This is a genomic window from Treponema bryantii, assembly GCF_900111035.1.
Classification (GTDB): Bacteria; Spirochaetota; Spirochaetia; order Treponematales; family Treponemataceae; genus Treponema_D; species Treponema_D bryantii_C.
The window spans coordinates 173015-230685 of record NZ_FOFU01000002.1; the positions used below are offsets into that span (position 1 = coordinate 173015).

Sequence of the window (57671 nt, forward strand, 5' to 3'; positions counted from 1 at the left end):
GAACTTTTAAAAGAGAATTTTATTGAAGTGTATCAGGCTGCAGAAGCTGGACGCGATACTAATGGAGAAATCCGTATGTTCGCTTCTCCTGCCCGCATCAATATAATCGGTGAACACATTGATTACAACGGAGGCTTTGTATTCCCTGCCGCCATCGACCGTTATCTTTACTGTGCTATCCGCAAACGTACAGACACAAAAATCATCTATAATGATTTGTTTTTCCCTGGAACTTATACTTTTGATGTTAATGATGATTTTAAATTTGATAAGGCGAATGACTACGCAAACTTTTTGAACGGAATCTTAAGCTGTATGAAAAAACGCGGACTTACATTCCCTTGCGGTTTCGAAGTTCTTGTTGCAAGTAATGTTCCTAGTGCAGGTGGAATTTCATCTTCATCTGCTCTTGAATGCGGATTTGCCTGGGCTGTAAGTGAAACATTCGGATTCAATATCAGCCGTAAAGACATTGCACTCATGGGTCAGCAGAGTGAACATGAATTTATGAATGTAAACTGCGGAATTATGGATCAGTACATCATCGCAACAGGAAAAAAAGATACAGCAGAACTTCTTGATTGTGCAAAAATTGAACATGAATATGTACCTCTTAATCTTGGAGACTATCGCTTTGTTGTCATGAACACAAAGAAGCAGCGTAAACTTGCTGATTCAAAATACAACGAAAGACGCTCTCAGTGCGAAGAAGGTCTTGCCGCATTACAGGCCGCAGGTCTTAATGTACCAGACCTCTGCAGTATTACACCAGACGTTTTTGCAACTGCAGGCTCAGCTATTAAAGATGAAGTAATTTACCGCCGCGTACGCCACTGCGTTACAGAAAACGACAGAGTACTCCGCGCCGTTGCAGCGCTCCGCGCCGACAAGCTGGAAGAACTCGGTCAATTGCTCTATGAATCACACAACTCGCTTCGCGATGACTACGAGGTTACAGGTATTGAGCTGGACACTCTCGTTGAAGTAGCCAGCAAACAACCTGGTTGTATCGGAGCCCGTATGACAGGAGCCGGTTTTGGTGGGTGTGCAATAGCACTCGTTCATAAAGACTGTACAGAAGATTTTATAAAAAATGTACAGGCAGGCTACAGTAAAGTGGTAGGCTACGAAGGAGGATTCTTTGCCTGTTCAAGCGGAGATGGGGTCCGCGAGATATAAATACTATTAACAGACTATGAGAGATTCAACTTTTTCCAAGCAACTCGCATTAATTTTGGGATATTTTGGAATATCTGCAAATTTTGGAGGTTCTGTAGTTTCTTTAATTACAGGACTTACTAAAGTATCAAAAGCAGAAAATTTCATTATTTCAGCAGGAGTTTGTTTCTTTTGTACGTTTATTCTTATTGGAATCTTTTACTATTTATGCTTCAAAAAGAAACGATATGCGAAATTTAATGCAGTTGCCATCACCTTTTCGGGTTTTGTTTCTTTCACCGCGATGTACATTGCAACCGGAAATTTTATATGTGGCTTTCCATATTACATGATGATTATTCCTATCTATTATGGATTTTCGGTTCCTATCAATAAATTAAGCCACGCACTGCCTGTTTCTAATCTTATATATTACAACCTGCTTTTTGTTCTAACCTTTAAAGCTCCTTATTTCCCCGGCAGAGCAATCATGCCAAATCTTAGCCTGCTTCAAACCAGTGCCGCATTTACTGCAACTTATATCTTCCTTTTCTATGTTTGTTACCTTGTTTCTAAACAGTTTATACAGCAGAATGAAAAACTTGAAGAATCTGAAAAACGTTACAAAGAGCTTTCCTCAAGAGATGATTTAACAGGGCTTTATAACCGCCGTTCACTCGACAATCGTGCTGAGCAGGGTTTTAGCTGTGCCATTATTTATGACATTGATTTTTTTAAGAATATAAACGATACCTATGGCCATCAGATTGGCGATGAAGCTTTAATAATGCTTTCTAATATCGTATTAAAATACTGTTCGAATGAATTTGAACTTTACCGTTATGGCGGAGAAGAATTCGTAATTCTTTCCAGACTTCCAGATAACGTAACACTGGAATTATTCAAACATGTTATGAATGATGTAAGGATGCATTTTATTGTAAAAGGAAATCCTGTTACAATCTCAGCTGGAATTGCTTCCTTCTGCAAAGATTACAACAGGACTCTTAAAATCGCCGATGAAAATCTATACCTCGCCAAAACTGATGGTAGAAATAAGATTTATATGAACGGCGAGGAAGTTTATTAAAGTGTCGGATACTTTTCGAAGTATGCCTTTGTCTCTTTAGCAACTACTCCGCTAAGAACGATAAGTGCAATACAGTTAGGAATTGCCATCAATCCGTTGAAGATATCAGCAATTGTAAATACTGCATTAACAGTGAAGTATGGTCCGATAGCAACTGCAAGAATGTAGAGCCAGCGGTAAGCCTTTACAGGTCCCATCTTTCCCTTTGTAAGATATTCAAGACATTTTTCTGAGTAGTAGTCCCATCCAAGAATTGTTGTGAAAGCAAAGAATGCAAGACAGAGCATAAGAAGGAACTGAACAGAATGTCCGTCACCACCAAGTACCTTTGAGAAAGCAGCAGCAGTAAGAACAGCACCCTGAGCACCAGCATTCCATTCTGCAACACCACCAATGATATCACCATAGAAAGCAATTACAATTGCCAGACCAGTCATTGTACAGATGATGAGTGTATCAATGATTGTACCTGTCATGTTTACAAGTCCCTGCTCTACAGGCTCGTTTGTCTGAACAGCAGAAGCTGCGATTGGTGCAGAACCAAGACCAGCCTCGTTAGAGAAGATACCGCGTGCAATACCCTTCTGCATAGAATCTGTAATCTGCTTGAATACAAATCCCATAGCTCCGGCACCTACAGCCTTCCATCCGAATGCACTCTTGAAAATCAAAGCAAAAGCTCCAGGAATCTTCATTGCGTTCATAATGAGGATTGAGAGTCCGAGGAATACATAAATAACAGCCATTGCAGGAACAACTTTTTCTGCAACTTTTGAAATACGCTTAATACCACCAATTACAACGAGTGCTGTACAGATTGTTACAACTGCACCGGCAATTACAGTTGCCCATGTGTAACTGTGCTCACCAATTGAGAAAGCGATATTTGTGCTGTTAGGGTCAAATGCGTTGTTAACTGCAGAAGTGATACCGTTAATCTGAGTCATTGTACCAATACCCATGATACCGGCAAGTGCTCCGAATACTGCAAAGAGAACTGCAAGCCACTTCCACTTAGGGCCCATACCTTTTTCGATTGTATAGAAAGGTCCACCAAGAACGTGTCCGTCTGGGCTTACTTCACGATATTTAATAGCAAGCATACATTCTGCATATTTTGTAGCAGTACCGAGAATAGCGGCAATCCACATCCAGAAGAGAGCACCTGGACCACCAGCTACAAGCGCTGTTGCTACACCGACAATATTACCGGTACCGATTGTTGCTGAAAGTGCTGTACAGAGGGCTGCAAAGCCTGAAAGCTCACCTTTACCTTCATTTTCCTTAAAGATTGATCTGAAGGCACGACCAAACTTTGTGAACTGAATGCCACGTGCACGGATTGTCAGGATAAGACCTGTGGCAAGAATAAGGACGATTGTAGGGATTCCCCACACGATTCCATCAATGGAATCAAGAACTGAACTGAAAGTCATTTTTCCACCTTTTAGAAAATAATGTTATACCTTTGAAAACATCCGGGTGCACTGGCTGAATGACATAACAGACTTTGCAGCCACCGAAAGTTTCCTACTATATTATATCGGATTTTTTGTTTCTATTCATCAATACAAAGGGCGAAATCATACTAATTTTTTATAGAATTTGACAATTTACGAATTTTTCAACAATATACAATGCAATTATGGCACAGAATAAGAATCGCGGCGCTTTGCCGATGCTCAAACTCACACTGCCTATCGCAATGGAGCAGTTTTTCAGAATTTTAGTTTCTTCTGTTGATACAATGATGCTCAGTTCTTACAGCAATGAAGCAGTTGCTGCTGTAGGTCTTGTTTCTCAGTATGTATTCTTCCTTACAATTATTTTTTCAGTAATTGGAACAGGTTGTTCAATTGTTCTTGCACAGTACCTTGGTGCAGAAAAATCAAATGATGAATTAAATCACATTGCCCAGGCCGGTGCAATCATGGTTTTCTTTATCTCACTCCTGCTTACAGCCCTTGTTATTTTTGGGACAGGATGGCTCCTTGGACGCTATCAGCTTGAAGAATCAGTACGCCATTATGCATGGCAGTACTTTGTAATTTATGGCGGCTGCTGCTGTTTCTTTAATGCATTCAGTCTTCTTCAGGGAGCAATTCTCCGCAGCTACGGCTACACAACAGAAGCAATGATTGTTTCTATCGCTGCAAACCTTACAAATGTCCTTGGTAATGCACTTTCACTTTACGGCTGGTTCGGACTTCCTGTTCTCGGTGTTCCTGGTGTTGCAGGTGCATCTGGTCTTGCAATGGTTGTTTCCTGCATCCTTTTCTTCTTCTTTATCCGCCGTCGCCGCGATGTAATTTTCCACATACACGGAATTACAAAAGTTCCACGCGAAGCCTTTAAGCTTGTTTTGAAAGTAGGTGTTCCAACTGCAGGAGAAAGCCTTTCTTACAACGTAAGCCAGATTACAGTTATGGCAATGATTTCTACCCTTGGAACCTATGCCATGTCTGCCCAGGTTTACACAATGACAATTCTGCGATTTGTATTCGTTGCAGCAATTGCTATTGGACAGGCAACCCAGATTAAGTCCGGATACTTTGTTGGTGCTCATCAGAATGATGTTGTATACAAAAAAGTTTTCCGTTATCAGCTCGTAGCAACAGCCTGTTCAATGATAATGATTGTAATAGTCAATCTGATAAAGAATCCTGTAATCGGTATTTTTACCAAAATTCCGGAAGTTCACGCACTTGTAAGCACACTTCTTCTTTACTCAGCTTATATTGAATTTGGCCGCTCGCTGAATCTGATTTATATCGGCGGACTCAAAGGTTCTGGAGACGTACGATTCCCGGTATTATACGGAATCTTCTCTAACTGGACAGTTCAGGTTCTCTTAAGCTATATTCTTGGAATTAAATGTGGCCTTGGACTCGTAGGCTTCTGGCTTGGAATCGGTACAGATGAAACAACCCGCGGTCTCGTAATGCTCTGGAGATGGAAGAGCCGCCGCTGGGAAAAACACCGTCTTGTAGAATAATGTAAAACGTTTTATGATGAAGCCTCTATGAAACTCTTCCAGAACGAACCAAAATTCTACAAAAGTGTTTTTGCACTCGCTTTACCTATTGCACTACAGAGTCTTATCAGTATCGGCGTAAACATGCTCGATACAATCATGGTCGGAAGCCTTGGAGAAAATGCACTTTCGGCCACCTCTTTAGCAAACTCATTTATCAGTATCTATCATATCTTCTGTATGGGACTTGGAATGGGAGCTTCGGTTCTCGTTTCCCGCTACTGGGGAATGAAAAAAGCAGCCGATGGGCACGAAGAAGCAGCAGGCCGAGCACTAAAACAGACAGTCTGCCTTATGCTCCGTATTACCGTTGGTCTCGCAGCCCTTTTTGCAATTGCAACCTTAGCAATGCCAAGCCTTCTTATGAAGATGTACACCAGCGACGAAGAGATTATCCGCCTTGGAGATATCTATTTCCGCTGGTCTGTAATCACCTATTTCTTCCTTGGAACTTCCCTGGTTTCTACGATCGTACTTCGAAGCGTAGGACAAGTACGCCTGCCACTATACGTTTCCATAGGTGCGTTTTTTGTAAACCTTGGCGCCAATTATGCATTTATTTTCGGAAAGTTCGGCGCACCCCGTATGGAAGTAGCCGGTGCTGCACTTGGAACACTGATAGCCCGCCTTTTTGAAGCCGCAATGATCCTGGGCTATCTTTTCTTTAAAGATAAAAACATCCAGTTCCGCCTGCGCGATCTCTTTATGAAAACAGGCTCTCTTCTCGGTGAATATATCAGAATCAGTATTCCGGTTCTTGTAAGCGACGCAATTCTTGCAATTGGAAATAACTCCGTTGCAATGGTTATCGGTCACCTTGGAGCCGCCTTTGTAGCAGCCAACGCAATAACAAGCGTTACCCAGCAGCTCAGCACAGTTGTAATTCAGGGAGTATCTCAGGCCGGTGCCATCGTTACAGGCCAGACACTCGGTCTCGGCGACAAAAAGAAAACAATGCAGCAGGGCTGGATGTTCCTCGGCCTCGGTTTTGCACTCGGAGCCCTTTCAGCAATCTTTATCATGGCAGTAAGCAAGCCGATAATTTCCACCTACAATGTCAGTGAAGAAACAGTAAACATTGCAGGCCAGCTCATGGCAGCAATCAGCTTAATCATAATCTTCCGCGCCACAAACAGCATCATGACAAAAGGAGTTCTGCGCGGTGGTGGCGACACAAAAATGCTCATGCTCGCCGACAACGTCTTTTTGTGGGTCCTTTCAATTCCTCTTGGCTGCCTCGCCGGCTTTGTCTTCCACTGGCCAGCCTTCTGGATTTACGTCGCCCTCAAAGCCGATGATATCGTAAAAACCTTCTGGTGCGTCATCCGCCTTCGCAGCGAAAAATGGATTAAGAAAATAAGCACAGGAAATAATTCTGTAAAATAAATATGAAGGGGGAAGCCTCCCCCTCGGCCGCACTTCGTTGCGGCCTACCCTCTCTCCTAAGGGGGACACCCCCTTAAAATCCCCCGCTTATTCCTCCTCATATTTTTCAATTAAAATAGAGTAATGTTATATTATTTTCCGTTAAACGTTTTACTATTAAATCAGGAGATTATAAAATGTCAAAAAAAGCTAGAATCACAATTCATCCAAAATTCACTATAGGTGAGATTTCTCCTCGCCTTTTTTCTGCATTTCTGGAACCAATCGGAACCATGGTAAATGGAACAATGTATAATCCAAAACATCCAACAGCAGACTCTCAGGGCTTCCGTACAGACTTTATAAATGCCCTTAAGGAAACAGGACTTCCTGCTGTACGTATGCCGGGCGGTAACTTTGTTTCTGCATGGCAGTGGAAAGACTCAATTGGTCCAATGGAAGGCCGCAAGGCGCATCTTGACCCGGCATGGCATCAGTATATTCCAAATGATGTCGGTCATGACGAATATCTTCAGTGGGCAGAAAAAGTTGGAACAGCTCCAATTTACACCGTAAACCTTGGAACCGGGACATTGCAGGATGCAATGGACTGCATTGAATATACAAATCACGAAGGCGGAACTTACTGGTCAGACCTCCGCCGTAAATACGGACACGAAAAACCTTACGGTGTCAAAACCTGGTGTCTTGGAAACGAAATGGACGGACACTGGCAGCTCGGCTCATGGGAAAAGAATCCTACCGGTTACGGAACTCTCTGCCACGAAACCTCAAAGGCTATGAAGTGGATTGATGAAACCATCGAAACCGTAGTATGCGGCTCTTCTGCTTCATTTATGGACCACTATCCTGAATGGGAAGCAAAGGTTATGGACCAGTGCTACGACACAGTAGACTATCTTGCCCTTCATCACTATCACATTGCAAAGCCGGGCGACATACTTTCACTGCTTGGAGGCTCTCTCTATTACGAAGACTTTATCAATACAGAAGCTGCAATGCTCGACTACATTCAGGCAAAGCACCGTTCACCACGCAAAGTAAATATTTCTTTTGATGAATACGGTGCATTCCCTCGTCCTTTCAGCGAACTGAATCCGGGTTATGGCCCATACAACATGGCACGCGTTCATTACAAGTTTGATCCGGAACGAAAATATATTCGTCACGACCCGGACAATATGCCGGAACGCGAATTCCCTGGCGGAGATATGATGAAACTCCTCAGCATGACTTCAATTCAGCTTGCACTCCTTCGCCACGCAGACCGTGTAAAAATCGGCTGTATGACAGGAGGGCTTAATGCTCTTGCAACAGCTAATCATGATCATGTTTGGAAAGCCGCAACACACCATGCTTTCCGCCAGTTGATTGATTACGCACGAGGAACTTCACTTCAGACTATAGTTTATTCAGAAACCTTTGATATGCGGGGATACGCAATTGATGACACATCTCAGTACACAGGTAAGAACAATGTAAACTATATAGACAGCGCATGTGCATGGGATGAAAAACAGGGCCGCCTCGCAGTCTTTGTTATCAACCGCAACGAAACCGAAGAATATCCGCTTGACCTTGATGTACGTGGATTCGAAGGCTTTAAGAGCTGTACAAATTACGAAATGTTCAGCAAAGACTTTGAAGCCAAGAGCAGCTTTGGTAACGACTGGCAGGCTCCTGAAGCTTCCTGCGTTAAAAATGAAGGCGGAATTGCATCCATAAATGTAAAACCACTTTCGTGGAACGTAATTATTTTTGAAAAATAAAAAATAAAACTTTCGCGACAGCATTTTATGCCTTATAATTTTTTATATATCAAAAATCGTGAGGCATAAAATGTATCTTACTTACACTGTTTACGCGCTGATGTTAGCGCTGTTCATCTGGGGCGGAAAATTCGCCGGATTCAAAAATGACCAGTTCCATGAAGATTCCTCTTCTCTGGATTCAATGAAATCTTTACGTGGCTTTGCTGCAATCGGCGTAATCTTACACCACATTTCGCAGGAGCAGGCCTTTCAGCAGGCAGGAGGCTATCAAAAGCCTGGAGAAATGAGCATTTTTGTAAATGCGGGCTTTCTCTTTGTAGCAATCTTCTTTTTCTGCTCTGGCTATGGCCTCATCAAAAGTCTTGAAACAAAACCTGATTATCTGAACGGCTTTATGAAAAAACGTGTTCTTAAAGCCCTTGTAATTCCTTATTATGTCAGCATTCTGATTTACGGAATTCTTCGATTTGTAAGTGGTGAACGCTTTGCTCCCGTACAGTGGGTTACAAACCTTCTGGGCGTTTCAATGATGAATCCTTATGCCTGGTATCCGATTATTGCAGGCATTCTTTATACTGCTTTCTATCTGATTTTCAAGAATATCAAAAACCGTAAAGTATGCTATCTGCTTATGGCAGTTGTGATATTGCTTTTAGGAATGATTTTCTGTGTAAACGGACATTTCCCTTGGTTTGCAGGTCCTAAAAACTGGTGGCTTTCACCATCAAGTCCATTGTATAAAAAATGGTGGGCACAGCAGCAGGTATGGTGGCTTTCTGGTGAATGGTGGATTAATTCCTGCCCTGCACTTTTCATTGGTATGCTTTTCGCACACTATGAAGCAAACATCAGAGAATGGTTCAAAAAGTTCTACTGGGGAAAACTCGTGCTTGTACTGGTAATCACCTTTGGAACCTTTGCGCTTGCAGGCTATGGTCAGATGCGTTTTGGCTGGTGGTCAGAATGGAGTGGCCGCGGTCCAGATATCGACAGAAAAATCGCAACTTATTTCTGCGTAATTCCTTACAGCATGATGTTTGCAATCTTCCTTTACACAATTATGCTTAAATACAAGGTATCAAATCCTGTAAGCCGATTCTTTGGAAAATATTCTCTGGAAACTTATATGATGAATCTGATTGCAATTACAGCATTCCGCTTCCTGCTTTATCGGACTGGAGGAGCTCCTGTTTATAAAGCAGGACACTATAATCTTGCAATCTATTTTGCAGCAGTATTTGCAGTTACTATTTTGCTGGGATTGTTGTACAAATTCTTATGCGGATTACTTCAAAAGAAATTATAGATATTTAAACAAAAGATATCCAATAGCGAAACCGGCAGGAATAGCGAGAAGAAGCAAGAAGCCTTTTAGAACTGGATTCATTTTTTTGTTTTCAGTTGAGGCATCAAGTTTTACCTCATAAAGAGTCTTGTCGGTTTCGTCTTTAATTTTGATTTTTCTGTTCTCTGGCATATTATCCCCGCAGTCACCCTGAACCTTCGCAGCACAGCTGCTCGGAGACTCGCTAAAAATAGTCCACTGGACTATTTTTGCCCTGCAACGCAGTGCCGCTCCCTATGTTTCAGGGGCATAATAAATAATATAAATCAGAAACGAGGATATTTCAACGGTTCTTTTACGTATTTTCAATTACATTTCGTGAACGAATTCATACAATTCAAGAACGTCTTTATAGAAAACACCATAAACATACTGTACAATTACAACATTCTTTTTGGGAGAAAACTATGAAAGAAAAAAAGTCTAAATCAAGAATCAACGCAGTGCGGAATAATTTCTATGCACTGCGCCTCGTCTGGCAAATGTGTCCCGGGCCTGTAATTCACATGGCGATTGCAAGACTTCTGTCTTATTTCGGCTGGCTGTTTTACAGTGCATTCTTTATGAGATACGTTATCAATGCACTCCAGTCTGGTGAGACCTTTAAATCAATTATGATTTTCATTGGAATCACAGTTGCTGTTTTTGCAACGATGGCTCTCTACAACAGTTTTATCCAGGGATATGTTGCACCATTAGCAAACACTTCATTGAATAAGCAGCTTTATCAGAAACTGTTTAAGAAATCACGTAATGTTGAACTTGAATGTTTTGAGAACTCAGAGTTCTATGACAAATATACGCTTGCAATGAAAAACGCAGACACCCGGCTTTACGACACTGTAGATCAGCTGTTCGGAGTTCTGTTCGGTTTCTTTGCCAGTATTTTTGCCTTTATTTTTATGTTCCAGGTAGATAAGCTTTCAGTTGCTTTTATCCTCTTTCCAATAATCGGTAACTTCTACTTCCGCCGCCTGATAAACCACCTTGAATATAAGAGACAGACAGACATGGCTCCTCATAACCGCCGCATAGATTACATCAACCGTGTTATGTATCTGAAAGATTATGCAAAAGAAATCCGCCTTACAAAAATCTTCAATCTTCTTAAGCGTCAGTATACAGAAGCCATTACAGGAGTTGCAGATGTTTGTAAAAAATACATCAACAAATCTGTATGCTTCCACTGGTTCTGGGTTATGTTTACCTTCTCTTTTATTTTTGAAGGTCTTTTGATTTATGGAGCCTACAAAACTCTGGTAAAGGAAACAATGTCTCTTGCACAGCTCGCCGTAATTACAAGCATGATGGTTTCAACAACCTGGATTCTGATTGGCTTTACAGATTCAGTAACAGCCAGTCTTAAAAACGGACTTTTTGTTGATTACCTCAAATCATTTTTGGAATATGAAGAAAAGATCCCGGAAGATTATGATGGAGCAGATCCTGGAACTAAAATAGAATCAATTGAGTTCCGAAATGTTGTTTTTGGATATAAGGATATTCCTGTTCTTAAAAATCTTAACATGAAGTTTGAAGGAACAAAAACCTATGCACTGGTAGGCCATAATGGAGCCGGTAAATCTACAATCATAAAATTACTTCTCCGTTTTTATGATCCGACAGAAGGCGAAATCCTTTTGAACGGCCGTAACATAAAGGAATTCAATCTTCAAAAATACCGCGCTCTTTTTGCGACAGCCTTCCAGGACAACAGAATGTTCTCTATGAGTGTTGCAGACAATGTAACTCTCGGTGAAGACATTGCCGCAGAAGAACGTGAAAAAATCGTAAACGAGTCACTTCAGCTTTCAGGTGTTTATGAAAAAGTTATGAGTCTTCCTAAGGGAATCAATACTACCCTCACCCGTGAGTTTGATGATGAAGGTGCAGTTCTTTCTGGTGGTGAATTCCAGAAAATCGTTGTTTCACGTGCCTTTGCAAGACGCTGTCCTATTAAGGTTTTTGATGAACCTTCAAGCGCACTTGACCCGATTGCAGAATATAAGCTTTTTGACAATATCTTAAAAGCCTGCAAGGAAAACATGCTTCTGTTTATTTCTCACCGGCTTTCTTCGGTTCAGAATGCAGACCATGTATTCCTTCTGGAAAACGGTCAGGTTCTTGAAGAAGGAACTCACCGCGAACTTATGGACAAGCAGGGCCTTTATGCAGATATGTATCAGAAACAGGCCGAAAACTATCTTGCCGACAAAACTAAACAAACGGAGGGTATCTGGGCATGAGTAAGAAATTAAGACCACATATATACGGACCAGAGTTTAAGGAATCAGAAAACGTTCAAAAAAATAAGTCCCGAAGTTCTGTCTGGAAAAACCAGGTTTTCCTATGGAAGCTCTGTTTTAAGACCTGTCCAGGCTTTATGATTTATCACCTTTACGACGCTTTCCGCTATCAGGGAATGATCTTCCTTGAGCATGTGCTTGGAATCCGTTACGTTCTACGCTGTGCAGAATTTCATGAACCGTTTACAAAGGCACTTTTATACATTGGAATTATCCTTCTCATCAATATGATTCAGATTATTCCGGACGGCTTTTACTGCTACAGCTGGAAGTTTAAGTGCAGGCCGCGCCTCTACCGCGCCCTTAAAGAGCAGATGTTCAAAAAGGCCTCTGAGATTGACCTCTACTGTTACGATGATCCGGCCTACTACAACGACTTTGTTCTCAGTGTTTCGGAATCAGAAAATGCAATAGACCGCTTCCTTGATCTTTTGAATATGACAGTTCAGGCACTTACAACACTGTTTACAACAGGAATCTTCTTCCTTGTACTCGATCCTATTGGTGTAGTTTTTGTTTTTGCATCATTTATCCTGCGCTTCTTTGTTTCAAAGAGTTTGAATAAGGTAAACTACGAAAACCGTGTTGCCGTAAATCCTCATATTCGTAAACGCGATTATGTAAGCCGTGTTTTCTATCTTAAGGATTTTGCAAAAGAACTCCGCCTTCATCCGAATGCAGGAAAACAGCTCGAACAGGAATTTGCCGAAGCCAATGATGAAATTATCAAAGAGCACAAAAAGGTTGCCGGCAAACGAATCTGGTTCCAGTTCTTAAAGGATTATGGAGTTGGAGACTTTTTGATTGATGGTCTCTACATTACCTACCTTGTTTATAAGGCAGCTGTTCTTCATACTGTAAATTACAGTGATGCAGTAATCCTTTTCAACCGCACCGGAAGTTTGCGTGGTAGTATGGGAAAATTTGCGGATCTCGGTCCTAAAGCACACGAAAACAGTATGTTCATAGATAAAATCCGTTCATTCCTGGCTTACGAACCGCGCCTTAAGGATGATGTTGGTGACAATGTTCCAGAAGGAGCCGGAGAACTTTCTTTGAGCCATGTTACCTTCAAGTATTCTGAAACAGGCCGTACTGTTCTTGATGATATTTCTCTCACCGTAAAACCTGGCGAGCATATTGCCATCGTAGGTTATAACGGAGCTGGAAAAACAACACTCATCAAACTGCTGATGCGTCTTTATGATCCGACAAGCGGTACAATCACTTATCACGACAAAAATGTCGCAACACTTTGTCCGCGCGAATATCACAAACGAATTGGTGTTGTTTTCCAGGATTATCAGATGTTCGGTGCAAACCTTGCAGAAAACGTTGTTATGGATAATATGACAAAAGAAGAGATTGAAGAAAAATCTCCTGTTATTACTCAAGCCTTAACATCTGCAGGTTTTGAACACAAACTCAATCATCTGCCAGACCGTCTCTTTACTCAGGTAACAACAGAATTTGATAAAAAGGGTGTTGATTTTTCTGGTGGTGAAAGTCAGAAGGTGGCTATTTCCCGCGCCTTCTACAAGAACGCCGACATCTTAATTATGGATGAGCCATCCAGTGCCCTCGACCCTATCGCCGAGTACGAACTGAATAAGGCAATGGAAACCGCGGCAAAAGGAAAAACCGTGTTCTATATTTCACACCGTCTTTCTACAACCCGCGACGCAGACCGCATCATCATGCTCGAACGCGGCCGCATTATAGAAGAGGGCACACACACAGAGCTCCTTTCTAAAAACGGCAAATACGCCGAAATGTGGAATGCACAGGCAGGAAAGTATAATTAATCACTATCACCCTGAACCTGTTTCAGGGTCAATGTGAAAAGCGCTCCATGAGGCTCTGCGGTTCCAGCCGAAATACCGGCCCCCAGAGCTTCTGCGAGCGTTTTCGCAATTGCAAGCCCTAAACCAGAACCACCGGCACTTCTTGTATGAGCCTCATCGGCACGATAAAAGCGCTCAAAAACATGAGGAAGTGCTTCTTCTGAAATTCCAGGACCATCATCACTTTCCGTGATGATAATCTGTCCGTCTGCGGTCCTTTCAAAGCTGAGGCGGACATTACATTTATCCCCCGCAAATTTCATACTGTTCGAAACAAATACAGTAAGAATCTGATGCAGCATTTCCGGATCTGTTTCCAGAAGCACATCCCCTTCTGAATCAGAGAATATCTCAAAACTTGCCTCAGGATATACAGAAGCAAATTCTTCTTTTACACGCTGGAACAATTCACAAATATCAACTTCACAAAGCTGCGGCTTAATCCGTCTGCTTTCAATCCGCGAAATCTGCAGCAGATTTTCAATAATTACATGCATTGATTTTGCTTCATCTTTGATTGCATTCAAAGATTTTTCCAGCTGTTCAGGATTTTCTTTTCCCCAGCGAAGCAGAAGATTTGCCTGCCCGGAAATAACAGTAAGCGGAGTATTAAGTTCGTGGGAAACATCACTTGAAAACTGACGCTCTCTGTCAAAATCAGCTTTAATCCTCAAGAATAAATCATTAAAGGCAACAGAAAGCTCATCTATTTCATCCCCCTGCCCGGTAAGAGGAAGCTGCCCGTCAAGATTATCAATCGTCATTGAACGAGCAGTACGGGTAATTTTTACAACAGGTTTTATAGTATGCTTAGTCAGAAAAAGGGAAAAAAGAAACGAAAGCAATAAAACAGGCAGCGACATCAGCAGAAGAGAAGACGGAAGCTGCGGAAAAATCTTTGAAAACGAATCATTTTCAATATTTTCAGAAACCGCAATTACAATATCTCTTCCTGCAAGTCTGTATGTTTCTCCATAATAAAGAACATCAAGGTCTCCATCATAAAAAAAATCTTTTTCAAAATGATGTACAGCTTTTCCTTCAGTATCTTTAAGCAAAGGTAAAAAAGGATCATTAGTTGCTATAATTTCTTGTGATTCAATGTCATATGCAATAAATGAAAGATAATACGGAAAAGCGTCCATATTGAATTCATTTTCATACAAGTCCAGGCAGGCTTTTTTCATTTCTGCAGTCTGTGATGCCTGAACAAACGAACGGAGAATATACAAAAAAGAAAGTGAAAGCAGAATAACAGCAAAGGTAAGAATAAACATAAAGCGGAGAGAAAGCTGTACTGCAAAAGATTTCTTCATTTTTCTTAACCCATCATATAACCGGCACCGCGCACAGTTCTTATATATTCATCCTTTGTATATTGAGAAATCTTCGAACGCAGATATCCAACATAAACATCAACCGTGTTCTCATCAATAAAGTGTCCTACACCCCAGATTTCATCAATAATCTGCTGTCGTGAAAACACCTTACCCTGATTTTCAATAAGAAGTTTAAGAAATAAAAATTCAGTTTTAGAAAGCTGAACTTCATTTGAATCAATTGAAAAACTCATTCGGTCAACATTCAAAGTAAGATTTCTGATTGATGACAGTACTTCCTGTGGCTTTGAATAATTTACACGACGGAACAACGCATTTATACGGGCAAGAAGTTCTTCAATCTCAAAAGGCTTTGGAATATAATCATCAGCTCCAAGATTCAAACCGTTAATTTTATCAATAGTTTCTCCGCGGGCAGTTTCAAGAATTACAGGTACAGTAGAAACCGCACGAATCCGTCGCAGCACTTCAAGTCCATTTAATTCAGGAAGCATAATATCCAGCAGAATTAAATCCGGTTTTTCTTCTTCAAATTTAGACAAAGCTTCACGGCCAGTAACTGCAAGACAGGTTGTATACCCCTCATGTTCAAGTTCTGGAATTATGAAATCCGAAATACCAGCATCATCTTCTACAATAAGTATTTTCATCTTTACCTCTCTACTTCAATTAAAAGTTCTACCGGCTCAATAAATGTATTATTGAAAGAACGTATATTGCAAATTCGCATTTTGAATGAATTGATAGTTAAAGGAACCAGCATTTTTACTGAAGTTCCCTTTTTATTAAATAAAAATCGGACAAAAGGTGGAAGCGGTGTATTATTGATAAGAATTGAATCAGGTTTTATAGACCGTGGATTTATACTCTGATTAAAAATAATCTCAATAAAAATCAGATTCCCTTCCTTTTTCGTACACTTAGTCTGAATTATCTTCAAAGGAAGATTTTCTGAATACGTTCTGTTTCCTCTATATTTGATTATATTGTCCGGATCTTTTGGAAACTGTGGAGGAGGAGGAAATCTGCCAGAATCACCAGAGGGAATCCCCTGTGCATTTAAAAGAGAAAATCCAAAAATCAGAAAATAAAAGAAAATGTTTTTCTTTAAGAAAAACTTCATACACTAATTATAATCCAAAACAAATAAAAATAAATGAAAACAATCCTTATATTTCCTAAGAGTTTTCTTAAACTTATCTAATAAAAAAACGCCTGCAGTCATTAAAAACCACAGGCGTTTTTTATAGATGCTGAAACAAGTTCAGCATTACGTTATTTCTTAAGCAACTTAGCAAGATTCTTAGCTGTGAATGTCGCACGCTTACGCGTGCTTACCGAGTTTGCTGCGCAAACTCGCCATTACTTTTTCAGAAGCTTTGCTAAATTTTTTGCGGTAAATCCTAAATATTCGGCAACTTTGTTAGCTGGACCTGATGTACCGAAGGTGTCGATACAGAAGCAGTTCTCTTTTGAAGTGAACTGGAGCCATTCCATAGAAATGCCGGCTTCTGTACATACAACACGCTTTGTTTCACCAATGATTGCATCCTGTTTTGCCTTAGGAAGGTTTTCGAACTTCTTAAGATCTGGAACAGAAACAACACGAATCTTCTTTTCTGGAACTTCTGCTGCAGCCTGAAGAGCCATATTAACCTCAGAACCACTTGCAAGAATTGTGATATCAGGCTTGTCTGCACCGTTCTTTACGATGTAAGCACCGTTTGCAGCCATGTTCTTCTTCCAAGACTTGTCATCCTTTTCATAAACAGCGAGTGCCTGGCGTGTAAATGCCATACAAACTGGATGATCCTTAGAAGCATAAGCAATCTTCCAAGCTTCCATAGATTCTTCAGGGTCACCTGGACGGATAGCCTGAACACCAGGAATAGCACGGAGAGAAGTCATAGTTTCAATTGGCTGGTGAGTTGGACCATCTTCACCTACGTAGATAGAATCGTGTGTGAATACGTAGATAACTGGCTGCTTCATCAAAGAAACAACGCGGAGAGATGGACGGAGGTAATCTGCGAATACAAGGAATGTAGCACAGAATGGGCGGAGGCCACCGTGGAGAGAAATACCTGCACAAACAGCAGACATTGCAAACTCACGGATACCGTACTCAATTGTACGTCCGGCGCGGTTTTCTGGGCTGAATGTTCCGTTATCAGTTGCCTTGAATGCAGTCTTGTTTGGTCCCATAAGGTCAGCAGAACCACCAACAAGGTTAGCATAACGTGCAGCAATTACGTTCAAAGCCTTTCCAGAAGCATCACGTGTAGCACAAGCATCGCCTACTTTGTAAACAACATCTTTTACAGTGTCATCAGTTACAGCATCTGAATGGTAAGCATCCCAGAGCTTCTTGAGTTCAGGATTTTCTTTTGCCCATGCAGCAAAATCAGCATTCCAGTCTGCTTCAGCCTTAGCAAATGCAGCCTTCTTGCTTTCGAAATATTTGTAAGCTTCAGGAACTACATAGAAGTCCTGATCAACTGGAAGTCCAAGCTTCTTCTTTGCAGCAACAATGCCTTCTGCACCAAGTGGAGCACCGTGTACATCAGCAGTTCCCTGCTTTGGAGCACCTTTACCGATTACAGACTTGAGCATAATCAAAGTTGGCTGATCCTTGCATTTCTTAGCTTCTTTTACGAGCTCTACGATGCCTTCAACATCATACATGCTTCCCTTAAGAACCTGCCAGCCATAAGCCTTGTAGCGAGCTGCAATATTATCTGTGAAAGTAATATCTGTATTACCATCAATAGAAATCTTATTCTGATCGTAGAATACGATAAGTTTACCAAGTTTTAGATTACCAGCGAGAGAACAAGCTTCAGAAGCAACACCTTCCTGAAGACATCCTTCTCCTACGAGAGAGTATGTGTAGTGGTCAACAATCTTGTGACCCTTTGTGTTGAATTTTGCAGCGAGCATCTGTTCTGCAATAGCCATACCAACAGCCATTGAAACGCCCTGTCCGAGAGGACCACCAGTACATTCAACACCATCTGTATCACCATATTCCGGGTGACCAGGACACTTAGAACCAACCTGGCGGAAGTTCTTAATATCGTCCAGGCTTACTTTGTATCCGGCAAGATGAAGGATACTGTAAAGAAGCATAGAACCGTGACCTGCAGAAAGTACAAAACGGTCTCTGTCTGCCCATTTTGAGTTTGCAGGATTGTGCTTCATTACTTCACCATACAATACTGCTGCAGCTTCTGCTGCTCCAAGTGGAAGTCCTGGGTGACCAGAATTTGCCTTCTGAATTGCGTCCATTGACAAGCTGCGGATTGAAAGTGCAACTGCCTCAACACCTTTTTTGTTCATAATTTGATACTCCTAATATATTTTTTCAAAATATTAAACGTTTTACTTAACGATATAAAAATCAGCCTTTAATTAAATAAAGGCTATTTTTATTGATCCAATTCTTTGATTATAGAAGAAAGCACAGCTTCATCTGAACGAAGTTCAAGAGCCTTCTTAAATTTAGAATCTCTGAAAAGAGCAGCCAGAGATGAAAGAACCTTAAGATGAATCTGCGAATTGTGAGCAAGCAGGATGAACATTACAAATACTTCACGCTCATCAGGTGCTTTCATATCAATAGGATTTTTAAGGTAAACAACACAAATACGCTGTTCTGCCTCATTTCGCATAATTGGTGAACGAGCATGAGGAAGAGCAATTCCATTTCCTACAGCAGTACTCAAAACCTCTTCACGAGCACAAAGAGCATTGTAAACAGTCTCAGAAGTCATTCCAGCTGGAAGATCAATCATCTTACAAACCTTGGCATAAATCTCCTGAGGAGTGCTTCCTTCTACATTCTTGAAAACACCGCCTCTGTGAATCAACTGTGCCAAATCAACTTCAACTTCAGTATCCATATATTTCTCCCTAATTTTTTATTCCGTTTTTACTATTTCAAAGCCCTTAAACCTGTTGCTCTCCAAAGCTGAAAAAAGAATACCGCTTATTTCTTCAAAAGTTTCTTCCATTCCATCCAGAGAAAGAGAAACATCATCAGTTGGAAAATGCGGTCTCATATAAACATTTTCAACTTCTTCCAGAAGCCTGACTACATGACTGTAAAGCTGAGAAAGAATAACCAGTTCCTGCTGAGGAAAATTATCTGCAGCAACACCTGAACCACCAATCTCACAGAACAGTTTACTTACATTTGTAAAAAGCGCAAGAATTCGTTTTCGCAGCTGTGCAATCGGATAATCAGAAAACTGATTATACATCTTTTTAAGTATATCATTACGCTTTTCTATATTCAATAATACAAGTCGTCGCTCAGCAGAAGAAATCATAGCCATATTAGGGAAAATCTTTTGAAGCACATCATCAAAGCTTTCCGATTCATCCTGGTCACTTTTAGACTTTTTATTTCTGCTGTCGTAAATCCTGTCTTCCAGAATAGCATCAATTACACGCGGAGTAAGCGTAAGAGCCATATCCGAAAGTAAAGTACCACGGTCAATTCCAAGCCCATTCCACTTACCAATATAAGGAACAGATTCACCTTTTCGCCAGATTCTCGTTTCAACACCATAAGGCTCAAAACCAATTTTAGTAGTATGAGCTAAAAACTCTTCAGTTGAACCGCAGCAGCGGATACAAAGCTCCTCCTGATTTTCCAGAAACAGATATGAAAGCTGTTCTTCAATAGAAGAAGCCGGCCCGTGCTTATCAAAACTTTCAAGAAGCCCATTTTCAAAATGAGTATACCATTCTTCCCGCTGAACAGCCTCATCAGAAATCACATATTCAGAAAGACAGCTGGACTGAACATTCATTTCAACAACGCCATCACACCAGTTAAGAGCACGGCAAAGGATTCTGTCACCATACTTAAAATCCTGGCCGCCGTTTATCTCTTTTAACGGCCAGCAGGTTAAACAGATTTCCTGAGGCATAGAGTATTGAACAGAACTCAGCGGAATAGAAGTGTTGTTTTTATCATTAAAGATATAAGGAAGAATATATCCTTCTCCATAAAGAGCAAAAGTATCCATTGCAAGATTCATAGAAAAAGTATGAGCTTCACTTTCAATATTCTTCCCGCAAGACATAATACTTATAGCATCAGGTGGAAGTTCAGGATTTACAAAAGGAATACAGCGATGACCAATCAGAATATAACCTTTTTCAACTTCCTCACGACTTGGCTTAAAGCTGAACCAGCGGCCAGTAAAAACTCCAGCTTTAGTTACATATTCATTATTTACAAGAGAAAAGGCATATTCCGAAACCTGCAGAATATCTCTGGCATCGGTTTTTGTGATTTTAGCACCTTTGGATTTCAAATACCTGTAAAAATCATCAACAGTAAAAATATCAAGCTGCTGTGTTAAATATTCTTCTATAATATTGTTAGTTCTAAAATCCACAAACCTATTTTAATCTAAAACAAAGAAACTGTAAATTAGTACCGCAATTTGATATAATCAATTTTATGAAATTAACGTTTTTAGGAACAGGAACAAGCCACGGAGTTCCCGTAATAGCCTGCGATTGTGCAGTATGTAAATCCTCAGATTCAAAAGACAAAAGAACCCGCAGTTCAGCATATATTCAAATAGATTCAAAAGATAATTCACATAAATATATTCTTATAGATGTAGGACCAGATTTCCGTACTCAGGCCCTGCGCGAAAACATCCGCCAGATAGATGCAGTTTTATTAACACACAGCCACGCCGACCACCTGCATGGAATAGACGATCTTAGAAACTTTTCCTGCATAATGTCCAATAAACCGGATAATCCTCAGAATAAAAAATACGACAGGCCGCCTATCCCGTTTTACACAAATGAAGGCACCGCCAGCGATATTAAGCACCGTTTCAATTATTTATTCAGCGAAAAAGCTTTTGGCGGTGGCCATGCAAAAATCAGCCTTAATCCAGTCGCTAAGACATTTACTTTCGATACAATAAAAATAACACCAGTCCCAATGATGCACGGGCCTCTTGAAACCGCAGGCTGGCTGCTCACAGAAAACACACCGGAAGGCCCTCGTTCAATAGCCTATCTCACAGACTGTAATTATATAAGTGATGAATCAATAGAACTAATTCACAAAGAATGCGGGTTAGAAAACGGTGGCCGTCTGGTACATCTTGTAATTGACGGCCTTCGAATAAAAGAACATTCCACCCATTTCAGTTTTCTGCAGGCCCTCGAAGTCTCAGAAAAAATCGGCGGTGACCACATCTGGTTCACACATCTTACACACAACTCGTCTCATATCCAGACCACCGCATACATAGAAGAACACCGCGCCGAGTTCCCGGGTCTCGCCACCGCCCTCTCAATCCTCCCCGCCTACGACGGCCTTTCAATATCAACAGTGGCTGAGTAACCGCCACGACAACATCGGTTGTATCAAAACCATATTTAAAAAAAATAAACCCCGCTGACATCCAACGGGGCTTTCATGCGACTAAAACTAAACTTAGTTCTGAGCAGCTTCTGTCTTTGGTACACGAACCTTCTTCTGAACGAAACCACTGCTAAGGCAGCTTGAGCAAACCTTAATTGTTCTTACAGTTCCGTTAGGAAGAACAGCCTTAATGCTGTGGAGATTTGGTCTCCATGTTCTGCGAGTATGGTTCATAGATTTACTTACTTTATTACCAGACATAACGCCTTTTCCGCAAACATCACACATTCTAGACATTTTCTTTATCCTTCCTTATATAAAACAGTTTTCCCACACAAAATTACAATAGTTTAGAAAGAATATACAAATTCAAAAAAAAAGTCAATGACCGAATCTTGAATTTCTGAAAATTCAAGATTTATAAAGGGGGATGTCTCCCCCTGTCTCCAACCGCCTCCGGCGTTTTCCGCCACCCCCTCTCCTAAGGGGCTCCGCCCCTTAAAAACCCCGAAACAGTCCGTTTTTTTTCTTATTCACCGTCTTTTGACGTTTTCTTTGATTTCTCCAGCTTTCCTTCTACAAATTTTCCAAGTACAGATTTGAGATCAATTCCAAGTGTTTCACCCAGACTTTCAGAAACCTGTGTTACATTTGTCATTATATCTTTAGTCAACTTTGATGAATCACCGCCGTACATGTAAATCTTATCAACATTCTGATATGCCATACCAGCCGCCTCAGCGATTTTTGGAAGCTGTTCAAAATAAACTTTAAGAGCATCCAGCTGCATCTGCTGTTTAGCGGCATCACCATATTCCTTAAGAGCTTCTGCCTTTTCACGCATACCGTCTGCTTCTGCAACAAGCTTTGCCTTAACTGCAGCAGCTTCTGCTTCACCCTGTGCCTGAATTGCTTCTGCAAGAGCCTTTTTACCGGCAGCCTCATTTTCCATAGCAATTTTTTCAGCTTCTGCTTTTTTCTGTCGAGTAAAGGCTTCTGCTTCTGCCTGTCGCTGAATTTCAAAAGCCTCGGCCTCGGCCTTTTTCTGACGTGAATAAAGTTCTGCATCAGCCTTCTGCTGAGCTGCAAATTTTTCTGCCTCGGCAGTTTTCTTTACTTCAGCATCAAGAGCTTTTTCCTTAATTGAAACAGCCTTCTCCTGAATTTCAATCTGTTTTTCCTGCTTTGCAATATTAGCATCAGCTGCTTTAATTTCGAGAACCTTACGCTGATTTTCTGTTTCAATTCCTTTAGCTGCTTCTGCCTTTGCTGCCTCTGTATCAGCCTGTAACTGCAAAGAAGCCTTTTTAATGGCAAGGTCTGTCTGCTTCTGGGCAATCTCAAGTTCTGCTGCAACACGAGCCTCATTAGCTTCTTTATCAGCCTGTGCCTGTGCAATTTTTACTTCTGCTTCTGCAGCTGCCTTTGCTTTTGCTGCATCCTTTGAAATTGCAACAGTGTTTTCAATACCAAGATTATTGATTACACCATTATCATCCTTAAAGTTCTGAATATTAAAGGTTGTAAGCTCAAGTCCTAAATCAAAAAGATTTGGCTTAACATTTTCAACAACCTTTTCAGAAAGAACCTTCTTATCACCCTGAATCAAATCTTTTAATTTTATTTGAGAAATAATTTCACGGATATTTCCTTCAAGAACAGGAGTAACAACCGTAGCAATATCTGCTGTTGTATAACCGATAAACTTAGCCGCAGCCTTTTTCATTGTTTCAGGATCTTGCGAAACTGCAATGTTTGCAACAGCATCAACTTTAATATTGATTGCATCCTGTGTTGGAATCGAATCCTTAGAAACAAAATCCACCTGAATATTTTCAAGTGTCATATAATCAATTCTTTGTAAAAAAGGAACTACAAAAATTGCTTTACCTGTTACAGTTCTTGAACCAAAAGGTCCAACCCTAATTCCAATCCTGTTCTTAGGAACTTTCTTATAAGAAACAAAAAAGAACAAAAGAACTAAAACAATAAGAATCATGCAAAGAATAAATAAAGGTGTCATAGAGGTGTCTCCTAACTTTTTTATTACCATAAAAATATGATACTTTTAAAGTATAAGTCTATTATTTGTCAGGGGCAAGAAAAAAAGTTGATTGACCTGCTATTTCCCGTACTGTGCTTCAATATCGCGAATCTGGTCGCGGAGTGCAGCTGCCTGCTCGTATTCCATGCGGTCGGCACAGGCAGACATTTCTGCAGTAAGCGCTTTAATGAGTTTATGGCGTTCTTTAGGATTAAACAGATTTGCTTCTTTCTTAAGAACTTCAAGCTGAATTGAAGCGTTTGCATCTGCATCCTGCTTTTCATGAATGAGAATATCTTCAACAGCTTTAGAAATTGTCTTTGGTGTAATTCCGTGTTCTTTATTGTAAGCTTCCTGAACCTCGCGGCGGTGCTTTGTTTCTTTTACAGCCGCTTCCATTGCAGGGCTCATGTGGTCGGCATACATTACAACCTTACCTTCAGCATTGCGGGCAGCACGTCCAATAATCTGAATAAGCGAAGTTTCCGATCTTAAGAATCCGATTTTATCTGCATCAAGAATTGCAATAAACGACACTTCCGGAAGATCAATTCCTTCTCGCAAAAGGTTAATTCCAATCAGAACATCAATTTCACCGGTTCTTAAAGATTTCAAAATCTCAACTCGTTCAAAAGTATCAATTTCTGAGTGAATATATTTAACCTTGAGTTTAAGTTCTGTAAGGTATTGGGTAAGGTCCTCCGCCATCTTTTTTGTCAGTGTCAGAATAAGGCTGCGTTCGTGTCGCTCAATGCGCTCGCGAACTTCCTTGTAAATATCTTCCATCTGACCTTCGCTTGGTCTGATTTCTACAATAGGATCAAGAAGTCCTGTAGGACGAATCAGCTGCTCTACAACTTGTGTACTCTGCTTAATTTCTTCAGGGCGTGGAGTTGCAGTAACATAAATTATCTGATTCATCTTTGCATCAAACTCAGCCTTCTTCAGAGGGCGGTTATCAAAAGCACTAGGAAGACGGAATCCAAAATCAATAAGATTCTGCTTACGACTACGGTCACCTTCATACATCGCACCAATCTGAGGAACAGAAACATGAGCCTCGTCTATCATGCACAAAAAGTCATCCGGGAAATAATGAAGAAGTGTTGCTGGTGGCTCGCCTCGCGCGCGGCCCGAAATTGGGCCGGAATAATTTTCGATACCCGGGCAGGTTCCCATTTCACGGAGCATTTCAATATCATAAGTTGTACGGGTTTTAAGGCGTTCTGCTTCAAGCATTTTACCGGCAGCGCGCAGTTCTTCTACACGCTCATCAAGTTCAACCTGAATGCGGTTCGTTGCTTCAATCAGTTTATCCTGAGGAACGACAAAGTGCTTTGCAGGATATAAAACAGTTTCTTCAAGTTCACCGGCAACAGAACGGTCCAGAACATTAAAACGCTGAATACGGACAACTTCTTCCCAATCCAGAAGAATTCTGTAGGCTTCGTCTGTTTCCATATAAGGCGGGAAAACTTCTATTACATCGCCTTTAATACGGAAGTTGCCGCGCTCAAGCACGTTATCATTTCTGTTATACTGCATTGAAATCAGAGAGTTTGCAAACTTTTTGATATCTAAAGTCTGACCAACTTCAACATGAACACGCATGCCCTTATAAACATCAGGCATACCCAAACCGTAAATACAGGAAACTGTTGCAACTACAATTACATCACGGCGTTCCATAAGGCTGTAAGTTGCCGCAAGACGCATCTGGTCGATTTCACGGTTGATATCGCAGTCTTTTTCTATATATAAGTCACGGGCAGCAACGTATGCTTCCGGCTGATAATAGTCGTAATATGAGACAAAGTATTCTACAGCGTTATTCGGAAAAAAAGATTTAAACTCGCGGTAAAGCTGGGCAGAAAGAGTTTTATTATGACTTATGATTAACGTAGGACGCTGAACCTTCTCTATGATTTTTGCCATAGTAAAGGTTTTTCCAGAGCCTGTTACACCCTTGAGAGTCTGAAACTTGTCACCACGCAGAAATCCTTCTGCAAGCTTTTCAATAGCCTGCCCCTGATCTCCGCTAGGCTCAAAAGGTGAAACTACCTCAAACTTTTTCATTAACTCTCCACCAGCTTAATCTTCAAAGTTACGTTCTTGCGATTTCGTCGAACCACAACAGTAACGACATCACCAGGTCTCTTGCTTTCAAGAGCTGAATAATAATCAGCAAGAGAAGTTACGGCAATATCATCAATCTGAGTAATTACATCGCCGCCAATATAAATAATGTCTCGTCGTGAACCATAATATGCAGCTTCAGTACCACCTCTAAGGCCCGCAGCCTCTGCATTTCCGCCTCTCTTTACCTCTGAAATCAAAACACCATTCGAAATATCAAGGCCCGCATACTGTGTGATACGACGGCTCAACTGAATAACAGTTGCATCAATAGTTCCGCGCTGAACTTTTCCATATTTAATCAAATCTGCAACAACACGAATCGCAGTCTCAGAAGGAACAGCAAAACCAACACCGGCAGAGTTTCCTGAATTTGACTGAATCATAGTATTGATTCCAATCATTTTTCCAGTTGTATCAAGCAAAGGACCGCCAGAGTTTCCAGGGTTAATAGCCGCATCTGTCTGAATCATATTGCGGATAATTCTGTTATTAGAATTCTGAATAGGACGTCCCAGACCAGAAACAATACCTGTAGTCATAGTTCGTTCCAAACCGAACGGGTTACCAATTGCAATTACCCTCTGACCAACTTTCAAAGCAGTAGAAGCACCAAAAGAAATAGTCTTAAGTTCTATTCCTGCAGGAGGTGTAAACTTAATTACGGCAAGGTCGCTGTCTAAATCTGTTCCTATTATTTCAGCCTCATATTGAGTACCATCAAAAAGAGAAACATAAATTTTAGTTGCATCCTGAATTACATGAACATTTGTAAGAATATAACCACGCTTATCAATAATAGAACCACTTCCACTTCCTCCTTCCTGTACATAAGGCTGAAGGAACCAGTCATAGGCTGTTATCTGAGTATTTATATTCACAACCGCTTCATTACAAAGTGAGTAAACATTTATATTCTGAGCTTCTTCCTGAGTGTAACCCGAACCTCCATTTCCACCGGCAACAGAAATCACAGAAGCAGGATTCTGCTCAAGAAAAGAATACGAGTTCTCAAAATTATCTGAACCCGAAATAATATCTGTACCTTCCGGAGTCGTACCCGCAACCTGAGTAACCTCCGCCTCAGTTGCAGCATTTCCAGAAGCTTTTTTCTTAGAAATATTTATACAAACAGCCGCAGTAACAAGCACAGCAGCAACAACACAAATCACAGTAGTACGAATAAGCTGAGCATTAGAATATAGTTTCATACCTATAATTTAATAGAATCAGGCCATTTTAACAATAACATTTTTCTTTTTATTCCTAAGAAGCATTTTGCTGTCAACAAAACTAAAATATGAATCCCTGCACACAATAATATGATCAAGCAGCTCAATACCCATAATTTCTCCAACACGTTCAAGATTATGAGTCACCTGAATATCTTCTTCTGAAGGTTCACAATTTCCAGATGGATGATTATGGCATACTATGATTGCCGCCGCGTCCTCTCTTATTGCTGCTCCGAAAATTTCACGCGGATGTATTAAAGTTCTGTTTAACGTACCAACCGAAATCACATGAATCTGAATTATTTCATGACTGCCATTCAACGTAACAAGAAGAAAATGTTCTTTTTTACAAACCGCATAATTCTGTACAAAAGGAACGATATCAGATGAACTCGAAATCGGTGCACAAAGATGCGAATTCCGCCGTCTTCCCAGTTCAAGAGCCGCCGCAACAGCCAGTGCTTTTCCTTGCCCAACCCCTTTAAGCTTAAGCAGATTCTTTACCACCTCGGAGGGATCTGAATCATCAAGAGCATCAACTATTTTATCTGCCATTATTTCCACCGGCATCTGACTATTCCCCGTCCCAAGAATAAGCATCACAAGCTCCTCATCAAACAGATAAGAAAGCCCATGCTCCATTGCAGATTCCCGTACCGACGGTCTAATTTTTTCTTCATTACTGATTATTTTCATAAAATCCTCTATCTATAATATTGCTTTCATAAGCCAAAAAAGGAAAAGATTTTGAAAAAAAGTGTCTGAAATTCAGATTTTTTTCTGTTTTTCCGAAAATCAGAATATGATGAGAAAATTTATTTTTGCTGCCACTCTTGCTGCAGCTCTTTTTACATTAAATTCCTGTGCTTCTTTACCAAAAGCCAGAAAACACATTGAACTTTCTAAGAATATTATGGATATCGGCCGCTTAAATGCAGATCAACTGGCAAACTATTTTATGAGCCGCAATGCAGAAGCTGACCGCGAACACATAAAAAACTTTGCTCAATATTATATAGATGAAGCTGCCGTAGAAGGCGTGAACTCAGACGTAGCCTTTGCACAGATGTGCCTTGAAACCGGATATCTTCGTTTTGGAGGTCTTGTTCAGCCTGAGTTCCACAATTACTGCGGACTTGGCGCAATGGATGCAGAACATCCCGGCGAACAATTCCCAGACGAGCAGACAGGCGTCCGCGCCCATATTCAGCACCTTCAGGCTTATGGCACAACAGAAGATGTAAAGCTCGTTAACGAACTTGTGGACCCGAGATATAACTGGGTCCACAAGACAAAGTACGTTGAAAATATTTACGGGCTGGCCGGTACCTGGGCCACAGATCCGTTATATGGACAGAAATTAGAAACTGTCCTTACAAACATGGGCTATTATTAAGCACCAATAGTAGTTCCAAAATATTCCTTATCTTCCAGAATAGCCTGGATGTTAGGAATATTCTTTCCACCTGCACAAATTACTTTCATACCAAGTTCGCTGGCCTTTTTTGATGCAATAGGATCAAAAGGACAGTTCTTTCCAGGTGTCCATTCATCTCCTACCATCTTGCGGAAGTCTGCCCAAGAAATTGTATCAAGAGGTTTAGCATCAGGATTCTTGCGTGGATCATCTGTATAAACCTTTTCAATATTAGAAAGATTTACGATAGTCTTAGCATCAAATTTTTCACCAAGATAAACTGCATCTGTATCAGTAGAGAATCCTGGTTTCCAGCCTGCAGCAACAAGCACCTGGCCATCAAACTTCAGATTTTCTTCAGTTGGATTGTAAACGACATCGTTTTTACTGTAATCACCAAAACAAGCCTTCAAAAGCTGAGCATTCAAACGTGTAGCCATAATACCAATCCAGTCTGCTGCATTTGCATCAAAAGCATCCCCAGTCTTTTCGCAAACTTCCTTTAATCCATTCTGATATACACGTGCAGGAGCTCCACCACCAGCAACCAGAATCAATCTGTTCTGTTTGTCTGAATCAAGCCATTTCTTACACATTGTAACAAACTCGCTCAAAAAAGCGCTGTCCGGCTTATCCGGAGCAATAATTGAACCACCAACACTCAAAATCTTTGTCATACTAAACCTCCACGTCATCCTGAACTTGTTTCAGGATCTACTAATAAACTCCCTTTACTACCGGAACACTCCAGTAGCTGCTGTATTTTGCTGTATCTTTATTTGCTTCTTCCCATATAGACTGCAGGGCAAAACTTCTTGGCTGCTGAACAATCTTACTGTCTGCACTAAACGGCTTAAGCTGACTCCATCCTCTTGAGAAAAGAATATGATGCGAGTCCATATTTCCAAAATAGTAAGCTCTTTCATCTACAACATCACTGTCTGTCCAGCGCTTATATTCAAGCCCTGCACCGAGAGCAGGATCCGCAGGAACCCAGCCTACTCTATCAATATAGAATTCACACCACCAGTGAGCCTGACTCTGCAAATCCTGATTGACTAATACACCGCCATCTGTATAAGCCGGAATCTCAGCAGCTCTCAACAAAGCAGTATAAATAACTGCAAAATCATAAGCATCACCGCTTCCTTTTTTAATCAAATCAAGCGGATTCGAATCTCCGTTACGAACCTTTGCTTCAATCATACAGTTATCGCAAAGATATTCATAAATCCGTTTTGCTTTATTCCAGGCATTTTTTTCTTTTCCAATAATCTTATCACAAAGCTCTTTTACAGCCTTATCAGAACTTGGAACAAGAGCATCAGACTTAAGTGCTCCACTCAACAGATTTTTTTCTGTGTTCTTATAATTTCCAATTTTAACAGGATTTACATTAGTTCTTACTTCAAAAACAGGAAGAACGAAAGTCTGCTTAAATACACTCTTTGGAGTATTATTTCTGCTCTTTGTAATCTGATGAATCAAATTATTCTGATAATTTAATAAAATCGGTTCCGGCACAACCTCAGTAATCTCAATATTAGGCTGAGCAGGACAATTAAAAGGAATCGGACAGCGAAGAGTAATTGTAGAAACATCATCTGTCACAACATCAGCAATATCAGCAGTATACTGAACCAGATATATCTTCTTATTAAGATATTCCTTACGACCCGCATCAGTATTGATAGTAATTTCCTTAGGATCAGACTGTTCACGGCCTGTATCTACAATTACAACACCACTATAAGCACCATCAGGAACACGAACAGTGATTTCTGTATTCGACCAGGAAACATAATCAAAATCATCTTCGCTTGCAGGAATCATATTCTCAGTAAGCATAACCATGTTCTTATAGTCAGCCTCACTGATTTTATTATTGCAGTCCATAGTAAAAAGCACTTTAGACTGATTTTTTGAATCACCAAAATTATTTCCGTAAATCACAAGAAGCTCACCCGTACTAACCTTGTCCGAAGAAAGCATAGTGATTAACGGCTTTGTAACCTGCTGCACAGCAGGAACCGGAACAGGAATATCAACCTCATTTGCAAAAAGAGCAGGTTTTGAACGAAGTTCCTTAGTTCCAACAACAAGAAGACCATCCTGTACATTAGCAGGAAGTACGAATTTAATACAATTATCTGTCCACGAAATATAAGAACTGGCAGTAAGTTTTGACCCCGCTATTTCTACATAGCTCATATCACGTACAGCCCCAAAATTCGAACCGTTAATGATAACAAGGTCACCGGGAGAACCAACAGGAGGAACAACAGAAGTAATTTCAGGAACAGGTTTATTCCTGAAACCAATGAGATAAATAGAACCGAGAATTATACATATGATAAAAACAACAGAAAGTACCCGGAGTGCCGGATACTTCCTCAATGAATAACTAAACTTTCCAGAAGAATCCACTAATGTCTGCCTGATACAAGATCCATAGGAACGTTGATTTCAGTTGTTACCGGGAAATCACCCATGCCAGGAACTGTAATCTTTATAGAAATTGCTTCGTCCTGAAAATCTGGTCTCAATACATCGACATCGTTTACATTTCTTGTAAATACCGGATTGTTTTTATTTTTTGAAGACAAAACAACATCCTGAATATTACCAGAAACGACAACGCTTCTTCCACTATCAAACGGAACATTATTGTCCGAAGTTCGTGCTCCTGTAGACACTGCTGTAATAGGAACAGTAGAACCAGAACTTACAGACTGAAAAAGGCGTGTTTTTTCGACAGCAGAAACTTCAGTAGAAGCTTGCTTTGATTTTAACCCAAGAGGGAGCACTAATGCAAGAACCGCAGCAGCAGCAATACCAGAAGCGACATAAGTTATTACTCTGAATGAAGATTTACGAGGAGCCTTCAATACATTGCGATTATAAGCCATTTTTATCTGAAGTCTCTGGAAACTTTCGTCCATGAACTTCTCATCCAGATTCAAAGCAGAAGAATCAGCTTTAAACAAATTACTAACAGCCTTAAGCTGCTCTAACTCTTTACGGCACTTTTCACAATTAGCTATATGAAGCTCATACTCAGCCTTGTAGTTTTCAGGCAACTCACCGTCGAGGTATACAGAATGAATATCTTTACTCGGGCAAAAAGACATTATCTTCTCCTATAATTTTTACAAGCTGTTCCCTTGCTCTGAAAATTCTTACCTTTACATTACCTTCAGTAATTCCAAGAATTCTTCCAATTTCCTTATAGTTCAGGTCTGCATATTCCCGAAGCATAAGAACATCCTGCAGGTTTTCCGGTAATTTTTTCAGAGCTTCCCTTGCCTTACTTATGGACTCAGCCTTAAGCAAGTCAACTTCCCCAGTCTCTGTTTTTCTATGATCCTCATAAAGGACCTTTTCGTAAGCCTTACGCTCACGTTCTTTACGTTTTATATAATTTATGGATGCATTCTTTACAACCCGAATAAGCCAGTACTTAGCATCATTTATTGTAGGAAATGTCAGATTCTTTTCATTAGCTTTAATGAGAGAATCGTGAGCCAAATCCTCTGCAGCCTCTTCATCGTTTACAATTCTATATGAAACCTTAAAGAGCATCTGCATAGTTGCATCATAAATTTTCTTAAAATCAACCGGATTTCCGGCGCATAACGCTTCGTTACTCTCCTGTTGATTTCCAGTTATATTATTAAACACAATACTATCCCAAAAGTTACAAAAAATTAACAGGAATTACCCGCGCTTCCATGTCGGACCATTCGGTGTATCAATTATAATAACACCTCGAGCAGTCAACTGGTTACGGATTTCATCAGCCTTTGCAAAATCTTTTGCTTTTTTTGCAGCAGTACGTTCTGCAACAAGTGCATCAATTTCAGCTGCTTCAGGATCTCCCGCATGAGAATCTGCAGCAGAATCAGCTGGTTCAGTAGCAGCAAGAGCTTCAAAACCACCCTTAATAACATCAAGACTCAATACAGAATCCATCTTCATAAGAGCGGCAAGAGATGTACTAGCCTTTACATTTCCCTTACCGGCAGCTTCTTTCTGAAGAGCAGCCATAGCAACAGGTGTAGCAAGGTCGTTTTCAAGACCTTCGCGGAATTTAGCAAGATTATCAGTTTCGCAATCTATACCTGCAAGAACAGATGCAAAGTTATCTGCAGTCAATCCGAGACCTTCTTCTGAATTAGCACGAGAAATCAACTTAGCAACACGTGAATAAAGTGCCGCACGTCCGTTCTTAGCAGACTCAAGAGCTTCAAGACTGAATACAAGCTGCTTTCTGTAGTGACCACTCAAAAGGAAGAAACGATAATCAAGCGGAGCATAGCCCTTGTCTTTAAGAGAGAAACCACGCTCTGGAGGTAAAGAAGTCTGAAGGGTAATAAAATTACCGCTGCTCTTACTCATCTTACCGCCCTCAAGAATAAGGAACTCATTGTGCATCCAGTAGTTTACCCAAGGTCCCTTAGCGCGCTCAGCCTCATCAAAAGAACCTTCCGACTGAGCAATTTCATTAGTATGATGAACAGGCACGTGATCAATACCGCCTGTATGAATATCAAAATGCTTACCAAGATATTTCATACTCATAGCAGAACACTCAATGTGCCAGCCAGGATATCCGCGTCCCCAAGGAGAATCCCAGGTCATAGCCTGATCTTCAAACTTAGACTTAGTAAACCACAGTACAAAGTCACCAGGATTGCGTTTGTTTTCATCAATAACAACAACCTTACGTTTACCAGCCCCTGCCTTAAGCTCATCAAGATTCAGATTAGCAAGCTTACCATAATCTGGATAAGTAGAAATATCATAATAAAGATTTCCGCCAGCCATATAAGTGTGACCGTTAGCTTCAATCTTTTTAATCAGCTCAATCATGTCATCAATGTGTTCAGTAGCACGGCAGATAACATCAGGATGACGGATATTCATAGCATCCATATCCTTCATAAAAGCATCAGTATAAAAATTAGCAACCTCAAGAACACTCTGATGTCTCTCGGCCGCAGACTTCTTCATTTTATCTTCACCGTTGTCGCCGTCATCAGAAAGGTGACCTACATCAGTAATATTCATAACATGCTTTATATCATAACCAAGCAGAGACAGAGTCTTATCAAGAATATCAAGAAAAACATAAGCACGCAGATTACCAATATGCGCATAGTTGTAAACAGTCGGGCCACAACCGTAAAAACCAACGTGCCCCTCCACAATCGGCTTAAACTCTTCCATCCTGCGTCCCATAGTATTGTATAATCTCAGTGCCATAGTTTACCTCGTATTTAGAATTTAAAGGGGAAAACCTTCCCCCGCTCTTATCGGAAATCCGTTAAAATGCGCACAGACGAGCTATGCTCGGCTGCCTTTGAAAATTTTCACATTTATTGATAATTATACTATTTTCCGACCTCTTAAACAACACACCCGATTTTTTAACACCGCTCATCCATACTTCCACACAGCTCGTTTTCCTACTATAATAGAAGTATGATAGATTTCCTTGCTTCAATGCTTAAGGTTGCAAAAATACCTTACACAGAAAATGAACCACTTGCACCAAAATCAACCTTCAAAGTAGGTGGAACCGCAAGGCTTTTTATCACACCACAAACTCCAGAACAGCTTGAAGCCGCAATAAGTGCCGCCCGTTCCGCAGAACTCCCCTATTTTGTAACAGGCGGAGCCAGTAATGTCGTTTACCCGGATGGATTATATAATGGCGCAATTATTTCCACTCAGTCAATCAAAGAAATCTTTTATGACCCGGATGAAACTACACCTGATGGCTCAGTTCTCGTAACCTGCCAGTGCGGTGTTCCAATGGCAGCCTTTGTAGATTTCTGTACAAAAAAGAATCTTACCGGGGCAGAACAGTTTGCAGGCCTTCCAGGTACAGTTGGTGGCGCCGTTTATATGAATGCACGCTGTTTTGACCGTTCAATAAGCGATCTTCTATATTCAACATCACATATCGAATACACAGGCGAAAAAACAAAAATAACTGAACTGCCTTTTAATGCCGCCGACTGGGATTATAAAAAATCTCCATTCCAGGCACATACAGCAGAAGATGGCTCACAAACTAACCAGCGCTATATCACACAGGCAACATTCCGTCTCACACCTGCCGGCGCATCAGCCCACGACCGCATAGTCGCAGACTGCAAAAAATACATCGCAGAGCGCGTAGACAAAGGCCACTTCAAATATCCAAGCGCCGGCAGCGTATTCAAAAACAACCACGCCTTCGGAGCACCAAGCGGTAAACTCATAGACGACTGCGGACTCAAAGGCCTCACAGCCGGCGGAGCCCAGATAGCACCTTTCCATGGAAATTTCATCATAAACACAGGTAATGCAACAGCCGACAATATAAGAACACTGGTAAAGTCAGCCCAAAAAGCAGTAAAAGACAAATTCGGCTTCGATCTTGAACCAGAAATCATTTTTGTTTAGTTTAATTGACCGAATCTTCAATTGACAAATAAAAATTCTAAATTTATACTTATATATTGAATAATCTTAGGAGAGTAGACTCTTGCTGCAGTTACAAATTGTTAGTTTCAGAAAAGGTTCATATCTTGTCGTAGAAGGCAAAGAAAACACCGACCATTTTTACATAATCCAGAAAGGTAACGTACAATGCATGAAATCATCAGGATCAGGCCTTGCACCAACAATGTACGGACCTGGAGACTTCGTTGGTGTAGTTCCTTGTATGTCAGATCACCTTCAGATTGAAACCGCAATTGCCACAACAGATGTAATGGCTATTTCTGTACGCAAAGACCAGTATCCTGAACTTATTTCTCAGAACACACCTGTTGCCCTTAAAATAATCAAAACTTTTGCAAACCGAATGCGTGTTATGAACGAAATGCTTACAAAAGCTACCCTTCATTCAGTAGTTCAGGACACCTACGAACAGATTTTCAAAGTAGGTAATTTTTACGAGAAAAATGCACTTCCAGATGTAGCTGTTTACGCATACTATCAGTATCTTAAAACAAAACCTCAGGGACCAAATGCAGACCTCGCAAAACAGAAGTTTGTAACACTCAAACCAAAAACACATGCAGTTTATTTTGAACCAACAACAGAACCTACACGTCAGTATCCAAAAGATACAATGATTTTCTCAGAAGCACAGACAGGTTCAGATATGTTTATCATCCAGAGAGGTGAAGTTTCAATTACAAAGATTGTAAATGGAAACGAAGTAACTCTCGCAGTACTTAAAAAAGGCGATATGTTTGGAGAAATGGCTCTTATCGAAAACAAGCCCCGTTCTGCTAACGCACTCGCACACAGCGACTGTACACTTATGGTAATCAACCGTTCAAACTTCAATCAGATGGTAGCAACACAGCCACAGCTGATAGCAAAACTTACTACTACACTTGCAGACCGATTGTGGTCTATGTACCGCCAGCTTGATAACGCAACTCTTACAGAGCCTCTCGCAAAAATGCTTGATATGCTTTCACTTCAGCTCGAAAAACAGCGTGTTAAAATCGGCTTCTCAAAGCTTTCAATGCAGACAGAGTTTACACCAAAAGACCTCGCAAATATGTGTGGTCTTGCAAGTGAATATCAGGCAAAGGCTATTTACGACTTTGAACAGTATGACCAGATTCGTATAGAAAACGGCAAAATCTTCATAAAAGACGCACAGGAACTTATGAAAGCCGCTGCCTTCTATCGCAAACAAAATAAATAATCTAAACCAATTATCTTCCGATAATTAAGTATGATTTTATTCAAGAAAAAAAGCCTTAGTCTCATTCTTTTTTCTGCTTTTTCATTATTTTTATATGCAGAAAGCCTTCCGCATGGATACAAAGACATCATGTTGGGAATGAGTCTAGAAGAAACTAAAGAAAACTTAGTAAAAGATCCAGATTTCGGATACCACGGAGATCGTGACGTTTCACTCATCCCTCATTCAAGCAAAACTCTTATTGAAACAGATGCACAACGAGGTTTCGGCTCAAATTTCCTTACCCGCTGCTGGTTTCAGTTCTCATTCGATGAACTTTATATTATTACAATCAATATAAATCCGGAAAAAATAGACTATTACAGCATTTTTACAAAACTCACAAAAAAATACGGGGAACCAACAAGTTTTAGTCCTCAGGCAGCCACCTGGACAGATGGTGCAGTCACTATGAGTCTTGAAAAACCACTTACACTTAAATATATTGATAATAAGATTTTTGAACAGACACAAAACTATTCAAACATCCAGGCATCTCCAACAGAAATAACTCAGGAAATGTTTCTGGACGAACTCTGATTCAAAAAGGATAAACATAAATGAAAAAAACAGCACTTCTTATAGCCGTATTACTACTTCTTACACCATTCATTTCCTGCAAACCACAGAAACTTCCTGTAAAAGATATAAAAATAATCCGCCAGGACGGAACAGAATTCACAGTAGCAGCAGAAATTGCAATAAAACCGGAAGACAGAAACCATGGATTTATGGAACGTAAAACCATTCCAGACGGAACAGGAATGCTGTTTATATTTGAAAGAGACCAGCTTTTATCCTTCTGGATGAAAAATACCCCTCATCCGCTTTCAATCGCTTACATAGATTCAAAAGGCAAAATCAGAAACATTTTTGATATGAATCCATACAGCACAGATTCAATCATCAGCACAGTTTCTGTTCGCTATGCTCTTGAAGTTCCACAAGGCTGGTACAAAAAAAACGGCATCACCGAAGGTGACACCGTTATTCTACCGTAAACATCTGCAGCACGTCATTGCGAGGAGCGCAGCGACGTGGCAATCTATTTACTCAGCTTCCTGCTCCAGCTTCATCAACTCAGCTGCCGCAATCTTATCTTTTGGATCAAATTCCAAAACTGCAGTAAAGTAATTACGTGCTTCCTGTTTATTTCCCATTGCAAGCGCAAGATATCCAAGATTTGAAATAATCTTTGTGCTTTCAGGTTCAAGTGAAAGAGCCTTCATAAGACACTTCTTTGCTTCTGCAAAATCTTTTTCTTCAATATAACAGAGTGAAAGCTCATTATAAGTATCAGCATTTGTATCACCGCCATATTTAAGAGCTTCCTGGAAAGCCTGTTTAGCATCAGCATAACGTTCAAGGCGTCTAAGTCCCCAGCCAAGCATGAACCAGCCGTTCCAGACCTTTGGATTACTCTGCAAAAAGTCTCTAATCTGCTCAAGACCTTTTTCTTCCTGACCACTTGAAATCAAATCATATGCAGCCTTAAAGTTCTCATCATCCATATTCTGATTATTGATATTGTTGATGATTTCCTGAGCACGTTCTTTTTTATAAACTCCGTTTTCACCCATTTCTTCATCACTTGTTTCACAGGTGAGCGCAAGATAAGTTTCAAAAGCATCCTTTGCCTCACGGAATTTATGCTGTTTCATATAATAAAAACCAACATTAAAGTAAACATCAGGAAGAGGAGGCTCAGCATTCATAGCCTGTTCGTAATAAGAATATGCATCTGCATCATAAGCATCAGCATCTTCAAAAAGGCCAGAGTTTCTGTAAGAATCAGCACGCTGATCAAGGAACAGAGCCATATTAAGAATTATTGCAACATCTTCAGGATCAAAACCAATTAAAGCACGGAAGATTTCTTCTGCAAGATCAAAATCTTCATTCTTTGTTTTAAGAATAGCAGCTTCGCAAAGCTCTTTCTTAAGATTAGGCTTAATCTTTTTAAGAAGCGAACGATAATAGTCCAGCTGAGTATTCTTTGAATCATAAGCAAGAATTGTAAGCATACCTGCAAGAATCTGCTCAGGTTCAATTTCCTTTGGATTAAAGTCATCTTCTGACTGACCAGGCTTTTTCTGTACTGGTAAAGGAATAGTCGGGTCAATCTCAAAAGAATTGCATGACGAAAGGTCAAGCTTTGGAATGTTTACAAAATAAATCGATTCCAATGGGTTTGAAGGATTCATAATAATACCACTTAAAAAATGAATTTAGTTTTTACTGTTTTCCAGCCTTTTCCAGAGCAGCTTTCTGTGCAGCAATTTCTGCAGCCCTCTGCTCTGCGGCTTCCTTCTTAGCAGCAGCCTCAGCCTCTGCTTTTTCAGCAGCTTCTTTGTTGTTAATCTGATTCTGGATCAGCTGCTTCTGATAAGAAGTAATATAACTATTGATATGGAATTTATAAGTCATAGGAATTTCATCAGGAATAAATTCAATATGAACAATTGAAATATCCTTACGACCTGGCAAAAAGTCGGATTGCTTAATAATTCCCTGAAGAGAAATCTTTTCATTTGTATCAATAAAGAACAAACGAAGATCTACATTTTTGTTCTCCAGGAATTTTGGAATTCCAACAAGCATTGCTTTTGCACCGCCGAAAGAAATATCCTTCAAGATACATTTTCTAGGAACACCAGCAATAAAGATATATGACTCTTCCTTTGGAATATTTAAAAGTCTGAGAGAGTTCTCATTGATTGCAATACGCTCTTCTTTACGATTCTGGAAGTTTTCATTAACTTCTATGAACTCTCCAATACGCAGAATTAAATCATCCGGCGGACGCTGTGTAAAATTAAGAGTAAGCATTGCCAGCTCATTAGAATCCTGGAATGGTTTAATATCAATTACGTTACAATTTACAGAGAACTGAATTGGTTCATTATTCTGATCGAAAAAGCAATAGCGGATACTTATAGGTGCAGTTCTGTTTTTCTGTACTGTTGAATAAATTCCACTTGCTGTACCAATTATTACCTTAGCCTGCTGCAAAGATGAAGAATTTATGATACAAGGCCACTGTCCACCGTTACTCTTTAAATATATTTGACGAGGGTCAATGCGAAGAGACTTAAGATTTGCCTTCGTAAAAACAATTTCCTTATCACGATAATAATCATAATATCTGGAAATGTGATGACTAGTTGCTACGCTCATTACCTTATAATTATATTTCAACTTTCGGTTTCTTTCAAGGTAAACCCTTAAGAATATTTCCCGAAAAAAAAACCGTCATCCGATTTTGATGACGGTTTATAAAGTCTGTAAAACAGAACTTACTCAGCAGCAGCTGAAGTTTCTTCTGCAGGAGCCTCTGTAGCAGCTGCTTCAGCTGCAGGCTTAGCCTTTCTTGCTTCTACGCGAGCTTCATTCTTAAGCTTAGCGTTGCAGAACTTACATACTTTTACAGTCTGACCATTAATTTCCTTTTCCCAAAGAACTTTGATGTCTATCTTTCCACAGATAGCACAAGTTCCTTTTCCGTGTGCAGGTAATGATCTAATTCCAGATCCACGATGGTTCTTTGACATATCAAACTCCTATTTAAGCTTAGTTAGCAGGAGCTTCTTCTTTCTTTTCAGAAGCTTTCTTTGTAGTTTTCTTTGGCTTAGCCTCAGAACTTGCATCTTTTGCCTTTGCTGCAGGCTTCTTAGCCTTAGGCTCAGCCTTCTTTGCAGGTTTTTCTTCAGACTTTTCAGCATCAAGCTTATAGTCAACCAGCTCAAGAATTACAACGTCTGCAGCATCGCCCTGACGATATCCAAGCTTAAGAACACGTGTATAACCACCGTTTCTTTCCTTCATGCGAGGACCAATCTCTGTGAAAAGCTTGTTCAAGATTTTTTCATCCTGAATAAACTTTGCAGCTTCACGACGATTGTGTACAGTATCTTCCTTAGCTCTAGTAATGAGCTTTTCAGCTGACTTTCTTACTTCAAGAGCCTTAGATTTAGTTGTAGTAATACGCTCATATCTGAAGAGCGAAGTTACCATATTGCGTGACATAGCACGGCGGTGTGCTGTTGTACGTGAAAGCGGATTAAAACCATTTCTATGATTCATCGTTTTCTTCCTTCTGCTTAATTATATTGGCAGCATTCTTCAGATGACTATAATCTGTCATACCAAGTGTAAGGTTCCATTCCTGGAGCTTTTCCTTGATTTCCTGCAGACTCTTCTTTCCAAAGTTTCTAGTCTTTGCAATGTCATCTTCAGTCTTCTTAGTTAATTCGCCGATTGTACGAATATTTGCATTCTTTAAACAATTTGATGAACGTACTGAAAGCTCAAGTTCCTCAACTGGAGTGTCGAGAATCTTCTTGATTGTCTCATCGCCCTCGTCACCTTCATCACCACCAGAAATTTCACTGTCGTTGAAGTTGATAAAGATAGCAAAATGATCTTTAGCAATCTTTGCAGCCTCACCCAATGCATTTACAGGTGAAATTGTTCCATCAGTCCAAATCTCAAGAACAAGCTTATCGTAGTCATTACGCTGACCAACACGACAAGGCTCAATAGAATATTTTACTTTTGGAACAGGAGTGAAAATGGCATCCATAGGAATTGTACCAACAACCTCTATGTAATGTTCATTCGTTTCTGCAGGTACGTATCCTCTACCAAGGTCAACCTGAATTTCAATATCAAGCTGAGCGCCTTCCATCATGGTAAAGATAACCTGATCTTTAGTCATAACTTCGAGCTGACCTTCCTTAGCAAAATTATCACTCTTTACTACACCAGGGCCTTTGAATTCATACTGAATAGTGTCTGATTCAACGTCCTCTGGCAAGCACAAACGTATCATCTTAAGACTGTTGATAATCTCAAGTGTATCTTCAGCTACATTTGGAATTGCTTCAAATTCACTGGAAATTACATGAGAAATACCACTCTCGTCATAAGATGTAATACGGATAGAGGTAATTGCATAACCTTGGATAGATGACAACAATACTCTTCTTAAAGTGTTTCCAACTGTTGTACCAAAACCTGTTTCAAACGGGTAGGCATAGAACTTCTGATAATTCGGATTGGTACTGTCAATCGGTTCAAATGAAATACCTTTAGGTTTTTTGAAACCTTTAAGCAAGTTTTTGCGAGCCATCTAAACTCCTCTTTATTATTTAGAATAATATTCAACAATAAGGTTCTCTTTAACTGCGTAGTCAATATCTGAACGTGCAGCCAAGCTTACAACCTTTCCAGTAAATTTTTCAGCATCTACTTCGAGCCAACCAGGAACTACTTTGTTATCGCTGTTAGCGAGAACAATAGTCTTGATTCCAGCAGAAGTTCTGCTTTCTTCTTTGATAGAAATCTCATCGCCTACTTTTACGAGGTAAGAAGGAATATCAACCTTCTTTCCGTTTACAGTAATATGACCGTGATTTACCATCTGTCTTGCCTGCTGACGTGTCTTAGCAAATCCCATTCTATAGATAACATTATCAAGACGAGATTCAAGGATCTGCAGCAAAACTTCACCAGTTACGCCAGTCTTTTTTGTAGCCATTACATAGTACTTGCGGAACTGCTTCTCGAGAACACCATAGATGAAGCGGAGCTTCTGCTTTTCTGTAAGCTGAAGACCGTATTCAGACTTCTTAGCGCGTCTAACTTCTTTCTGATTTCTCTTTGATTCCTTTGTATAACCCATTACAACTGGGTTGATACCCAAGGCTTTACATCTCTTTAAGAGAGGCTGTGTGCTTTTACCCATAACGTATTCTCCTTAAGATTTACATGCGTCGAGTCTTACGAGGACGACAGCCATTGTGAGGAATTGGAGTAACATCAGAAATAGACTTTACTCTCAAGCCCATAGCACCAATAGAACGGATAGCGTTTTCACGACCCATTCCTGGTCCCTTTACATATACGTGTACTTCACGTAAACCGTAACTTGCAGCCTTCTGCAAAGCTGTTTCAGCAACAGACTGTGCAGCAAAAGGAGTAGACTTCTTTGCTCCACGGAATCCGAGTCCGCCTGAAGATGCCCATGAAAGAGCATTTCCCTTCATGTCTGTTACAGTTACGATAGTATTATTGAACGTAGCCTGGATATAAACATTTCCTTCGTATACGCTCTTTTTTTCCTTTCGTTTCTTAACGGTAGCCATTATCTATCCTCCGCCTTATGCTTTCTTCTTGTTAGCAACAGTCTTCTTCTTACCCTTACGAGTACGTGCATTTGTACGAGTTCTCTGACCGCGTACTGGAAGACCTCTCTTGTGACGAAGACCACGATAGCAACCAATATCCATCAAACGCTTAAGGTTAAGACCGATTTCTGAACGGAGACGTCCTTCAGTCTTGTATTCAGCGTCCATGATTTCACGAATTCTTGCCAATTCATCCTGTGTAAGATCGTTAGCCATTTTTGTTGGTTCAATCTTAGCTTTTTCGCAAATTTCTTTTGCAGATGAACGGCCGATACCATAAATATAAGTTAAAGCAACAACTGTGTGCTTATTAGGGATATCAACTCCCGCAATTCGAGCCATCTGTTTCTCCTTAAGCCTTAGCCCTGTCTCTGCTTATGTTTTGGGTTTGAACAAATGATACGGATAATACCATTTCTCTTAATTACCTTACACTTATCACAGATAGGTTTTACACTGGTTCGTACTTTCATATAAAAGCCCCCATGAGAATATTTTTTACCGAATTTTAGGCACCTCGCAATGAGAGCAATTCGGTAAAAGATAATATATCACATATTCCCAGTTCTTTTCTACTGTTAATTCACGAATTTTCTAAAATTTCTTTCTAGAGATTTCGTGATCTAATTTTGCCCTTCTTTGTAAGTCCTTCATGATGATGCATTTTAAGGAGAGCCTCAACCTGACTCATTGTATCAAGATCAACACCAATCAAAATGATCAGTGAAGTTCCGCCCATAAGCTGTGCAACTGACTGTGGAAATCCGAACCAGCTCTGAATGAGGGTTGGGATAATAGCAATCAATGCAAGGAACAATGAACCTGGTAATATAAGTCTGTTCAATATCTTTGTAAGGTACTCTTCTGTCTTATCTGTACGCACACCCGGAATGGAGCCGCCGTTTTCACGGATGTTCTTTGCAATTTCTGTAGGGTTCAGTGTTACCTGAGTGTAGAAGTAAGCAAAGAAGATAATAAGAATAACCAATACTATATTGTACCACATTCCATTAGGAGTAAGAACTCTTGCGATAGAACTAATCCATCTTGCAGAATTTTCTCCCTTTGCGACTGACTGAACAAACATCAGTGGCATTGTAAGAATTGAGTTTGCAAAAATCAAAGGAATAACGTTTGAAGGGTTAACCTTGAAAGGAATGTATGTGCTCTGTCCGCCATACATTTTTCTTCCTACTACGCGTTTAGCATAGTGTACAGGAATCTTTCTCTGTCCTGACTCTTCATAAATTACCAATCCGATAATTGCAATGAACATGATGATTACAAGGATAACAAATACAAGCTGAATTTCGCCAGCCTTTACTTTCTGAGCAAGCTCAACAATAGCATTAGGCAAGCGGGCAACAATACCTGCAAAAATCATCATTGAAATACCATTTCCAATACCGCGAGCTGTAATCTGATCGCCTAACCAAACAGTAACCATAGATCCGGTTGTTACTGTTACGAGGAAGAGGGCCTTGAAGGCCATCTTATTCTCGAGAACAATACAACCAGGGATACTGTTTGCATAAACTGACATACCCCAAGCCTGGATAACACAAACAATGATTGTTCCAATACGTGTGTACTGAGCAATCTTTCTCTGGCCACCATCTTCCTGAGATATGCGTTTAAGGAACGGGAAAATAATCACAGCAAGCTGCATAATAATCTGCATTGAGATATAAGGCATTACACCAAGCATCAAAATAGAGAAGTTAGAAAAAGCTCCTCCTACGAAGAAGTCCATGTAACTGGCGAATGCGTTCTTATTCTGCGCAGCTAAATCGTCAAAGTATTTAATAAGAACATTTGCATCAATTCCTGGTACTGTAATTACAGATCCTAAACGGAAAACTGCGAGAATCAGGAATGTAAAGAACAAACGGTCTCTAATTTCTTTAACTTTAAACATATTAACAATTGGATTGCTTGCCATGTTCTACTCCGCCTTATTTTGCTTCTTCAGCAGATGCTTCAGCAGTTTTTACTGAACCACCAGCTTTTTCGATTTTTGCTTTTGCAGATTCAGAAACTTTGTCAACAACAATGTTCAATTTCTTTGTAACTTCGCCGTTTCCAAGAATCTTTACGAGAGGAGCACTCTTCAAAGAGATGAATCCCTTTGCTGCGAGAGCTGCCTTATCTACAGTTGCGCCATCATCGAATTTTGCATCAAGAAGCTCAACATTTATACATACATATTCTTTCTTAAAAGGATAGTTTGAGAAACCTTTGCGTGCAATACGTCTGTAAAGAGGCATCTGTCCACCTTCAAAACCTACGTAAGGACCAGCCTTACCAGATCTTGACTGCTGACCTTTGTTACCCTTACCAGCAGTTGTACCGAGTCCTGAAGAAGAACCACGTCCAACACGCTTAGGATTTTTGTTAGCACCCTGAGGAGCGCTAAGAATTGGATTATACTCTGCCATTTTAGATCTCCTCTACCTTTACAAGGTGTGATACAGCAGCAACCATACCGCGAACAGCGTCTGTGTCTGGGAGTGTGTTAGAAGAAGAAATCTTCTTAAGTCCAAGACTGCGAACTGTTGCTTTCTTTTCTGGTTTCTGACCAATAACGCTTCTAATTAATGTAACTTTCAACTGCTTAGCCATACATTAACCCCACAATTCGTCCAGAGTTTTACCTCTGTTGGCAGCAACCTTCTTTGCGTCCATAAGCTTTGAGATAGCGTCGAATGTTGCGCGAACAACATTTACTGCTGAGTTAGAACCCAAAGACTTAGACTGAACGTCTGTTGCACCAGCTGCATCCATAATTGCACGTACAGTACCACCAGCGATAATTCCAGTACCGGAACAAGCTGGCATAAGCAATACTTCAGAACTCTTGTATTTACCAATGATTTCGTGTGGCAAAGTGCCGTTCTTCATAGGAATTACTACAAGATTTCTCTTTGCACGATCAATACTCTTCTTAATAGCTTCAGATACGTCATTAGCTTTACCAAGTCCGTATCCTACGCGACCTTTTCCATCTCCAACAACAGTAAGAGCAGAGAAAGACATACGACGTCCACCCTTTACAGTCTTACATGTTCTGTTAAGAGTAACGAGCTTTTCTACAAACTCCTTCTCTTTTGGATCTTTATCAAAGTTTTTCTGATGTTCCATAGTAACTCCTAGAATTCGATACCAGCTTTACGGGCACCATCAGCGAAAGCTTTTACAACACCATGGTACAAGTAACCATTTCTGTCGAATACAACCTTAGTTACATTCTTGTCCTTAAGGCGTGCTCCGAAAGCTTCACCAAGCTTTGCAGCTCCATCAGTATTTGGCTTAAGAGCAGCAAATTCTTTTTCCAAAGTTGAGATTGAAGCTAAAGTCTTTCCTTCATTATCATCAATTACCTGTACTGAAATATTCTTGTTACTGCGAGTGATAGTCATTCTTGGTCTCTCAGCAGTTCCGAAAATTGACTTACGGATATGAATCTTTCTGTGCAAGCGTTTTCTGTTTTTATCGTTCATCTTCTTAAACATATAGCTTCACCTTATTTAACACCAGTCTTACCGACTTTACGTCTGATAACTTCGTTGTCATAACGAATACCCTTTCCTTTGTAAGGTTCAGGTTTTCGTAACTTACGAATCTGAGAACTGAATTCTCCAACCAACTGCTTGTCGATACCTGAAATTGTAAGCTTTCCATCTGGAGTTGCAACAACTGTAAGTCCTTCTGGAATGATTGCAATGTAGTCACTTGAGTAACCGAGGTTCATTACAAGCTCTTTACCCTTTACTTCTGCACGGTAACCAACACCAGTGATAACAAGAGTCTTTGTAAAGCCTTCTGTTACACCTTTTACCATGTTGTTGAGCAAACTTCTGTAAAGTCCATGATAAGCATTTGTCTGCTTAGCATTGTTCTTAGTTGTAAGAACTACTTCAGTTCCTTCAACCTTGATTTCAATTTCATCATGGAAGCTCTGCTTAAGTTCACCCTTTGGACCTTTTACAGAAATAACACCGTTTGCAACGTTTACTGTTACACCTGCTGGAATAGCAACAGGAAGTTTACCTACTTTAGACATTTCTTCCTCCCCCTATTACCAAACAGTACATACCAATTCGCCACCAACCATCTTTTCAGAAGCTTTCTTACCAGTTGTTACACCAGCTGAAGTTGAAACGATGATTGTACCATAACCGTTATAAACGCGTGGCAAATCTTTGTAACCAGAATAAACGCGGCGACCAGGTGTAGAAATCTTCTTAACACCGTGGATTACCGGATTATTATCATCATCATATTTCAAGAAAATGCGAAGTGTGTTCTTTCCTTCTTCCTGAATCTTCTTAAAGTTTTTGATGTATCCTTCTGTCTTGAGAATCTTTACGATTTCAAGCTTAAGTTTTGATGCAGGAACATCTACTTTCTCGTGGCGGGCCATAGCCGCATTACGAACCTTTGTGAGCATGTCTGCTACTGGATCTGATGCACTCATTCTATTCTCCTACCAACTAGATTTTGTTACGCCAGGAAGCTGGCCTTCGCTTGCCAATTTGCGGAAGCAGATACGACACATCTTAAACTTACGCAAATATCCACGTGGACGACCGCAAATCTGACAGCGGTTATACTGTCTTGTTTCGTACTTAGGTTTGCGGGCTGCTTTAATTAACAATGATTTCTTTGCCATACTTCACCTACTTGCGGAAAGGCATATTGAACTTAGTAAGAAGTGCTTTTGCTTCAGCATCAGTGTTTGCACTTGTTACAAAAGTGATATTCATACCAGCGATCTTTGTGATCTTATCGAAGTCGATTTCTGGGAATATCAACTGTTCAGTAATACCAACTGAGAAATTTCCGTGTCCGTCAAAACCAGTTGCTTTGATTCCGCGGAAATCCTTAATACGTGGGAATGCAACATTGATGAGACGATCAAGGAACTCATACATAATGTCACCACGCAATGTTACCATTGCGCCCACTTCATTGCCCTCACGCAGTTTGAAGTTAGCGATACTCTTCTTTGCCTTTGTCTTAACAGCCTTCTGACCTGTGATTGCTGTGAGGTCAGCTACTGCGGCATCAAGGAGTTTCTTATTTGTGAGAGCTTCACCAACACCCATACTTACAACAATCTTCTTAATTGCAGGAATCTGCATTGGAGTTGTGTAGCTGAACTCTTTCATAAGAGCAGGTGCGATTTCGTCTTTATAGACTTTCTTAAGCCGAGGTACGTAATTTGCCATTACAGAACATCTCCACATTTACGGCAAACGCGAACTTTCTTGTCGCCGTCGATTTTATAACCAATCTTTGTAGGACCGCATTTTTTACATACGATTGCTACATTTGAAATATTAAGAGGAGCTTCGATCTCAGCGATACCGCCCTGATCCTGCTGGCTTCTCTTCTTCATTGCCTTCTTAACGATATTTACACCAGAAACAACAACACGTTCTTTCTTGAGGTCAACGCGAACAACTTCTCCGCGTTTTCCCTTATCTTTTCCAGCAATTACCTCTACTGTATCGTTCTTGCGGATTTTTGATTTAGTCAACATATTCATTTCTCCTTAAAGAACTTCCGGAGCAAGTGAAATGATCTTCATAAAGTCCATATCACGGAGCTCGCGAGCTACAGGTCCGAAAATACGCTTTCCCTTAGGGTTCTTGCTATCGTCTACGATAACACAAGCGTTATCATCGAAACGGATATAAGTTCCGTCTGGGCGACGGTATTCCTTTGCCTGACGTACAATTACAGCTTTCTCAATTGTACCCTTTTTGATAGTAGATGTAGGAATTGCATCCTTAATAGCTACTACTACGATATCGCCGATACCAGCGTATCTGCGATGTGAACCGCCGATAACCTTAATACACTGAGCAATTTTAGCTCCAGAGTTATCAGCAACTGTCATACATGACTGCATCTGAATCATAATCTTAACTCCTTCGCTTATTTAGCACGCTCAATGATTTCTGCAAGGCGCCAGCACTTGTCTTTGCTGAGCGGTCTACATTCAACGATACGTACTGTATCTCCTATATGAGCATCATTATTTTCATCATGTGCCATATACTTCTTTGATCTGGTAACATACTTCTTGTAAAGACGGTCCATCTTCTTTGATGAAATTGTTACGACAATTGTTTTATCCATTTTGTCTGATGTAACAAGACCAACAAATGAACGTTTTGCAGCCTTTACAGTCTGAACAGTATTCTCTTCCACGGTTCAGCTCCTACTTATTTTCTCCGGCGAGTTCTTTCGCACGGATGAACGTATTAAGGCGTGCGATTTCGCGGCGCATTGTACGTTTCTGCATTGGGTTATCTACATGAGAAATCACCATCTTGAAACGGAGATCCATGTATTCCTTTTTCAGCTCGTCACGTTTAGCTACGAGTTCTTTATAAGACAGTTCTTTATCGTTCTTTTTCTTTGAATCAGCCATCTTATTCCTCCTAGTCGCGTGTTGGCTTTACAGCAATCTTTGTAATAACTGGAAGCTTATCTGCAGCAAGCTCGAGAGCTCTGTGTGCGAGATTGATATCTACGCCTCCAACTTCAAACAAAATCATACCCGGTTTGATAACAGCTGCCCAATGATCTGGAGCACCTTTACCCTTACCCATACGAACTTCAGCTGGTTTCTTTGTAATTGGCTTGTCTGGGAATACACGAATCCAAACATTACCTTTACGATCCAACTTACGGTTGATGGCAATACGGGCTGCCTCAATTACTCTGGCATCAAGCCAGGTTGGTTCCATTGCAACAAGTGCGATGTCACCAAAATCAATGTGATTATCGCGTGTCGCATTTCCTTTTTCGCGACCGCGCTGTACCTTACGGTGAATTACTCTTTTTGGACTAAGTGGCATAACTAACTCCTTGCCTTTTTAGCAGGTTCAGAACCCTCAGTCTTTTCAGCTGCCTGACGAGCTGGACGTCTTGGTTTCTTAACGAGCTGACCAGCATCTTCATTGTGGTCGATACCATAGTTCATACCGTTGTAAACCCATACTTTAATACCGATTTTACCGTATGTAGTAAGAGCTTCGTATGTTCCATAGTCGATATCAGCACGAAGAGTATGAAGAGGTACACGTCCTTCCTTGTGCTCTTCAGTACGAGACATATCTGCTCCACCGAGACGACCACTAAGACGAACCTTTACACCCTGTGCACCAGCACGCATAGCATTGCTTACTGCCTGTTTCATAGCCTTGCGGAATGAACCACGGCCAACAAGCTGACGACCAACATTCTGAGCAATCAAGCTGGCATTCAAATCTGCACGCTTAATTTCCTTAATCTTGATCTGAACTTTCTTTGTAAGCTGCTTCTGAATATCTGCACTAATCTTTTCGATTGATGCACCTTTAACACCAATAATTACACCTGGACGAGCTGTGTGAATTACGATTGTAACGCGCTGTGGATGGCGAACAATCTCAATCTCAGCTATATCAGCATTTTTACACTCTGGGAGTTCAGATACCATTTTACGGATCTTAATATCTTCGAGAACTAAATCTGCATATTCACGTGGATCTGCATACCAGCGTGACTGCCATGTCTTGTTTACACCTAAGCGCAAACCAATAGGATTAACTTTCTGTCCCACTTTATTCCCCCGCCTTCTCGTCAACGATGACGGTAATATGACACATACGCTTCAAAAGCTGATCTGCACGACCACGTGCGCGGAACCATACTCTCTTGAGTCTTGGACCTTCATCAACTCTGATTTCTTTTACGTAAAGCATATCTTCATCCAACTTACTGTTCTGGTTAAGTGCATTTGCAGCAGCAGACTTCAAAGTAGCGCTAATCAAAGTTGCACCTTTCTGTGGCATGTTTGCCAAGATAGCCATAGCTTCAGTGTAGGATTTCTGATTAATTACATGTGCAACAGGACGAACCTTTGTTGGAGATGCAATCAGGAACTTAGAAGTGGCTACATAACCTTTTTTCTCAGCCATAATATCCACCTATTTATTAGCCTTTAGAGGCAGTTTTGTCTGAACCACCATGGCCCTTGAATGTACGAGTTGGTGCAAATTCACCAAGCTTATGTCCAACAAGGTTTTCTGTAATATATACAGGAATCCATGATTTACCATTATAAACAGAGATTGTGTTTCCAACCATCTCTGGGATTATTGTAGAGCAGCGAGAATATGTTTTAATCATTTTTCTGTCTGCTTCTTTATTCATTGCCTGAACCTTTTTGTAAAGTGATTTCTCTACAAATGGTCCTTTCTTAACAGATCTTGACACGATTATCTCCTCGCCAACTACTTCTTACGACGACTAACAATGAACTTGCTAGAAGTCTTTCTCTTGTTACGAGTCTGGTAGCCCTTACAAGGCTGTCCCCAAGGAGTAACTGGGTTACGTCCCTTACCAGCACCTTCACCACCACCAAGTGGATGATCAACCGGGTTCATAGCCATACCACGTACTGTTGGGCGGATACCCATCCAGCGCTTATGACCAGCTTTACCGAGCTTAACGTTCATGTGCTCTTCATTACCTACAACACCGATTGTAGCATAGCACTTTCCGTTAATCTTTCTCATTTCACTTGAAGGCAAGCGAACGATAACGTAGTCACCTTCGCGACCTGCAATCATTGCACTAGCACCAGCAGAACGAACAAGCTGTCCACCCTGACCAAGTGTCAATTCAATGTTATGAATAGTGAAACCAACTGGAATTGCATTCAGAGGAAGTGCATTTCCAACTGTTGGAGCTGCATTTTCGCCAGAAATAATCTTCTGACCAACCTGCAATCCCTTTGGAGCGATGATATAACGTTTATCACCGTCAGCATAATAAATCAAAGCGATGTTAGCACTTCTGTTTGGATCGTATTCGATTGTCTTTACGGTTCCAGGAATTCCGTGCTTATCACGTTTGAAATCTATATCACGATAGCGTCTCTTGTGACCGCCGCCCTGATGACGTACAGAAATACGACCACCAGCTCCGCGTCCTGCATGAGACTTACGACCTGACACCAAAGTTTTCTCGGGTCTATCAGTTGTCAGTTCGTCACGACGCAAGTCAACACGTCCACGTGTACCTGCTGTCATTGGCTTAAATACTTTAAGAGCCATTTTATATCCCCTTAATTCCTACCAGATTATACACCTTCGAAAGCTGCAATTGTTTCGCCTTCAGCGATACGTACGATAGCTTTCTTGTAAGATGCAGTACGACCTGGTTTTCCACGAAGTCGTTTCATTTTTCCAAGCACATTCATTGTTGTGCAGTCAACTACTTTTACCTTAAACAAGCGTGTTACAGCTTCTTTAATCTGTGTCTTTGTAGCATCTGGGCGAACGATGAAAACATATTTGTTCTGTTCACGCAACATGCTTGCCTTTTCAGAAACAACAGGCTTAATAAGAATATCTTCGTAATTCATTATTTAGCCTCCTTATCTTCAGCATAAAAGTCAGACAGATTCTTTACTGCAGACTCAAGAATGATTACCTTGCGTCCATAGAAAAGTGTGTGTGCTTCAAGACGATTATAAGCAAGGAATGAGAGGTTAGGAATATTGCGTCCTGCCTGCTTGATCTTTGCATCATCATCTTTAAGGATAAGAACTGTTCTTTCGTCTTTAGCAAAGTTCTTAAGAATAGATACTAAGTCCTTTGTTTTTCCGCTTTCTACAGTAAAATCCTCTACAACAGTAAGTCTGTCGCCCTGAGCGTGTGAGCTCAAGATTGACTTCATTGCAAGTCTTTTTTCTTTCTTTGGAATTGAATAGCTGAAATCTCTTGGTTTTGGTCCGAAAATTGTACCACCACCTACTGTGATTGGAGACTTCTTATCACCGCGACGTGCATTACCAGTACCCTTCTGTTTGTAAGGCTTATTGTTTGAACCATGTACTTCAGCGCGAGTCTTAGTACAAGCAGTACCAACACGTCTGTTAGCTAATTCGTTTGTAATAGCGTAATAGATTACGTCGTCATTAACTGGAAGACCGAATACTTTATCATCAAGAGTGATTGTACGCAGTTCTTTACCAGAAGTTGAATATACTTTCTTTTCCATATTCTATCTCCTATTTCTTTACTGCGGACTTCACGATGAGTGTACAGTCCTTATTTCCAGGAACAGCACCGCGAACCATAATTACTTTGAGCTCTGGATCAACTTTAACAATCTTCAGATTCTGCACAGTAACTCTTTTGAATCCCATGTGTCCAGGAAGCTTAATATTCTTGAATGAGTGACCTGGAGTTGTACATTCTCCTGTACCACCCGGCTCACGATGGAACTTAGAACCGTGTGTAGCACGTCCACCATGGAAGCCCCATCTCTTCATAACACCCTGGAACCCCTTACCTTTTGATGTAGCTGTTACATCGAGGAAACGACTACCTTCAAAGAGCTCAAGACCAACAACATCTCCAATATTTACTTCTTTTTCGAAGTTGCGGAACTCTTTCAAGTGGCGCTTTGGAGTAATGTTCTCTGGGAATTGTCCGGCATATGCCTTGCTTGCTCTTGAAGCTTTCATATCATCAAGACCAAGAACAACTGCATCATAACCGCAATTTTCCTTTGTTTTCTTGGCAACAACAACATTTGGCTCGACCTGGATTACGGTTACTGGTGTCAGATTTCCGCTTTCGTCGAATATCTGTGTCATGCCAACTTTCTTTGCAATCAGACCTTTCATTCTGATATCTCCTATTTGGGATTTTGCTACTAACTATTCACAAAACTCCCTTAATATTCTCAGGCCGTCATCCCAAATCCAGAGGGACCGTACCTATTAAACTAAAAAAACTGTAATTACTGTGTAATTACTACATCTACACCGGCAGGAAGCTCAAGCTTCATCAGTGAATCCATAACGTCCTGTGAAGGATTCATTATGTCAATAAGGCGTTTGTGTGTACGCATTTCAAACTGCTCACGTGACTTCTTGTTTACGTGTGGTGAGCGAAGTACAGTCACCTTGTTGATTCTTGTAGGAAGAGGGATAGGGCCAGAAACCTTTGCTCCCGCTTTCTGTACTGTCTGCACGATGGCTTTAGCACTCTGGTCGATCAGAACTGCATCAAATGCACGAAGTCTGACACGAATTTTTCCATTAGCCATTTAATTTTACTCCTTTTTCACAACTAACAGACCGATAAGCAATACCAGCCTGTTAGTTTGAAAAAAATCTTAACTATTCGATAATCTTTGTTACCTGTCCAGAAGCGATTGTGTGACCGCCTTCACGGATAGCGAGTTTAAGACCTTCGTCCATAGCGATTGGGTGAATAAGTTCACCGATAACCTTTACGTTATCACCTGGTTTTACCATGTCTGTACCAGCTTCGAGTTCGATTGTACCAGTGATATCTGTAGTTCTGAAGTAGAACTGTGGGCGATATCCTGTGAAGAATGGAGAGTGACGTCCACCCTCTTCCTTTGAAAGTACGTAAATCTGAGCTTCGAACTTTGTATGTGGAGTGATAGACTTTGGTGCAGCAAGAACCTGTCCGCGAACAACGTCTTTCTTTTCAATACCACGGAGGAGGATACCAACGTTATCACCAGCCATACCCTGATCAAGAGTCTTCTGGAACATTTCGATACCTGTTACAGTTGTATCAGCTGTTGGGCGGATACCTACGATCTGTACAGCATCGTTCATGTTTACAACACCACGCTCGATCTTTCCTGTTACTACAGTACCACGACCAGAGATAGTGAAGATGTCTTCGATTGGCATCAAGAATGGTTTCTGATCATCACGAACTGGATCATCGAACCATGTATCCATAGCTGTAAGGAGTTCTTCGATACAAGCTGTGTTTTCTGGAGTTGCATCATTCAAAGCCTTGAATGCAGAACCCTTAATGATTGGTGTATCAGCAGAGAATCCATACTCCTGAAGAGTATCTTTTACTTCTTCTACTACGAGTTCGAGAAGATCTGGATCATCAACCTGGTCAACTTTGTTCAAGAATACGATGATCTTTGGTACACCTACCTGACGAGCGAGAAGCAAGTGCTCACGTGTCTGTGGCATAACTGAGTCTGGAGCAGATACTACGAGGATAGAACCATCCATCTGAGCAGCACCAGTAATCATGTTCTTAATGTAGTCAGCATGTCCTGGACAGTCGATATGAGCATAGTGTCTCTTGTCTGACTGATATTCCAAGTGACGAGTGTTGATTGTGATACCACGTTCCTTCTCTTCTGGAGCGTTATCAATTTCGTCATACTTAAGGGCCTTATCACCATATTTGTTAGCACAATATGAAGTGATAGCAGCTGAAAGTGTAGTCTTACCATGGTCTACGTGACCAATAGTACCAACGTTCATGTGAGGTTTAGTTCTAACGAACTTCTCCTTTGCCATGTTTTTCTCCTTGCCGGATTTAATTTCGTCCTGACCCGGCATATTTATTTTTTATGTGCTGCACTTTAAGCCAGAATATACAAACTTCCTTTACCAGGAGTCAGCATATTCGCAGACACACTATTTGAATGAGAAGATAATAATTGATAGAAACGGATAAGAAACATATTTCAAAAACATTCCATATTATTCGAAATGTTCCAACCCGGTACCACCGATCATTATCATCTGATTGACAACTAGTCTGGTATATTCGAGTTTGCCTTTAGCGGCGTCAGGAATACCCATAATCTGTTGTCTATATAATAATCACCAACGGTGAAAATTAACCGCATTAAGGGCCGCAACTACCTGAAAATCATTTCTGATTAACTTTACGGTGATGCCAGATCTGAATGACTATTTTCAATCAAACCTGCCTGACTTCTCAAAGAACCCAATACCCCTGTAAATTCAAAAAAGGGCAAGTTCACACAATATACAAAATTTAAAAAATAAATTCAAGAGCAATTCTTGAGTTTTATTGAAAATAATGTAGTTTTTCGCATTCTTTTCAATATACAATTTAAATAAAAAAAACGGGCGGCACTCGAAAGCACCTCCCGTTTTATAAATCAGGCAGCTATTAAACTACCATCTGTAGTGAGCGAAAGCCTTGTTAGCTTCAGCCATCTTATGTACATCTTCACGCTTCTTGTAAGCAGTACCTGTATTGTTGTAAGCATCAAGAAGTTCAGCAGCAAGTGTATCTGCCATTCCGTGTCCGCTTCTTGAACGAGCTGCATCAATGATCCATCTCATTGCAAGTGCTTCACGACGTGATTCACGGATTTCCATTGGAACCTGGTAAGTAGCACCACCAACGCGGCGTGACTTAACTTCTACCATTGGCTTTACATTTTCAAGAGCCTTAAGAAGTACTTCCAAAGGATCCTTGTCTGTCTTAGCCTTAAGGTTATCCATTGCCTCGTATACGATCTTTGTACAGATAGATTTCTTTCCGTCAAGCATCATACGGCAAACGAATTTTGAAACAACCTTTGAGTTGTATTTTACATCCGGCAACATCGGACGTTCGATTGATTTCTTATGTCTTCCCATCTTAGTCCTCCATTATGCCTTTGGCTTCTTAGCACCGTACTTAGAGCGTCCGCGCTTGCGATCTTCAACTCCAAGAGTATCTTTTGTACCACGGATGATATGATAACGTACACCAGGGAGGTCCTTTACACGACCACCGCGTACTAATACTACTGAGTGTTCCTGCAAGTTGTGTCCAATACCTGGAATGTATGCAGTAACTTCAATACCATTTGACAAACGAACACGCGCAATCTTTCTGAGCGCTGAGTTTGGTTTCTTAGGTGTCTGAGTCATTACACGTGTGCAAACACCACGTTTCTGTGGACAGCCTTCAAGAGCTGGAGCTTTTGTTCTGTTTGCAGCAGACTTACGACCCTGATGAATTAATTGATTAATTGTAGGCATCGCCTAGTTCTCCTGTTTGTTCCGGTCAGCACCCCGGAAATATTTCAAAACCCTTCAAAAAGGATAGGTTTAACGATTATAGTAAATTCAAAAAATGAATTCAATACAAATTCTTTGAAATTCTATGAATTTCATGTAAAAAAGCGCAGTGGCTTTGAATTCCTCTCCACCACCGCGCTTTTTTTAAGTTTTATGACTATTTAATTAGTCATTATCATCAGCTTCAAAACTTGGTTCTTCAAGCTGTGATTCCTGTTCAGCCTCAAGCTTACGGCGTTCAAGAATCTCGTTCATCTGAGCGTCAAGGTCACGGTCGCTGTCATCAAACAGCTTGATGTCCTTGTAATTCTTGATACCTGTACCAGCAGGAATCATATGACCGATTGCAACATTTTCCTTGATTCCATGGAGTCCATCTGTAGCACCAGAAATTGCAGCGTTTGTAAGAACGCGTGTTGTTTCCTGGAATGAAGCTGCAGAAATGAATGAGTCAACTCCAAGAGAAGCCTTTGTAATACCCTGGAACATTGGACGTCCAACAGCTGGCTGTCCACCGGCAGCGATTACACGCTCATTCTCTTCATGGAACTTATATTTATCAACCTGCTGACCGAAGATGAACTTTGTATCTCCAACAGATACGATTTCAATCTTGCGGAGCATCTGGCGTACGATAATACCGATATGCTTATCATTGATGTCTACACCCTGCTGGCGGTAAACGTTCTGGATTTCATCCATAAGATAATTCTGAAGAGCGTTTTCACCGAGGATTGCAAGTACATCCTGTGGATTTGGAGATCCGGCACAGAGCTGTTCACCAGCTTCTACCTTATCGCCATCACGTACAAGCATACGCTTTGTCATTGGAACAAGGTGCTCGAACTTCTTACCATATTCATCAGTAATAGAAATTACGCGCTTTCCTTTGCGAACATCCTTAAACTCAACTGTACCAGAAATCTGTGCAAGTACACATGGATTCTTTGGTTTGCGAGCTTCGAAGAGTTCAGATACACGAGGAAGACCACCAGTAATATCCTGTGACTTCTGTGCTTCCTTGTTCATCTTAGCAATCATATCACCAGCTTTAACCGGCTTTTTGTCATCTACGAGAAGGATGGCACCAGCTGGGAGGAAGTAGTTACCCTGTGGGTTACCAGCTTCATCAGTGATGATGATACGTGGCTGCTTAACATCAAGGTGAAGATCTGTGATGTAGCGTTCTGTCTTACCAGTCTGAAGGTCAACCTTCTCTTCAAGTGTAGAACCTACGATTACGTCTTCGAAGTGGATGTATCCGTCACTTTCTGCAAGAATAGGCTCGATGAACTGTTCGAATTCACC

General features: G+C 40.7%; 67 protein-coding genes (2 of these 67 running past the window's edge). 14 read left to right on the forward strand and 53 right to left on the reverse strand.

The window, feature by feature from the left end; all coding sequences use genetic code 11:
* On the forward strand, positions 1-1179 hold the 3' portion of the coding sequence (locus BMY21_RS04000) for a galactokinase (protein WP_074641159.1). It extends 27 nt beyond the left edge of the window; only the last 1179 of its 1206 coding nucleotides appear in the window; its start codon lies beyond the left edge, outside the window; its stop codon occupies positions 1177-1179.
* Positions 1180-1195: 16 nt separating this feature from the next.
* A complete protein-coding gene (locus tag BMY21_RS04005) occupies positions 1196-2248 on the forward strand; it encodes a GGDEF domain-containing protein (protein ID WP_074641160.1) in 1053 nt (350 codons plus the stop codon).
* Here the strand turns inward: BMY21_RS04005 and BMY21_RS04010 are convergent.
* Positions 2245-3684, reverse strand: coding sequence for an alanine/glycine:cation symporter family protein (locus BMY21_RS04010; RefSeq protein ID WP_074641162.1), 1440 nt, complete (start codon positions 3682-3684; stop codon positions 2245-2247). The two genes, BMY21_RS04005 and BMY21_RS04010, sit on opposite strands and share 4 nt — an antisense overlap.
* Before the next feature lie 209 nt (positions 3685-3893).
* Between BMY21_RS04010 and BMY21_RS04015 the strand changes: the two genes are divergently transcribed.
* The 4 genes from BMY21_RS04015 (at position 3894) to BMY21_RS04030 (ending at position 9746) form a co-directional block, all read left to right on the forward strand.
* A complete protein-coding gene (locus BMY21_RS04015) occupies positions 3894-5243 on the forward strand; it encodes an MATE family efflux transporter (RefSeq protein WP_074641164.1) in 1350 nt (449 codons plus the stop codon).
* 27 nt (positions 5244-5270) lie between these two features.
* Positions 5271-6668: an MATE family efflux transporter gene (locus tag BMY21_RS04020; RefSeq protein WP_074641166.1), complete on the forward strand. Its 1398-nt coding sequence runs from the start codon at positions 5271-5273 to the stop codon at positions 6666-6668.
* 176 nt (positions 6669-6844) lie between these two features.
* Positions 6845-8437: an alpha-L-arabinofuranosidase family protein gene (locus BMY21_RS04025; RefSeq protein WP_074641167.1), complete on the forward strand. Its 1593-nt coding sequence runs from the start codon at positions 6845-6847 to the stop codon at positions 8435-8437.
* 70 nt (positions 8438-8507) lie between these two features.
* Positions 8508-9746, forward strand: a complete 1239-nt coding sequence (locus tag BMY21_RS04030) for an acyltransferase family protein (protein ID WP_074641169.1) — start codon at positions 8508-8510, stop codon at positions 9744-9746.
* Here the strand turns inward: BMY21_RS04030 and BMY21_RS15785 are convergent.
* Positions 9741-9917 (reverse strand): hypothetical protein, encoded by a 177-nt coding sequence (locus BMY21_RS15785; protein WP_177177711.1) that lies wholly within the window; start codon positions 9915-9917, stop codon positions 9741-9743. The two genes, BMY21_RS04030 and BMY21_RS15785, sit on opposite strands and share 6 nt — an antisense overlap.
* A gap of 275 nt (positions 9918-10192) precedes the next feature.
* Here BMY21_RS15785 and BMY21_RS04035 point away from each other — a divergent pair, with 275 nt between their 5' ends.
* A complete protein-coding gene (locus BMY21_RS04035; protein ID WP_074641171.1) occupies positions 10193-12031 on the forward strand; it encodes an ABC transporter ATP-binding protein in 1839 nt (612 codons plus the stop codon).
* Positions 12028-13896 (forward strand): ABC transporter ATP-binding protein, encoded by a 1869-nt coding sequence (locus BMY21_RS04040; protein WP_074641172.1) that lies wholly within the window; start codon positions 12028-12030, stop codon positions 13894-13896. Before BMY21_RS04035 ends, BMY21_RS04040 begins: the two co-directional genes overlap by 4 nt.
* Here the strand turns inward: BMY21_RS04040 and BMY21_RS04045 are convergent.
* The 6 genes from BMY21_RS04045 to BMY21_RS04070 form a co-directional block, all read right to left on the reverse strand.
* Positions 13893-15251, reverse strand: a complete 1359-nt coding sequence (locus BMY21_RS04045; RefSeq protein ID WP_074641173.1) for a HAMP domain-containing sensor histidine kinase — start codon at positions 15249-15251, stop codon at positions 13893-13895. The two genes, BMY21_RS04040 and BMY21_RS04045, sit on opposite strands and share 4 nt — an antisense overlap.
* A gap of 5 nt (positions 15252-15256) precedes the next feature.
* Entirely contained in the window at positions 15257-15925 is a 669-nt protein-coding gene (locus BMY21_RS04050) for a response regulator transcription factor (RefSeq protein WP_074641174.1), read from the reverse strand.
* Between the two features lie 2 nt (positions 15926-15927).
* The gene (locus BMY21_RS04055) at positions 15928-16398 is read right to left on the reverse strand and encodes a hypothetical protein (protein WP_074641176.1); all 471 of its coding nucleotides are present in this window, start codon (positions 16396-16398) and stop codon (positions 15928-15930) included.
* A 239-nt stretch (positions 16399-16637) separates the two neighbouring features.
* Positions 16638-18614, reverse strand: a complete 1977-nt coding sequence (tkt, locus tag BMY21_RS04060; RefSeq protein ID WP_074641178.1) for a transketolase — start codon at positions 18612-18614, stop codon at positions 16638-16640.
* Between the two features lie 89 nt (positions 18615-18703).
* Complete coding sequence (locus BMY21_RS04065; RefSeq protein ID WP_074641181.1) at positions 18704-19177, reverse strand: PTS sugar transporter subunit IIA; 474 nt, start codon at positions 19175-19177, stop codon at positions 18704-18706.
* An 18-nt stretch (positions 19178-19195) separates the two neighbouring features.
* Positions 19196-20686, reverse strand: a complete 1491-nt coding sequence (locus BMY21_RS04070) for a hypothetical protein (protein WP_074641183.1) — start codon at positions 20684-20686, stop codon at positions 19196-19198.
* Positions 20687-20751: 65 nt separating this feature from the next.
* Here BMY21_RS04070 and BMY21_RS04075 point away from each other — a divergent pair, with 65 nt between their 5' ends.
* Positions 20752-21660 carry an MBL fold metallo-hydrolase gene (locus BMY21_RS04075; protein WP_074641186.1) on the forward strand — a complete coding sequence of 303 codons (909 nt, stop codon included), beginning with the start codon at positions 20752-20754 and terminating at the stop codon, positions 21658-21660.
* Positions 21661-21753: 93 nt separating this feature from the next.
* Here BMY21_RS04075 and rpmB read toward each other — a convergent pair whose 3' ends face one another.
* The 5 genes from rpmB to radC form a co-directional block, all read right to left on the reverse strand.
* Positions 21754-21978, reverse strand: coding sequence for a 50S ribosomal protein L28 (gene rpmB / locus BMY21_RS04080; RefSeq protein ID WP_074641188.1), 225 nt, complete (start codon positions 21976-21978; stop codon positions 21754-21756).
* 232 nt (positions 21979-22210) lie between these two features.
* Positions 22211-23704, reverse strand: a complete 1494-nt coding sequence (locus BMY21_RS04085; protein WP_074641190.1) for a flotillin family protein — start codon at positions 23702-23704, stop codon at positions 22211-22213.
* Between the two features lie 99 nt (positions 23705-23803).
* Positions 23804-25801, reverse strand: a complete 1998-nt coding sequence (gene uvrB, locus BMY21_RS04090) for an excinuclease ABC subunit UvrB (RefSeq protein WP_074641192.1) — start codon at positions 25799-25801, stop codon at positions 23804-23806.
* Positions 25801-27072: a S1C family serine protease gene (locus BMY21_RS04095; protein ID WP_074641195.1), complete on the reverse strand. Its 1272-nt coding sequence runs from the start codon at positions 27070-27072 to the stop codon at positions 25801-25803. Before BMY21_RS04095 ends, uvrB begins: the two co-directional genes overlap by 1 nt.
* An 18-nt stretch (positions 27073-27090) precedes the next feature.
* Positions 27091-27792 (reverse strand): RadC family protein, encoded by a 702-nt coding sequence (radC, locus tag BMY21_RS04100; RefSeq protein ID WP_083379674.1) that lies wholly within the window; start codon positions 27790-27792, stop codon positions 27091-27093.
* Between the two features lie 109 nt (positions 27793-27901).
* Between radC and BMY21_RS04105 the strand changes: the two genes are divergently transcribed.
* The gene (locus BMY21_RS04105) at positions 27902-28492 is read left to right on the forward strand and encodes a glucosaminidase domain-containing protein (RefSeq protein ID WP_074641940.1); all 591 of its coding nucleotides are present in this window, start codon (positions 27902-27904) and stop codon (positions 28490-28492) included.
* Here BMY21_RS04105 and pyrH read toward each other — a convergent pair.
* From pyrH to cysS, 5 genes are read right to left on the reverse strand one after another with little or no spacing between them, the layout of a single operon-like run.
* Positions 28489-29190: a UMP kinase gene (gene pyrH / locus BMY21_RS04110; RefSeq protein WP_074641199.1), complete on the reverse strand. Its 702-nt coding sequence runs from the start codon at positions 29188-29190 to the stop codon at positions 28489-28491. The two genes, BMY21_RS04105 and pyrH, sit on opposite strands and share 4 nt — an antisense overlap.
* A 40-nt stretch (positions 29191-29230) precedes the next feature.
* Entirely contained in the window at positions 29231-30940 is a 1710-nt protein-coding gene (locus BMY21_RS04115; RefSeq protein WP_074641201.1) for a transglutaminase domain-containing protein, read from the reverse strand.
* Positions 30940-31644 carry an anti-sigma factor family protein gene (locus BMY21_RS04120; RefSeq protein ID WP_074641203.1) on the reverse strand — a complete coding sequence of 235 codons (705 nt, stop codon included), beginning with the start codon at positions 31642-31644 and terminating at the stop codon, positions 30940-30942. The genes BMY21_RS04115 and BMY21_RS04120 overlap by 1 nt, the downstream gene beginning before the upstream one ends.
* The gene (locus BMY21_RS04125) at positions 31625-32194 is read right to left on the reverse strand and encodes an RNA polymerase sigma factor (protein ID WP_074641205.1); all 570 of its coding nucleotides are present in this window, start codon (positions 32192-32194) and stop codon (positions 31625-31627) included. Before BMY21_RS04125 ends, BMY21_RS04120 begins: the two co-directional genes overlap by 20 nt.
* A gap of 36 nt (positions 32195-32230) precedes the next feature.
* Positions 32231-33778 carry a cysteine--tRNA ligase gene (cysS, locus tag BMY21_RS04130; RefSeq protein WP_074641207.1) on the reverse strand — a complete coding sequence of 516 codons (1548 nt, stop codon included), beginning with the start codon at positions 33776-33778 and terminating at the stop codon, positions 32231-32233.
* A 219-nt stretch (positions 33779-33997) separates the two neighbouring features.
* On the opposite strand from cysS, the gene murB reads away from it, so the two are divergent.
* From murB to BMY21_RS04150, 4 genes are all read left to right on the forward strand, one after another.
* On the forward strand, positions 33998-34966 hold the full coding sequence (gene murB / locus BMY21_RS04135) for a UDP-N-acetylmuramate dehydrogenase (RefSeq protein WP_074641210.1): 969 nt from the start codon (positions 33998-34000) through the stop codon (positions 34964-34966).
* 82 nt (positions 34967-35048) lie between these two features.
* Positions 35049-36230, forward strand: coding sequence for a Crp/Fnr family transcriptional regulator (locus tag BMY21_RS04140; RefSeq protein WP_074641212.1), 1182 nt, complete (start codon positions 35049-35051; stop codon positions 36228-36230).
* Between the two features lie 30 nt (positions 36231-36260).
* Positions 36261-36809 (forward strand): hypothetical protein, encoded by a 549-nt coding sequence (locus BMY21_RS04145; protein ID WP_074641214.1) that lies wholly within the window; start codon positions 36261-36263, stop codon positions 36807-36809.
* A gap of 20 nt (positions 36810-36829) precedes the next feature.
* The gene (locus tag BMY21_RS04150; RefSeq protein WP_074641216.1) at positions 36830-37270 is read left to right on the forward strand and encodes a DUF192 domain-containing protein; all 441 of its coding nucleotides are present in this window, start codon (positions 36830-36832) and stop codon (positions 37268-37270) included.
* Between the two features lie 48 nt (positions 37271-37318).
* On the opposite strand, the gene BMY21_RS04155 is transcribed toward BMY21_RS04150, so the two are convergent.
* The 35 genes from BMY21_RS04155 to rpoC all read right to left on the reverse strand — a co-directional run.
* Positions 37319-38473 (reverse strand): tetratricopeptide repeat protein, encoded by a 1155-nt coding sequence (locus BMY21_RS04155; protein WP_074641218.1) that lies wholly within the window; start codon positions 38471-38473, stop codon positions 37319-37321.
* Between the two features lie 31 nt (positions 38474-38504).
* Entirely contained in the window at positions 38505-39446 is a 942-nt protein-coding gene (locus BMY21_RS04160; RefSeq protein WP_074641942.1) for a PilZ domain-containing protein, read from the reverse strand.
* 119 nt (positions 39447-39565) lie between these two features.
* A complete protein-coding gene (locus tag BMY21_RS04165; protein ID WP_074641220.1) occupies positions 39566-39820 on the reverse strand; it encodes a hypothetical protein in 255 nt (84 codons plus the stop codon).
* A gap of 19 nt (positions 39821-39839) precedes the next feature.
* Positions 39840-40352 (reverse strand): 50S ribosomal protein L17, encoded by a 513-nt coding sequence (gene rplQ / locus BMY21_RS04170; RefSeq protein ID WP_022931776.1) that lies wholly within the window; start codon positions 40350-40352, stop codon positions 39840-39842.
* Positions 40342-41400 carry a DNA-directed RNA polymerase subunit alpha gene (locus tag BMY21_RS04175; protein WP_074641222.1) on the reverse strand — a complete coding sequence of 353 codons (1059 nt, stop codon included), beginning with the start codon at positions 41398-41400 and terminating at the stop codon, positions 40342-40344. Before BMY21_RS04175 ends, rplQ begins: the two co-directional genes overlap by 11 nt.
* Positions 41401-41415: 15 nt before the next feature.
* Entirely contained in the window at positions 41416-42015 is a 600-nt protein-coding gene (rpsD, locus tag BMY21_RS04180) for a 30S ribosomal protein S4 (protein ID WP_074641223.1), read from the reverse strand.
* 19 nt (positions 42016-42034) lie between these two features.
* On the reverse strand, positions 42035-42415 hold the full coding sequence (gene rpsK, locus BMY21_RS04185) for a 30S ribosomal protein S11 (RefSeq protein ID WP_022931779.1): 381 nt from the start codon (positions 42413-42415) through the stop codon (positions 42035-42037).
* Between the two features lie 15 nt (positions 42416-42430).
* Positions 42431-42799 carry a 30S ribosomal protein S13 gene (rpsM, locus tag BMY21_RS04190; protein ID WP_074641225.1) on the reverse strand — a complete coding sequence of 123 codons (369 nt, stop codon included), beginning with the start codon at positions 42797-42799 and terminating at the stop codon, positions 42431-42433.
* Between the two features lie 17 nt (positions 42800-42816).
* Complete coding sequence (gene rpmJ, locus BMY21_RS04195; protein WP_074641226.1) at positions 42817-42930, reverse strand: 50S ribosomal protein L36; 114 nt, start codon at positions 42928-42930, stop codon at positions 42817-42819.
* Between the two features lie 134 nt (positions 42931-43064).
* Entirely contained in the window at positions 43065-44399 is a 1335-nt protein-coding gene (gene secY / locus BMY21_RS04200; protein WP_074641228.1) for a preprotein translocase subunit SecY, read from the reverse strand.
* A gap of 13 nt (positions 44400-44412) precedes the next feature.
* Positions 44413-44895: a 50S ribosomal protein L15 gene (gene rplO / locus BMY21_RS04205; protein ID WP_074641229.1), complete on the reverse strand. Its 483-nt coding sequence runs from the start codon at positions 44893-44895 to the stop codon at positions 44413-44415.
* Between the two features lies 1 nt (position 44896).
* Positions 44897-45079 (reverse strand): 50S ribosomal protein L30, encoded by a 183-nt coding sequence (gene rpmD / locus BMY21_RS04210; protein WP_074641231.1) that lies wholly within the window; start codon positions 45077-45079, stop codon positions 44897-44899.
* Positions 45080-45082: 3 nt separating this feature from the next.
* Positions 45083-45598, reverse strand: coding sequence for a 30S ribosomal protein S5 (rpsE, locus tag BMY21_RS04215; protein ID WP_074641232.1), 516 nt, complete (start codon positions 45596-45598; stop codon positions 45083-45085).
* An 8-nt stretch (positions 45599-45606) separates the two neighbouring features.
* Positions 45607-45969, reverse strand: coding sequence for a 50S ribosomal protein L18 (rplR, locus tag BMY21_RS04220; RefSeq protein WP_074641234.1), 363 nt, complete (start codon positions 45967-45969; stop codon positions 45607-45609).
* Positions 45970-45980: 11 nt separating this feature from the next.
* A complete protein-coding gene (rplF, locus tag BMY21_RS04225; RefSeq protein ID WP_074641236.1) occupies positions 45981-46520 on the reverse strand; it encodes a 50S ribosomal protein L6 in 540 nt (179 codons plus the stop codon).
* A 15-nt stretch (positions 46521-46535) separates the two neighbouring features.
* Entirely contained in the window at positions 46536-46934 is a 399-nt protein-coding gene (gene rpsH / locus BMY21_RS04230) for a 30S ribosomal protein S8 (RefSeq protein ID WP_074641238.1), read from the reverse strand.
* A 9-nt stretch (positions 46935-46943) separates the two neighbouring features.
* Positions 46944-47129, reverse strand: a complete 186-nt coding sequence (locus BMY21_RS04235; protein WP_074641239.1) for a type Z 30S ribosomal protein S14 — start codon at positions 47127-47129, stop codon at positions 46944-46946.
* Positions 47130-47136: 7 nt separating this feature from the next.
* Positions 47137-47688: a 50S ribosomal protein L5 gene (rplE, locus tag BMY21_RS04240; protein WP_022931789.1), complete on the reverse strand. Its 552-nt coding sequence runs from the start codon at positions 47686-47688 to the stop codon at positions 47137-47139.
* Positions 47688-48002 carry a 50S ribosomal protein L24 gene (gene rplX, locus BMY21_RS04245; protein ID WP_074641241.1) on the reverse strand — a complete coding sequence of 105 codons (315 nt, stop codon included), beginning with the start codon at positions 48000-48002 and terminating at the stop codon, positions 47688-47690. The genes rplE and rplX overlap by 1 nt, the downstream gene beginning before the upstream one ends.
* A gap of 12 nt (positions 48003-48014) precedes the next feature.
* Complete coding sequence (gene rplN / locus BMY21_RS04250; RefSeq protein WP_022931791.1) at positions 48015-48383, reverse strand: 50S ribosomal protein L14; 369 nt, start codon at positions 48381-48383, stop codon at positions 48015-48017.
* Positions 48384-48400: 17 nt separating this feature from the next.
* The gene (gene rpsQ / locus BMY21_RS04255) at positions 48401-48676 is read right to left on the reverse strand and encodes a 30S ribosomal protein S17 (RefSeq protein WP_074641242.1); all 276 of its coding nucleotides are present in this window, start codon (positions 48674-48676) and stop codon (positions 48401-48403) included.
* A 10-nt stretch (positions 48677-48686) separates the two neighbouring features.
* Positions 48687-48899: a 50S ribosomal protein L29 gene (gene rpmC, locus BMY21_RS04260; RefSeq protein ID WP_022931793.1), complete on the reverse strand. Its 213-nt coding sequence runs from the start codon at positions 48897-48899 to the stop codon at positions 48687-48689.
* A 10-nt stretch (positions 48900-48909) separates the two neighbouring features.
* On the reverse strand, positions 48910-49329 hold the full coding sequence (gene rplP, locus BMY21_RS04265) for a 50S ribosomal protein L16 (RefSeq protein ID WP_074641244.1): 420 nt from the start codon (positions 49327-49329) through the stop codon (positions 48910-48912).
* 2 nt (positions 49330-49331) lie between these two features.
* Positions 49332-50075: a 30S ribosomal protein S3 gene (rpsC, locus tag BMY21_RS04270; protein ID WP_074641246.1), complete on the reverse strand. Its 744-nt coding sequence runs from the start codon at positions 50073-50075 to the stop codon at positions 49332-49334.
* 1 nt (position 50076) lies between these two features.
* Positions 50077-50433: a 50S ribosomal protein L22 gene (rplV, locus tag BMY21_RS04275; RefSeq protein ID WP_022931796.1), complete on the reverse strand. Its 357-nt coding sequence runs from the start codon at positions 50431-50433 to the stop codon at positions 50077-50079.
* A gap of 16 nt (positions 50434-50449) precedes the next feature.
* Complete coding sequence (gene rpsS / locus BMY21_RS04280; RefSeq protein WP_022931797.1) at positions 50450-50731, reverse strand: 30S ribosomal protein S19; 282 nt, start codon at positions 50729-50731, stop codon at positions 50450-50452.
* Between the two features lie 17 nt (positions 50732-50748).
* Positions 50749-51573, reverse strand: a complete 825-nt coding sequence (gene rplB / locus BMY21_RS04285; RefSeq protein WP_022931798.1) for a 50S ribosomal protein L2 — start codon at positions 51571-51573, stop codon at positions 50749-50751.
* Between the two features lie 26 nt (positions 51574-51599).
* Positions 51600-51884, reverse strand: coding sequence for a 50S ribosomal protein L23 (locus BMY21_RS04290; protein WP_074641247.1), 285 nt, complete (start codon positions 51882-51884; stop codon positions 51600-51602).
* Positions 51884-52522, reverse strand: coding sequence for a 50S ribosomal protein L4 (rplD, locus tag BMY21_RS04295; protein WP_074641249.1), 639 nt, complete (start codon positions 52520-52522; stop codon positions 51884-51886). Before rplD ends, BMY21_RS04290 begins: the two co-directional genes overlap by 1 nt.
* Positions 52523-52532: 10 nt before the next feature.
* Entirely contained in the window at positions 52533-53153 is a 621-nt protein-coding gene (rplC, locus tag BMY21_RS04300; RefSeq protein WP_074641251.1) for a 50S ribosomal protein L3, read from the reverse strand.
* A 116-nt stretch (positions 53154-53269) separates the two neighbouring features.
* Positions 53270-53578, reverse strand: a complete 309-nt coding sequence (gene rpsJ, locus BMY21_RS04305) for a 30S ribosomal protein S10 (RefSeq protein WP_022931802.1) — start codon at positions 53576-53578, stop codon at positions 53270-53272.
* 73 nt (positions 53579-53651) lie between these two features.
* Positions 53652-54836 carry an elongation factor Tu gene (gene tuf, locus BMY21_RS04310; protein WP_074641252.1) on the reverse strand — a complete coding sequence of 395 codons (1185 nt, stop codon included), beginning with the start codon at positions 54834-54836 and terminating at the stop codon, positions 53652-53654.
* 630 nt (positions 54837-55466) lie between these two features.
* Positions 55467-55937 (reverse strand): 30S ribosomal protein S7, encoded by a 471-nt coding sequence (gene rpsG, locus BMY21_RS04315; RefSeq protein ID WP_074641254.1) that lies wholly within the window; start codon positions 55935-55937, stop codon positions 55467-55469.
* Between the two features lie 12 nt (positions 55938-55949).
* On the reverse strand, positions 55950-56324 hold the full coding sequence (gene rpsL / locus BMY21_RS04320; protein ID WP_074641255.1) for a 30S ribosomal protein S12: 375 nt from the start codon (positions 56322-56324) through the stop codon (positions 55950-55952).
* A gap of 204 nt (positions 56325-56528) precedes the next feature.
* On the reverse strand, positions 56529-57671 hold the 3' end of the coding sequence (rpoC, locus tag BMY21_RS04325) for a DNA-directed RNA polymerase subunit beta' (protein ID WP_074641257.1). Its footprint extends 3162 nt past the window's final position; 1143 of the gene's 4305 nt are visible here — the last part of the coding sequence; its start codon lies beyond the right edge, outside the window — the gene reads right to left on this strand; the stop codon is at positions 56529-56531.

Bases quoted from the DNA above. Each gene is read 5' to 3' on its own strand.
- BMY21_RS04045 (WP_074641173.1), bottom strand. From the start codon at position 15,251: ATGAAGAAATCTTTTGCAGTACAGCTTTCTCTCCGCTTTATGTTTATT.
- murB (WP_074641210.1), top strand. From the start codon at position 33,998: ATGATAGATTTCCTTGCTTCAATGCTTAAGGTTGCAAAAATACCTTAC.
- rpmD (WP_074641231.1), bottom strand. From the start codon at position 45,079: ATGGCTAAGCAGTTGAAAGTTACATTAATTAGAAGCGTTATTGGTCAG.
- BMY21_RS04145 (WP_074641214.1), top strand. From the start codon at position 36,261: ATGATTTTATTCAAGAAAAAAAGCCTTAGTCTCATTCTTTTTTCTGCT.
- BMY21_RS04175 (WP_074641222.1), bottom strand. From the start codon at position 41,400: ATGGCTCGCAAAAACTTGCTTAAAGGTTTCAAAAAACCTAAAGGTATT.
- rplB (WP_022931798.1), bottom strand. From the start codon at position 51,573: ATGGCTCTTAAAGTATTTAAGCCAATGACAGCAGGTACACGTGGACGT.
- rpsK (WP_022931779.1), bottom strand. From the start codon at position 42,415: ATGGCTACCGTTAAGAAACGAAAGGAAAAAAAGAGCGTATACGAAGGA.
- rplF (WP_074641236.1), bottom strand. From the start codon at position 46,520: ATGTCTAAAGTAGGTAAACTTCCTGTTGCTATTCCAGCAGGTGTAACA.
- rpmJ (WP_074641226.1), bottom strand. From the start codon at position 42,930: ATGAAAGTACGAACCAGTGTAAAACCTATCTGTGATAAGTGTAAGGTA.
- tuf (WP_074641252.1), bottom strand. From the start codon at position 54,836: ATGGCAAAGGAGAAGTTCGTTAGAACTAAACCTCACATGAACGTTGGT.
- BMY21_RS04290 (WP_074641247.1), bottom strand. From the start codon at position 51,884: ATGAATTACGAAGATATTCTTATTAAGCCTGTTGTTTCTGAAAAGGCA.
- BMY21_RS15785 (WP_177177711.1), bottom strand. From the start codon at position 9,917: ATGCCAGAGAACAGAAAAATCAAAATTAAAGACGAAACCGACAAGACT.
- rpsM (WP_074641225.1), bottom strand. From the start codon at position 42,799: ATGGCTCGAATTGCGGGAGTTGATATCCCTAATAAGCACACAGTTGTT.
- rpsJ (WP_022931802.1), bottom strand. From the start codon at position 53,578: ATGGCTAATGGAAAAATTCGTGTCAGACTTCGTGCATTTGATGCAGTT.
- rplO (WP_074641229.1), bottom strand. From the start codon at position 44,895: ATGGCAGAGTATAATCCAATTCTTAGCGCTCCTCAGGGTGCTAACAAA.
- BMY21_RS04165 (WP_074641220.1), bottom strand. From the start codon at position 39,820: ATGTCAAAGAACCATCGTGGATCTGGAATTAGATCATTACCTGCACAC.
- rplN (WP_022931791.1), bottom strand. From the start codon at position 48,383: ATGATTCAGATGCAGTCATGTATGACAGTTGCTGATAACTCTGGAGCT.
- rpsH (WP_074641238.1), bottom strand. From the start codon at position 46,934: ATGAGTGCATCAGATCCAGTAGCAGACATGCTCACAAAGGTTCGTAAT.
- BMY21_RS04040 (WP_074641172.1), top strand. From the start codon at position 12,028: ATGAGTAAGAAATTAAGACCACATATATACGGACCAGAGTTTAAGGAA.
- BMY21_RS04235 (WP_074641239.1), bottom strand. From the start codon at position 47,129: ATGGCAAAGAAATCATTGTTAATTAAAGCAGCCCGCAAACCTAAGTAC.
- rpmC (WP_022931793.1), bottom strand. From the start codon at position 48,899: ATGGCTGATTCAAAGAAAAAGAACGATAAAGAACTGTCTTATAAAGAA.
- uvrB (WP_074641192.1), bottom strand. From the start codon at position 25,801: ATGAAAAAGTTTGAGGTAGTTTCACCTTTTGAGCCTAGCGGAGATCAG.
- BMY21_RS04150 (WP_074641216.1), top strand. From the start codon at position 36,830: ATGAAAAAAACAGCACTTCTTATAGCCGTATTACTACTTCTTACACCA.
- rplQ (WP_022931776.1), bottom strand. From the start codon at position 40,352: ATGAATCATAGAAATGGTTTTAATCCGCTTTCACGTACAACAGCACAC.
- rpsL (WP_074641255.1), bottom strand. From the start codon at position 56,324: ATGCCTACAATTAATCAATTAATTCATCAGGGTCGTAAGTCTGCTGCA.
- cysS (WP_074641207.1), bottom strand. From the start codon at position 33,778: ATGGCACTGAGATTATACAATACTATGGGACGCAGGATGGAAGAGTTT.
- rplV (WP_022931796.1), bottom strand. From the start codon at position 50,433: ATGGCTGAGAAAAAAGGTTATGTAGCCACTTCTAAGTTCCTGATTGCA.
- BMY21_RS04155 (WP_074641218.1), bottom strand. From the start codon at position 38,473: ATGAATCCTTCAAACCCATTGGAATCGATTTATTTTGTAAACATTCCA.
- BMY21_RS04095 (WP_074641195.1), bottom strand. From the start codon at position 27,072: ATGAAACTATATTCTAATGCTCAGCTTATTCGTACTACTGTGATTTGT.
- BMY21_RS04160 (WP_074641942.1), bottom strand. From the start codon at position 39,446: ATGAGCGTAGCAACTAGTCATCACATTTCCAGATATTATGATTATTAT.
- BMY21_RS04055 (WP_074641176.1), bottom strand. From the start codon at position 16,398: ATGAAGTTTTTCTTAAAGAAAAACATTTTCTTTTATTTTCTGATTTTT.
- rplE (WP_022931789.1), bottom strand. From the start codon at position 47,688: ATGGCAAATTACGTACCTCGGCTTAAGAAAGTCTATAAAGACGAAATC.
- BMY21_RS04025 (WP_074641167.1), top strand. From the start codon at position 6,845: ATGTCAAAAAAAGCTAGAATCACAATTCATCCAAAATTCACTATAGGT.
- BMY21_RS04030 (WP_074641169.1), top strand. From the start codon at position 8,508: ATGTATCTTACTTACACTGTTTACGCGCTGATGTTAGCGCTGTTCATC.
- secY (WP_074641228.1), bottom strand. From the start codon at position 44,399: ATGGCAAGCAATCCAATTGTTAATATGTTTAAAGTTAAAGAAATTAGA.
- BMY21_RS04015 (WP_074641164.1), top strand. From the start codon at position 3,894: ATGGCACAGAATAAGAATCGCGGCGCTTTGCCGATGCTCAAACTCACA.
- BMY21_RS04075 (WP_074641186.1), top strand. From the start codon at position 20,752: ATGAAATTAACGTTTTTAGGAACAGGAACAAGCCACGGAGTTCCCGTA.
- BMY21_RS04085 (WP_074641190.1), bottom strand. From the start codon at position 23,704: ATGACACCTTTATTTATTCTTTGCATGATTCTTATTGTTTTAGTTCTT.
- rplR (WP_074641234.1), bottom strand. From the start codon at position 45,969: ATGTTTAAGAAGATGAACGATAAAAACAGAAAACGCTTGCACAGAAAG.
- BMY21_RS04035 (WP_074641171.1), top strand. From the start codon at position 10,193: ATGAAAGAAAAAAAGTCTAAATCAAGAATCAACGCAGTGCGGAATAAT.
- BMY21_RS04050 (WP_074641174.1), bottom strand. From the start codon at position 15,925: ATGAAAATACTTATTGTAGAAGATGATGCTGGTATTTCGGATTTCATA.
- radC (WP_083379674.1), bottom strand. From the start codon at position 27,792: ATGAAAATAATCAGTAATGAAGAAAAAATTAGACCGTCGGTACGGGAA.
- pyrH (WP_074641199.1), bottom strand. From the start codon at position 29,190: ATGACAAAGATTTTGAGTGTTGGTGGTTCAATTATTGCTCCGGATAAG.
- BMY21_RS04005 (WP_074641160.1), top strand. From the start codon at position 1,196: ATGAGAGATTCAACTTTTTCCAAGCAACTCGCATTAATTTTGGGATAT.
- tkt (WP_074641178.1), bottom strand. From the start codon at position 18,614: ATGAACAAAAAAGGTGTTGAGGCAGTTGCACTTTCAATCCGCAGCTTG.
- rplC (WP_074641251.1), bottom strand. From the start codon at position 53,153: ATGAAAGGTCTGATTGCAAAGAAAGTTGGCATGACACAGATATTCGAC.
- rpsG (WP_074641254.1), bottom strand. From the start codon at position 55,937: ATGGGAAGACATAAGAAATCAATCGAACGTCCGATGTTGCCGGATGTA.
- rplX (WP_074641241.1), bottom strand. From the start codon at position 48,002: ATGTTGACTAAATCAAAAATCCGCAAGAACGATACAGTAGAGGTAATT.
- rpsD (WP_074641223.1), bottom strand. From the start codon at position 42,015: ATGGGTAAAAGCACACAGCCTCTCTTAAAGAGATGTAAAGCCTTGGGT.
- BMY21_RS04020 (WP_074641166.1), top strand. From the start codon at position 5,271: ATGAAACTCTTCCAGAACGAACCAAAATTCTACAAAAGTGTTTTTGCA.
- rplP (WP_074641244.1), bottom strand. From the start codon at position 49,329: ATGCCACTTAGTCCAAAAAGAGTAATTCACCGTAAGGTACAGCGCGGT.
- BMY21_RS04105 (WP_074641940.1), top strand. From the start codon at position 27,902: ATGAGAAAATTTATTTTTGCTGCCACTCTTGCTGCAGCTCTTTTTACA.
- BMY21_RS04065 (WP_074641181.1), bottom strand. From the start codon at position 19,177: ATGGATACTGAAGTTGAAGTTGATTTGGCACAGTTGATTCACAGAGGC.
- BMY21_RS04010 (WP_074641162.1), bottom strand. From the start codon at position 3,684: ATGACTTTCAGTTCAGTTCTTGATTCCATTGATGGAATCGTGTGGGGA.
- rpsE (WP_074641232.1), bottom strand. From the start codon at position 45,598: ATGGAACATCAGAAAAACTTTGATAAAGATCCAAAAGAGAAGGAGTTT.
- BMY21_RS04120 (WP_074641203.1), bottom strand. From the start codon at position 31,644: ATGTCTTTTTGCCCGAGTAAAGATATTCATTCTGTATACCTCGACGGT.
- rplD (WP_074641249.1), bottom strand. From the start codon at position 52,522: ATGGAAAAGAAAGTATATTCAACTTCTGGTAAAGAACTGCGTACAATC.
- rpmB (WP_074641188.1), bottom strand. From the start codon at position 21,978: ATGTCTAGAATGTGTGATGTTTGCGGAAAAGGCGTTATGTCTGGTAAT.